The 57,448-nt window shown below is 60.0% G+C and carries 51 protein-coding genes and 3 pseudogenes (2 of these 54 only partly in view); 35 read left to right on the top strand and 19 right to left on the bottom strand.

Going from position 1 to position 57,448, the window contains the following annotated elements; all coding sequences use genetic code 11:
• Positions 1–543, bottom strand: partial view of a membrane-bound lytic murein transglycosylase MltF gene (gene mltF / locus QZR14_RS05615; protein WP_250607400.1) — the 5' portion only. It extends 918 nt beyond the left edge of the window; 543 of the gene's 1,461 nt are visible here — the first part of the coding sequence; it begins with the start codon at positions 541–543; its stop codon lies off the left edge, out of view.
• A gap of 285 nt (positions 544–828) precedes the next feature.
• On the opposite strand from mltF, the gene purL reads away from it, so the two are divergent.
• The 3 genes from purL to QZR14_RS05600 all read left to right on the top strand — a co-directional run bounded on the left by purL (position 829) and on the right by QZR14_RS05600 (position 6,391).
• A complete protein-coding gene (purL, locus tag QZR14_RS05610) occupies positions 829–4,725 on the top strand; it encodes a phosphoribosylformylglycinamidine synthase (protein ID WP_311996077.1) in 3,897 nt (1,298 codons plus the stop codon).
• Positions 4,726–4,730: 5 nt separating this feature from the next.
• Complete coding sequence (locus tag QZR14_RS05605) at positions 4,731–5,042, top strand: Nif3-like dinuclear metal center hexameric protein (protein WP_095050948.1); 312 nt, start codon at positions 4,731–4,733, stop codon at positions 5,040–5,042.
• A gap of 989 nt (positions 5,043–6,031) precedes the next feature.
• Complete coding sequence (locus QZR14_RS05600; protein WP_250607403.1) at positions 6,032–6,391, top strand: DUF6124 family protein; 360 nt, start codon at positions 6,032–6,034, stop codon at positions 6,389–6,391.
• Between the two features lie 180 nt (positions 6,392–6,571).
• On the opposite strand, the gene nagE is transcribed toward QZR14_RS05600, so the two are convergent.
• The 7 genes from nagE to QZR14_RS05565 form a co-directional block, all read right to left on the bottom strand.
• Entirely contained in the window at positions 6,572–8,287 is a 1,716-nt protein-coding gene (nagE, locus tag QZR14_RS05595) for an N-acetylglucosamine-specific PTS transporter subunit IIBC (protein ID WP_311996076.1), read from the bottom strand.
• Positions 8,288–8,322: 35 nt separating this feature from the next.
• Complete coding sequence (gene ptsP, locus QZR14_RS05590; protein ID WP_311996075.1) at positions 8,323–10,836, bottom strand: phosphoenolpyruvate--protein phosphotransferase; 2,514 nt, start codon at positions 10,834–10,836, stop codon at positions 8,323–8,325.
• Positions 10,837–10,972: 136 nt separating this feature from the next.
• Positions 10,973–11,995, bottom strand: coding sequence for an SIS domain-containing protein (locus QZR14_RS05585; protein WP_250607409.1), 1,023 nt, complete (start codon positions 11,993–11,995; stop codon positions 10,973–10,975).
• On the bottom strand, positions 11,976–13,082 hold the full coding sequence (gene nagA, locus QZR14_RS05580) for an N-acetylglucosamine-6-phosphate deacetylase (RefSeq protein ID WP_311996074.1): 1,107 nt from the start codon (positions 13,080–13,082) through the stop codon (positions 11,976–11,978). Before nagA ends, QZR14_RS05585 begins: the two co-directional genes overlap by 20 nt.
• Before the next feature lie 40 nt (positions 13,083–13,122).
• A complete protein-coding gene (locus QZR14_RS05575) occupies positions 13,123–13,854 on the bottom strand; it encodes a GntR family transcriptional regulator (protein WP_093436861.1) in 732 nt (243 codons plus the stop codon).
• 287 nt (positions 13,855–14,141) lie between these two features.
• Positions 14,142–14,657 (bottom strand): L,D-transpeptidase family protein, encoded by a 516-nt coding sequence (locus QZR14_RS05570; protein WP_095050942.1) that lies wholly within the window; start codon positions 14,655–14,657, stop codon positions 14,142–14,144.
• A 113-nt stretch (positions 14,658–14,770) separates the two neighbouring features.
• Entirely contained in the window at positions 14,771–15,322 is a 552-nt protein-coding gene (locus tag QZR14_RS05565) for an NUDIX hydrolase (protein WP_007909002.1), read from the bottom strand.
• A 147-nt stretch (positions 15,323–15,469) separates the two neighbouring features.
• Here QZR14_RS05565 and QZR14_RS05560 point away from each other — a divergent pair, with 147 nt between their 5' ends.
• From QZR14_RS05560 to purT, 5 genes are all read left to right on the top strand, one after another.
• Entirely contained in the window at positions 15,470–16,069 is a 600-nt protein-coding gene (locus QZR14_RS05560; protein ID WP_311996073.1) for a CoA pyrophosphatase, read from the top strand.
• Between the two features lie 62 nt (positions 16,070–16,131).
• Positions 16,132–16,656 carry a gamma carbonic anhydrase family protein gene (locus QZR14_RS05555; protein ID WP_095138284.1) on the top strand — a complete coding sequence of 175 codons (525 nt, stop codon included), beginning with the start codon at positions 16,132–16,134 and terminating at the stop codon, positions 16,654–16,656.
• Positions 16,653–16,862 carry a DUF1289 domain-containing protein gene (locus QZR14_RS05550; RefSeq protein ID WP_250607417.1) on the top strand — a complete coding sequence of 70 codons (210 nt, stop codon included), beginning with the start codon at positions 16,653–16,655 and terminating at the stop codon, positions 16,860–16,862. The genes QZR14_RS05555 and QZR14_RS05550 overlap by 4 nt, the downstream gene beginning before the upstream one ends.
• 322 nt (positions 16,863–17,184) lie before the next feature.
• Positions 17,185–17,652 carry a VUT family protein gene (locus tag QZR14_RS05545; RefSeq protein ID WP_095050338.1) on the top strand — a complete coding sequence of 156 codons (468 nt, stop codon included), beginning with the start codon at positions 17,185–17,187 and terminating at the stop codon, positions 17,650–17,652.
• A 100-nt stretch (positions 17,653–17,752) separates the two neighbouring features.
• Positions 17,753–18,934: a formate-dependent phosphoribosylglycinamide formyltransferase gene (purT, locus tag QZR14_RS05540; protein ID WP_311996072.1), complete on the top strand. Its 1,182-nt coding sequence runs from the start codon at positions 17,753–17,755 to the stop codon at positions 18,932–18,934.
• 114 nt (positions 18,935–19,048) lie between these two features.
• Here purT and QZR14_RS05535 read toward each other — a convergent pair whose 3' ends face one another.
• From QZR14_RS05535 to QZR14_RS05525, 3 genes are all read right to left on the bottom strand, one after another.
• On the bottom strand, positions 19,049–20,365 hold the full coding sequence (locus QZR14_RS05535; RefSeq protein WP_311996071.1) for an MFS transporter: 1,317 nt from the start codon (positions 20,363–20,365) through the stop codon (positions 19,049–19,051).
• Between the two features lie 318 nt (positions 20,366–20,683).
• Positions 20,684–21,925 (bottom strand): transporter associated domain-containing protein, encoded by a 1,242-nt coding sequence (locus QZR14_RS05530; protein ID WP_250607421.1) that lies wholly within the window; start codon positions 21,923–21,925, stop codon positions 20,684–20,686.
• Between the two features lie 12 nt (positions 21,926–21,937).
• A complete protein-coding gene (locus QZR14_RS05525) occupies positions 21,938–22,750 on the bottom strand; it encodes a cytochrome C assembly family protein (RefSeq protein ID WP_250607423.1) in 813 nt (270 codons plus the stop codon).
• A gap of 210 nt (positions 22,751–22,960) precedes the next feature.
• Here QZR14_RS05525 and ffh point away from each other — a divergent pair, with 210 nt between their 5' ends.
• From ffh to QZR14_RS05495, 6 genes are all read left to right on the top strand, one after another.
• On the top strand, positions 22,961–24,337 hold the full coding sequence (ffh, locus tag QZR14_RS05520) for a signal recognition particle protein (RefSeq protein WP_093436823.1): 1,377 nt from the start codon (positions 22,961–22,963) through the stop codon (positions 24,335–24,337).
• A gap of 311 nt (positions 24,338–24,648) precedes the next feature.
• Positions 24,649–24,900 (top strand): 30S ribosomal protein S16, encoded by a 252-nt coding sequence (gene rpsP / locus QZR14_RS05515; RefSeq protein ID WP_003198088.1) that lies wholly within the window; start codon positions 24,649–24,651, stop codon positions 24,898–24,900.
• A gap of 5 nt (positions 24,901–24,905) precedes the next feature.
• Positions 24,906–25,442 (top strand): ribosome maturation factor RimM, encoded by a 537-nt coding sequence (gene rimM / locus QZR14_RS05510; RefSeq protein WP_085688896.1) that lies wholly within the window; start codon positions 24,906–24,908, stop codon positions 25,440–25,442.
• Positions 25,443–25,444: 2 nt separating this feature from the next.
• Positions 25,445–26,197, top strand: coding sequence for a tRNA (guanosine(37)-N1)-methyltransferase TrmD (gene trmD / locus QZR14_RS05505; protein ID WP_008081628.1), 753 nt, complete (start codon positions 25,445–25,447; stop codon positions 26,195–26,197).
• 45 nt (positions 26,198–26,242) lie between these two features.
• Positions 26,243–26,593 (top strand): 50S ribosomal protein L19, encoded by a 351-nt coding sequence (gene rplS / locus QZR14_RS05500; RefSeq protein ID WP_003175895.1) that lies wholly within the window; start codon positions 26,243–26,245, stop codon positions 26,591–26,593.
• A 142-nt stretch (positions 26,594–26,735) separates the two neighbouring features.
• Positions 26,736–27,149 (top strand): acyl-CoA thioesterase, encoded by a 414-nt coding sequence (locus QZR14_RS05495; protein WP_093436815.1) that lies wholly within the window; start codon positions 26,736–26,738, stop codon positions 27,147–27,149.
• 32 nt (positions 27,150–27,181) lie between these two features.
• On the opposite strand, the gene QZR14_RS05490 is transcribed toward QZR14_RS05495, so the two are convergent.
• Complete coding sequence (locus tag QZR14_RS05490) at positions 27,182–28,990, bottom strand: cation:proton antiporter (protein WP_311996070.1); 1,809 nt, start codon at positions 28,988–28,990, stop codon at positions 27,182–27,184.
• A 108-nt stretch (positions 28,991–29,098) separates the two neighbouring features.
• Between QZR14_RS05490 and xerD the strand changes: the two genes are divergently transcribed.
• The 7 genes from xerD to QZR14_RS05455 all read left to right on the top strand — a co-directional run bounded on the left by xerD (position 29,099) and on the right by QZR14_RS05455 (position 36,387).
• On the top strand, positions 29,099–29,995 hold the full coding sequence (xerD, locus tag QZR14_RS05485; protein WP_250607428.1) for a site-specific tyrosine recombinase XerD: 897 nt from the start codon (positions 29,099–29,101) through the stop codon (positions 29,993–29,995).
• Positions 29,996–30,235: 240 nt separating this feature from the next.
• Positions 30,236–30,967 (top strand): bifunctional protein-disulfide isomerase/oxidoreductase DsbC, encoded by a 732-nt coding sequence (gene dsbC / locus QZR14_RS05480; RefSeq protein WP_007908974.1) that lies wholly within the window; start codon positions 30,236–30,238, stop codon positions 30,965–30,967.
• Positions 30,968–31,097: 130 nt separating this feature from the next.
• Positions 31,098–32,402, top strand: a complete 1,305-nt coding sequence (locus QZR14_RS05475; protein WP_250607430.1) for a homoserine dehydrogenase — start codon at positions 31,098–31,100, stop codon at positions 32,400–32,402.
• A gap of 109 nt (positions 32,403–32,511) precedes the next feature.
• Positions 32,512–33,921, top strand: a complete 1,410-nt coding sequence (gene thrC, locus QZR14_RS05470) for a threonine synthase (protein WP_250607432.1) — start codon at positions 32,512–32,514, stop codon at positions 33,919–33,921.
• Between the two features lie 120 nt (positions 33,922–34,041).
• Positions 34,042–35,415 (top strand): transporter substrate-binding domain-containing protein, encoded by a 1,374-nt coding sequence (locus QZR14_RS05465; protein WP_250607433.1) that lies wholly within the window; start codon positions 34,042–34,044, stop codon positions 35,413–35,415.
• A 116-nt stretch (positions 35,416–35,531) separates the two neighbouring features.
• Positions 35,532–35,939: a response regulator gene (locus QZR14_RS05460; protein WP_250607434.1), complete on the top strand. Its 408-nt coding sequence runs from the start codon at positions 35,532–35,534 to the stop codon at positions 35,937–35,939.
• A gap of 166 nt (positions 35,940–36,105) precedes the next feature.
• A complete protein-coding gene (locus QZR14_RS05455; RefSeq protein ID WP_250607435.1) occupies positions 36,106–36,387 on the top strand; it encodes a DUF3509 domain-containing protein in 282 nt (93 codons plus the stop codon).
• A gap of 177 nt (positions 36,388–36,564) precedes the next feature.
• On the opposite strand, the gene QZR14_RS05450 is transcribed toward QZR14_RS05455, so the two are convergent.
• A complete protein-coding gene (locus tag QZR14_RS05450; RefSeq protein WP_250607436.1) occupies positions 36,565–37,545 on the bottom strand; it encodes a TIGR02285 family protein in 981 nt (326 codons plus the stop codon).
• Positions 37,472–38,671, bottom strand: a complete 1,200-nt coding sequence (locus QZR14_RS05445) for a CaiB/BaiF CoA transferase family protein (protein ID WP_311996069.1) — start codon at positions 38,669–38,671, stop codon at positions 37,472–37,474. The genes QZR14_RS05450 and QZR14_RS05445 overlap by 74 nt, the downstream gene beginning before the upstream one ends.
• Before the next feature lie 146 nt (positions 38,672–38,817).
• On the opposite strand from QZR14_RS05445, the gene QZR14_RS05440 reads away from it, so the two are divergent.
• The 3 genes from QZR14_RS05440 to QZR14_RS05430 all read left to right on the top strand — a co-directional run bounded on the left by QZR14_RS05440 (position 38,818) and on the right by QZR14_RS05430 (position 42,502).
• Entirely contained in the window at positions 38,818–39,360 is a 543-nt protein-coding gene (locus tag QZR14_RS05440; RefSeq protein WP_007908961.1) for a YaeQ family protein, read from the top strand.
• 55 nt (positions 39,361–39,415) lie between these two features.
• Entirely contained in the window at positions 39,416–41,125 is a 1,710-nt protein-coding gene (recJ, locus tag QZR14_RS05435; protein WP_250607438.1) for a single-stranded-DNA-specific exonuclease RecJ, read from the top strand.
• Between the two features lie 270 nt (positions 41,126–41,395).
• Positions 41,396–42,502 carry an NADH:flavin oxidoreductase/NADH oxidase gene (locus QZR14_RS05430; RefSeq protein ID WP_250607439.1) on the top strand — a complete coding sequence of 369 codons (1,107 nt, stop codon included), beginning with the start codon at positions 41,396–41,398 and terminating at the stop codon, positions 42,500–42,502.
• Positions 42,503–42,701: 199 nt separating this feature from the next.
• On the opposite strand, the gene QZR14_RS05425 is transcribed toward QZR14_RS05430, so the two are convergent.
• Positions 42,702–44,330 (bottom strand): glucan biosynthesis protein D, encoded by a 1,629-nt coding sequence (locus QZR14_RS05425; RefSeq protein ID WP_311996068.1) that lies wholly within the window; start codon positions 44,328–44,330, stop codon positions 42,702–42,704.
• Positions 44,331–44,733: 403 nt separating this feature from the next.
• Between QZR14_RS05425 and QZR14_RS05420 the strand changes: the two genes are divergently transcribed.
• Positions 44,734–44,919, top strand: coding sequence for a hypothetical protein (locus tag QZR14_RS05420; RefSeq protein ID WP_250607442.1), 186 nt, complete (start codon positions 44,734–44,736; stop codon positions 44,917–44,919).
• A gap of 49 nt (positions 44,920–44,968) precedes the next feature.
• Here QZR14_RS05420 and QZR14_RS05415 read toward each other — a convergent pair whose 3' ends face one another.
• A complete protein-coding gene (locus QZR14_RS05415; RefSeq protein WP_311996067.1) occupies positions 44,969–45,481 on the bottom strand; it encodes a BRO-N domain-containing protein in 513 nt (170 codons plus the stop codon).
• Positions 45,482–45,816: 335 nt separating this feature from the next.
• On the opposite strand from QZR14_RS05415, the gene QZR14_RS05410 reads away from it, so the two are divergent.
• Together QZR14_RS05410 and QZR14_RS05405 are read left to right on the top strand one after the other, a co-directional pair.
• Positions 45,817–46,398, top strand: a complete 582-nt coding sequence (locus tag QZR14_RS05410; RefSeq protein WP_007967761.1) for a ComF family protein — start codon at positions 45,817–45,819, stop codon at positions 46,396–46,398.
• Positions 46,399–46,403: 5 nt separating this feature from the next.
• The gene (locus QZR14_RS05405) at positions 46,404–46,961 is read left to right on the top strand and encodes a hypothetical protein (RefSeq protein WP_064120574.1); all 558 of its coding nucleotides are present in this window, start codon (positions 46,404–46,406) and stop codon (positions 46,959–46,961) included.
• A 58-nt stretch (positions 46,962–47,019) separates the two neighbouring features.
• Here QZR14_RS05405 and QZR14_RS05400 read toward each other — a convergent pair.
• From QZR14_RS05400 to QZR14_RS05390, 3 pseudogenes are all read right to left on the bottom strand, one after another.
• Positions 47,020–47,499: pseudogene (locus tag QZR14_RS05400) on the bottom strand (amino acid permease); the annotation flags it as partial.
• Positions 47,500–47,501: 2 nt separating this feature from the next.
• A pseudogene (locus QZR14_RS05395) lies at positions 47,502–47,633 on the bottom strand (aldehyde dehydrogenase family protein); the annotation flags it as partial.
• A 5-nt stretch (positions 47,634–47,638) separates the two neighbouring features.
• Positions 47,639–47,785: pseudogene (locus QZR14_RS05390) on the bottom strand (LysR family transcriptional regulator); the annotation flags it as partial.
• A 199-nt stretch (positions 47,786–47,984) separates the two neighbouring features.
• On the opposite strand from QZR14_RS05390, the gene QZR14_RS05385 reads away from it, so the two are divergent.
• The 8 genes from QZR14_RS05385 to QZR14_RS05350 all read left to right on the top strand — a co-directional run.
• The gene (locus QZR14_RS05385; protein ID WP_311996066.1) at positions 47,985–48,707 is read left to right on the top strand and encodes a tellurite resistance TerB family protein; all 723 of its coding nucleotides are present in this window, start codon (positions 47,985–47,987) and stop codon (positions 48,705–48,707) included.
• Between the two features lie 293 nt (positions 48,708–49,000).
• A complete protein-coding gene (locus QZR14_RS05380) occupies positions 49,001–50,623 on the top strand; it encodes a methyl-accepting chemotaxis protein (protein WP_250607448.1) in 1,623 nt (540 codons plus the stop codon).
• Positions 50,623–51,159, top strand: a complete 537-nt coding sequence (locus QZR14_RS05375; protein ID WP_311996065.1) for a chemotaxis protein CheW — start codon at positions 50,623–50,625, stop codon at positions 51,157–51,159. Before QZR14_RS05380 ends, QZR14_RS05375 begins: the two co-directional genes overlap by 1 nt.
• Entirely contained in the window at positions 51,156–52,427 is a 1,272-nt protein-coding gene (locus QZR14_RS05370; protein WP_311996064.1) for a CheR family methyltransferase, read from the top strand. Before QZR14_RS05375 ends, QZR14_RS05370 begins: the two co-directional genes overlap by 4 nt.
• A complete protein-coding gene (locus tag QZR14_RS05365) occupies positions 52,424–53,107 on the top strand; it encodes a chemotaxis protein CheW (protein ID WP_250607454.1) in 684 nt (227 codons plus the stop codon). The genes QZR14_RS05370 and QZR14_RS05365 overlap by 4 nt, the downstream gene beginning before the upstream one ends.
• On the top strand, positions 53,104–55,392 hold the full coding sequence (locus QZR14_RS05360) for a hybrid sensor histidine kinase/response regulator (RefSeq protein WP_311996063.1): 2,289 nt from the start codon (positions 53,104–53,106) through the stop codon (positions 55,390–55,392). The genes QZR14_RS05365 and QZR14_RS05360 overlap by 4 nt, the downstream gene beginning before the upstream one ends.
• Positions 55,389–56,399: a chemotaxis response regulator protein-glutamate methylesterase gene (locus QZR14_RS05355; protein WP_311996062.1), complete on the top strand. Its 1,011-nt coding sequence runs from the start codon at positions 55,389–55,391 to the stop codon at positions 56,397–56,399. Before QZR14_RS05360 ends, QZR14_RS05355 begins: the two co-directional genes overlap by 4 nt.
• A 48-nt stretch (positions 56,400–56,447) precedes the next feature.
• Positions 56,448–57,448, top strand: the 5' portion of a protein-coding gene (locus tag QZR14_RS05350) for a response regulator (RefSeq protein ID WP_250607461.1). The gene runs 1 nt beyond the window's last position; the window shows 1,001 of its 1,002 coding nt (coding positions 1–1,001); its start codon is at positions 56,448–56,450; the stop codon is cut by the window's right edge — 2 of its three bases fall inside, at positions 57,447–57,448.

Genomic DNA, 57,448 nt, shown 5'->3' with positions numbered 1-57,448 from the left:
AACCGCGTCGGACTCTTCGTATTCGATGCCGGGAAATTTCTTTTTCAGCTCCGCCAGTTGCTCGGCGTGGGTACTGCCTTTAAGCACCATGATCTTCTTGCCGACCAGATCACCGGGATCGGTCGGCCGCGACTGGCCGTTGCGATAGATGATCTGCGGGGTGACTTCGAGGTAGGAATGCGAGAAACGCACCTGCTTTTTGCGTTGTTCACTGCTGACTAGACCGGCGGCAGCCAGCACCGGGCCATTCGGTTTGCCAATCTGGTCGAACAGGTCGTCGAGGTTGTCGGCGGTCTCGATCTTCAGCTCGACACCCAAATCGTCGGCGAAACGCTTCACCAGCTCGTATTCGAAGCCGGTTTCACCGCTGCGATCCTGAAAGTAGGTGGCGGGGCTGTTACGGGTAATCACCCGCAGCACACCATCCTCCTTTACGCGCTCGAGTGTGTTGGGTTTATCAACACAGCCACCGAGCATCAGGAAGAGTCCGGTTGCGATCAGCCATTTGGCGTACCGCGGACGCAAAGCCGTTGGGAAAAACATCTGCGCAGTATACGCAAACGGCCGCAGGCGCCATATCTCGACAGTGAGGGGGTTGTCTGCTAGCGATCACAAAACTGCACGAAACCCCGCAGGAACAGGGCCTGACGGCATTTTGTTACAGTAAAAATAAGCCTGCATCAGACAGCCGTTAAATCTGACTTCAAAGGCAGAAACACAGATTGATATCCGAGTGCAACCGTGCGTAGCGTTTCGGGTGATGTTGAGGGCGGTTTAGGCTAGAATGCACGGCCTCAAAGCACACCCCTTCCCGAGGCTGTCCCGAAGATGTTGATCCTGCGCGGCGCTCCTGCCCTTTCTGCCTTTCGCCACAGCAAACTCCTTGAGCAACTGAGCCAGAAGGTTCCAGCTGTCAGTGGCCTGTATGCTGAATTCGCTCACTTCGCCGAAGTCACCGGCGTCCTGACCGGCGACGAACAGCAGGTGCTTGCGCGCCTTCTGAAGTACGGCCCAAGCGTTCCGGTACAAGAGCCGACCGGCCGTCTGTTTCTGGTGTTGCCGCGTTTCGGCACCATCTCGCCATGGTCGAGCAAGGCCAGCGACATCGCCCGCAACTGCGGCCTGAGCAAGATCCAGCGCCTGGAGCGCGGTATCGCGTTCTACGTGGCCGGTCAGTTCAGCGACACCGAAGCCCAGCAGATTGCCGACGTGCTGCATGACCGCATGACCCAGATCGTCCTGGGCAATCTGGAACAGGCTGCCGGTCTGTTCAGCCACGCCGAGCCGAAGCCGCTGACCGCGATCGACATCCTCGGTGGTGGTCGCGCCGCGCTGGAAAAGGCCAACACCGAGCTGGGCCTGGCCCTGGCCGAAGACGAAATCGACTACCTGGTCAACGCCTTCAACGGCCTCAAGCGCAACCCGCACGACATCGAACTGATGATGTTCGCCCAGGCCAACTCCGAGCACTGCCGTCACAAGATCTTCAACGCCAGTTGGGATATTGACGGCGAGAGCCAGGAAAAAAGCCTGTTCGGCATGATCAAGAACACTTATCAGATGCACAGCGAAGGCGTGTTGTCCGCTTATAAGGACAACGCTTCGGTGATCGTCGGCAACGTCGCCGGCCGCTTCTTCCCGGATCCGGAAACCCGCCAGTACGGCGCGGTGCAGGAGCCGGTGCACATCCTGATGAAGGTTGAAACCCACAACCACCCGACCGCGATTGCCCCGTTCCCGGGCGCATCGACCGGTTCCGGTGGCGAGATCCGTGACGAAGGTGCAACCGGCCGTGGTGCCAAGCCAAAGGCCGGCCTGACCGGTTTCACCGTGTCGAACCTGCAGATTCCGGGCTTCGAACAGCCGTGGGAAGTGCCGTACGGCAAGCCTGAGCGCATCGTCACCGCGCTGGACATCATGATCGAAGGCCCGCTGGGCGGCGCTGCGTTCAACAACGAATTCGGTCGTCCGGCCCTGACCGGCTACTTCCGTACCTTCGAACAGTCGATCACCACCCCGCACGGTGACGAAGTTCGCGGTTACCACAAGCCGATCATGCTCGCTGGCGGCATGGGCAACATCCGCGAAGAACACGTCAAGAAAGGCGAAATCGTCGTTGGCTCCAAGCTGATCGTGCTCGGCGGCCCGGCGATGCTCATCGGTCTGGGCGGCGGCGCGGCTTCCTCGATGGCCACCGGCACCAGCTCGGCGGATCTCGACTTCGCTTCCGTTCAGCGTGAAAACCCTGAAATGGAGCGTCGTTGCCAGGAAGTCATCGACCGTTGCTGGCAACTGGGTGACAAGAACCCGATCAGCTTCATCCACGACGTGGGCGCGGGCGGTCTGTCCAACGCCTTCCCGGAACTGGTCAACGACGGCGACCGCGGTGGCCGTTTCGAACTGCGCAACATTCCAAACGACGAGCCGGGCATGGCCCCGCACGAAATCTGGTCCAACGAATCCCAGGAACGTTACGTTCTGGCGGTCGGCCCGGCTGACTTCGAGCGTTTCCAGGCGATCTGTGAGCGTGAGCGCTGCCCGTTTGCCGTTGTTGGTGAAGCCACTGCCGAGCCGCAACTGACCGTGACCGACAGCCACTTCGGTAATAACCCGGTGGACATGCCGCTGGAAGTGTTGCTGGGCAAAGCCCCGCGCATGCACCGTTCGGTGGTTCGCGAAGCCGAGCTGGGCGATGACTTCGATCCGTCGAACCTCGACATCACCGAGTCCATCGAACGCGTTCTGCATCACCCGGCCGTGGCGAGCAAGAGCTTCCTGATCACCATCGGCGACCGCACCATCACCGGTCTCGTGGCCCGTGACCAAATGGTTGGCCCATGGCAGGTTCCGGTGGCCGACGTTGCCGTCACCGCCACCAGTTTCGACGTTTACACCGGTGAAGCGATGGCGATGGGCGAGCGGACTCCGCTGGCACTGCTCGACGCTCCGGCGTCGGGCCGCATGGCCATCGGCGAAACCCTGACCAACATTGCCGCATCGCGCATCAACAAGATCTCCGACATCAAACTGTCGGCGAACTGGATGTCCGCTGCCGGCCACCCGGGCGAAGACGCGCGTCTGTACGACACCGTGAAAGCGGTCGGTATGGAACTGTGCCCTGAGCTGGGCATCACCATTCCGGTGGGCAAGGACTCGATGTCCATGGCCACCCGCTGGAACGATAACGGCGAAGAAAAAACCGTGACCTCGCCGATGTCGCTGATCGTGACCGGTTTCGCGCCAGTGGCTGACATCCGTCAGACCCTGACCCCGGAACTGCGCATGGACAAGGGCACCACCGACCTGATCCTGATCGACCTCGGTCGCGGCCAGAACCGTATGGGCGCCTCGATCCTTGCACAGGTTCACGGCAAGCTTGGCAAACACGCGCCGGACGTCGATGACGCCGAAGACTTGAAAGCCTTCTTCGCGGTGATCCAGGGCCTCAACGCCGACGGTCACCTGCTGGCTTACCACGACCGTTCCGACGGTGGTCTGCTGACCTCCGTGGTGGAAATGGCCTTCGCCGGCCACTGCGGCCTGAGCCTGAACCTCGACAGCGTTGCCGAGTCCTCGGCAGAAATCGCTGCGATCCTGTTCAACGAAGAACTGGGTGCCGTCATCCAGGTTCGTCAGGACGCTACGCCAGACATCCTCGCGCAATTCAGCGCGGCCGGTCTGGGCGACTGCGTGTCGGTGATCGGTCAGCCGATCAACAATGGCCAGATCAACATCACCTTCAACGGTGACACCGTGTTCGAAGGCCAGCGCCGTCTGCTGCAACGTCAGTGGGCCGAGACCAGCTACCAGATCCAGCGTCTGCGCGACAACGCCGACTGCGCCGAGCAAGAGTTCGACGTGCTGCTGGAAGAAGACAACCCGGGCCTGAGCGTCAAACTCAGCTACGACGTCAACCATGACATCGCCGCGCCTTACATCAAGAAAGGCATCCGCCCACAGGTAGCCGTGCTGCGTGAGCAGGGCGTCAACGGTCAGGTGGAAATGGCGGCTGCGTTCGACCGCGCCGGTTTCAACGCGATCGACGTGCACATGAGCGATATTCTGGCCGGCCGTGTCGACCTGAACGAGTTCAAAGGGCTGGTGGCGTGCGGTGGTTTCTCCTACGGCGACGTGCTCGGCGCCGGTGAAGGCTGGGCCAAGTCGGCACTGTTCAACAGCCGCGCCCGCGACGCGTTCCAGGGCTTCTTCGAGCGTAACGACAGCTTCACCCTCGGCGTGTGCAACGGTTGCCAGATGATGTCCAACCTGCACGAGCTGATTCCGGGCAGCGAATTCTGGCCGCACTTCGTGCGTAACCGTTCCGAGCAGTTCGAAGCGCGCGTGGCGATGGTGCAGATCCAGGAATCGAACTCGATCTTCCTGCAGGGCATGGCCGGTTCGCGTATGCCGATCGCCATCGCTCACGGTGAAGGTCATGCCGAGTTCTCCAGCGAGGAAGCCCTGCTGGAAGCCGATCTGTCCGGTTGCGTGGCGATGCGTTTCGTCGACAACCACGGCAAGGTCACCGAGAAGTATCCGGCCAACCCGAACGGTTCGCCGCGCGGGATTACCGGTCTCACCAGCCGTGATGGCCGTGTGACGATCATGATGCCGCACCCGGAGCGTGTGTTCCGCGCGGTGCAGAACTCGTGGCGTTCGGAAGACTGGAACGAAGACGCACCTTGGATGCGCATGTTCCGTAACGCGCGCGTCTGGGTGAACTAAGGCCTGTGTACAAGCTGGCGTTTTTTGTTCCTGACAGTCATGTCGAGGTGGTCAAAGGGGCTGTGTTCGCTGCGGGTGGTGGGCGGATCGGTGACTATGACCACTGTGCGTGGCAGGTGCTTGGGTCTGGCCAGTTTCGACCGTTGGACGGCAGTCAGCCGTTCATTGGCGAGGCGGGGCAGGTTGAGCGGGTTGAGGAGTGGAAGGTTGAGCTTGTGGTGGCGGATGAGTTGATCGTGGCTGTTGTGGCTGCGCTGAAGCTCAGTCATCCGTACGAGACGCCGGCTTATGAGGTGTGGCGGCTGGAAGATTTCTGATCTTTCTTGCTGCTTAAACAGGAAACCCGCAGATGAGTGATTGTCTGCGGGTTTTTTGTTGCCTGCGATTTGGAGGGCGACTTCATTCCACTGTGGGAGCTGGCTTGCCAGCGATGGCGCCCTTATAGGCGACCATGCTCTGTTTGATTGAGTGAATATCCGTTTCTTCGGGTGCTGCCGCTGACGGTTTCGCTTTTACAGCGAGTCACTTTGGCAAACGCCCCAAAGTAACCAAAGGTCTGTGCCCCAACGTTCGGCCCGCTCGCTAAAGCTCGGGGTTCCTTCGCTCCGGGACTCATCCGGGCGCATCGCCTACGGTTTGCTTCGCTGCACCTCCTCTCGATGCATTTGGCTGCGCCAAACGGTCGCTGCGCTCCCACCCCCGGATAAATCCCTCCACTCAGCCTGCCGACGGGGCCGGTGGATCAAGATCAAGAGCTGCAGCCGAGCTAACGCTCATCCTGTTGAGTGGGGCGGCTTTGCCGCTTGGGTTGGACTCACATTCACGCTCTGGGGGGGGCGCCTGACAGTCGACCAATCTCCGAGGGTGTATTCGTTCCCCTGTAGGAGCTGCCGAAGGCTGCGATCTTTTGATTTTGATGTTGAAACGTCAAAGTCAAAAGATCGCAGCCTTCGGCAGCTCCTACAGGGGGATGTTTTGTGTTTAAGAGTGTGTGGAATTACCAGAACCTTCCCACAAGGTTTTCAGGTTGTCCGTCGGACGTCGGGTCTCTAGTCTTTGGTTGTCACCGCAAATCGGTGATCGGGTGTGAGAACCCGGTAAGAGGTTTTAATCAAACGTCAGTAGCACCATAATCGCCGCCAGCTCATTTGCTGCCGGTGATGCTCTATGGCGGCTGTGTGCGGGCGGACTTCGGTTCGGCCGGGTTGATCTCTTACCGGTTTCTCACTCCGCACATAGCTGCCACCTCTTCGTCGCGTGAGAAACGACCAGTGATGGCTTCAATCATTGATTAGAGATCATTGCAATGACTAAGCCCGTACCAGATCCACCTGAAACCAAAACCCCACTCGAAGAAGCCCTCCGCGCCGAAGACCAGGCCCGAAACCGCGAAGCCATCAAGCGCGCCCTCGACTTCTACCTGTGCCCCGAGCCTGCAAAGCCCCGCCGACCAAGCACCATGTTTATGGTCTGCCCCCAGGTCGACACCGAAAGCCTGCTCGCCCACGCTTGCGAATCGTTAGCCTCGGCAAGTATCGCCGCCAGCAACTTCGCCAATGAGCTAAGCGGTTCGCAGCGCAGTACGGCGTTAGGTATCCAGCAAATCGTCATGTTCGCCGAACTGGCGGTAAACCGGGCGCTGGACCGCGTCGATCCACAATCCTGACGACCGCGTTATCGTTGATCGCCAGCAGGCTGGCTCCCACAGTTTGAAAAACATTCCCCTGTGGGAGCTGGCTTGCCAGCGATGAGGCCGATCCAGACAACCCATGTCTGGCAGAACGCACACAGTCCACACTGTGGGAGCTAGCCTGCTAGCGATGAGGCCAGTCCAAACACCAGACTTCTAAACCTTGGCACTGACCTCACTGCGATTGACCAGCGCCTCAAGTGCGCCCCTCAAACTCGCAGCCTTGTCACCCACCAGCAAATGCCAAACGCCACCGTCCAACTGGCTGACACCCTGGCAGCCCAATTCCTTCAACTGCGCCTCGGACAGTGCTTTGCCATCCGCCAGCAGCAAGCGAATTCGCGTCATCGCGATGCAATCCAGTTGCAGCACATTGCCGCCGCCACCCAGTGCATTCAGCCATTTCTGTGCCTCGGCGCCCGCGACCATCACTGCTTTTTTCTCTTCGACAACGGCTACAGATTCGGCAATAACAGCACGCCCCAACGCCGGCATCGCCAGGCGAATTTCATCAGCAATGCTGTCGGCCAGCGGCCCGACCACTACCTGCAAACTCCCACCTTTACCCGGACGCACCACCGCCATCGCACCCAGCGCTTTCAGTTCGGCATCCGAGGCCTTGTTACGATCAACCATCTCCAGTCGCAATCGCGTGGTGCAAGCGCCAACAGTCAGCAGGTTTTCAGCGCCGCCCAATGCTTTGATGTAGGCACTGGCGCGCTCGTTTTCAGTCAGTACGGCTTTCTCACTGACAGCGACATCTTCTCGGCCGGGTGTCTTCAGGTTGAATCGACGGATGCAGAAATCAAACACGGCGTAATAGACGACTGCGTAAGCCAGGCCGACAGGAAACACCATCCAACCGTTAGTGGATTTGCCCCAGCCGAGAATCATGTCGATGAAGCCGCCAGAGAACGTAAAGCCCAAATGGATATTCAGCGCATTGGTGATCGCCATCGCCAGCCCGGTCAGCAGCGCGTGCAGCAGAAACAGCAGCGGTGCCAGAAACATGAAGGCGAACTCAATCGGCTCGGTCACCCCGGTCAGGAATGAAGTCAGCGCCATCGACAGGAAGATCCCGCCCATGACTTTGCGGCGTTCCGGCAAAGCATTGCGATACATCGCCAGACACGCCGCCGGCAGGCCGAAGATCATCATCGGGAACATGCCGGTCATGAACTGGCCGCCCTTCGGATCGCCAGCGAAGTAGCGCGACAGGTCACCCGTGACCAAGGCTCCGGTAGTCGGATCGGTGAAGTTGCCGAACACAAACCACGCCATGTTGTTGAGGATGTGGTGCAGGCCGGTGACGATCAGCAGGCGGTTGAACACGCCAAACACGAACGCGCCGATACTGCCGCTTTCCATCATCAGCGCGCCGAAGGCATTGATGCCATGCTGGATCGGCGGCCAGATATAGCCGAACACCACGCCCAGACCAACCGCCGCGAACCCGGTGACAATCGGCACAAACCGTCGGCCACCAAAGAACGCCAGGTACTCCGGCAGCTTGATGTCCTTGAAGCGGTTGTACAGCGCGCCGGCCATCAGGCCGCTGACGATACCAGCGAGCATGCCCATGTTGATGGTCGAATCGAGCACCTTCAGCGTGGAAATCATCACCAGATAACCGATCACCCCGGCCAGACCGGCGGTGCCGTTATTGTCCTTGGCGAAACCGACGGCGATGCCGATGGCGAAGATCATCGCCAGGTTGGCGAAGATCACTTGCCCGGCATCGTGGATGATCGCGATGTTCAAAAGGTCGGTGTCACCCAGACGCAGCAGCAGACCGGCAATCGGCAGGATCGCGATCGGCAGCATCAGCGCGCGGCCGAGGCGTTGCAGGCCTTCGATGAAGAGTTGGTACATGGTGGTTCTCCCGGCTCTTTATAGAGAGCTTGTTGTTAGGGCAGCGGCCAATGCTGGTGGCAGGCGTGACGCACGGCGGCGGCGCTGCTCAGCTTGAGCAGGTCGCGACTCAGGCGCTGACATTCGGCTTCGTGCAGTTGACGCACGCGGTCCTTGATTTCACCGATCTGCACCGGGCTGACCGACAGTTCGCTCACGCCGAGGCCGATCAAAACGGGTGTGGCCAGCGGATCAGAGGCGAGGGCGCCGCAGACGCCGACCCAACGTTTGTGCACTGCCGCGCCTTCGCAGGTCATGGCGATCAGACGCAGCAGCGCCGGGTGCAAGGCGTCGACGCGGGCAGCCAGACCCGCATGATCGCGATCCATGGCCAAGGTGTATTGCGACAGATCGTTGGTGCCGATGGAGAGGAAGTCCGCGTGTTCGGCCAGTTGTTCGGCCTGCAATGCGGCGGCGGGGACTTCAATCATCACGCCGATTTCCGGGCGTTGGGTGATGTTCAGTTCCAGGCACAACGCATCGACGCGCTCACGAATGTGCAGCAGCTCGTCGACTTCGGTGACCATCGGCAACAGGATCCGGCAGCGGCGCAGAGGGCTGACTTGCAGCAAAGCACGCAGTTGCTGGTCGAGAATTTCCGGGCGCGCCTGAGCCAGACGAATGCCGCGCAGACCGAGCACCGGATTGGCTTCGGCGGGCAGCGGCAGGTAGTCGAGTTGCTTGTCGCCGCCGACGTCAATGGTGCGGATGATCACCGAGTGCTCGCCCATCGCATCCAGCACGCCTTGATAGGCTGCACGCTGTTCTTCGACATCCGGCGCGGTCTGACGATCAACGAACAAAAACTCGGTGCGCAGCAGACCGACGCCATCGGCGCCATTGGCAAAGGCATCTGCCGCTTCACCGCTGGAGGCGACATTGGCGACGACTTCGATGGTCACGCCATTGCGGGTTTCTGCTGGCAAGTGAGCCTTGGCTTGTTGCGCATCGCGACGTTGCTGGCGGTTGAATTGCGCCTGCTGAACCTCAGCCAGACGTTCGGCATTCGGCGTCAGTTCGAGGCGACCAGTGTCGGCATCAAGCACCACCGCTTGGCCTTGTAGCTGATCAAGCAAGGCAGAACCCAACGCCACGATGCACGGCAGACCTTTGCCGCGGGCGAGAATCGCCACATGAGAAGTCGCGCCACCCTCGGCCATGCACAACCCGGCAACGCCTTGCGCGCAGAGTTGCAGCAGATCCGATGGAGTCAGTTCGTGAGCCGCGACGATGGCACCGGCCGGCACGTCGTAATGCCAGGCTTCGCCGAGCAGAGCGCGCAATACCCGTTGTTTGAGGTCGCGCAGATCGTTGGCGCGTTCGGCCAGCAATGCGCTGCCGGTGTGTTGCAGCACTTCGCACTGCACGTCGATCGATTGACTCCATGCATGCGTCGCTGCAGCACCTTGCTCAATGGATTTCTGTGCAGCATCAAGCAGCGCCGGGTCTTCGAGCAGTGCCAGATGCGCGGCGAAGATCGCTTCTTCGTCGGCATTCCTGTGTTTTTTCGCTTGGGCGAGGGTGCCGTCGATTTCGTTGCGCACCTGAGTCAGCGCTGCGTCGAGCACCTGCTGCTGTTGCAACGGATCATGATTGCCTGCATCCGCCGGCAAACTGATCGCGTTCAAGCGAAACAGCGGCCCACCGACCAGCCCAGGCGCAGCGCATACACCGTGCAACACGCCAGCCTCGGGCGGGCGCTTAAGAGTGGCAACACTGACCGGTGCAGCGGCGTGATGATCATCCGGCAGCGCCGTGGCCAACGCGCTGAGCAACGCTTGCAACGCTGCTTCGGCATCCGGCCCCTGACAACTGACCTGCACTTCGTCCTGTTCGCCAACCGCCAGGCCCATCAAACCGATCAGGCTGTTGCACGGCGCCGATTTACCGGCGAAGTGCAGTTGCGACTGGCTCTTGAAACCTTGCGCAGTTTGCCGAATCAGCGCGGCAGGGCGCGCATGCAAACCGCCGCGATGAGCTACCAGCACATGACCGTGAACCTCCGGCCCGCCGACGACTTCAGCGCTCGCTGCCGAACCGTTGCGCGCCACAATGTGCAGCAGCGGCTCGCCGACTTTCACCGCTTTGAGCGTGATCGGCCGCACCTGAAAATCCTGGCTGTTGGTCAGGATCAACAGGCTGACCAGGCTTTTGCATTGCTGGCCGACTTTGTCGAGGTCATAGCGCAGCAACGGCTGGCCCTTGCTGACGCGCGTGCCATCCTTGACCAGCATCGAAAAGCCTTCGCCGTTCAGTTCAACGGTGTCGAGGCCCAGATGCAGAAGGATTTCCGCACCGTTGTCGGCGCGCACCGTCAGCGCGTGGCCGGTGCGCGCGACGTGAATGATCACCCCGGCGCACGGCGAGTACAGCGTGTCGTTGATCGGGTCGATCGCAATGCCGTCGCCCATCGCGCCGCTGGCGAACACCGCGTCCGGGACTTTGGCGAGCGTGAGCACCGGGCCGCTGAGCGGGGCGCTGAGGGTCAGCTCTTTATTGTTGTTGTGCATGGCTCGGTCTCATCGGTTAAATCTCGGTTCGATGTCCCTGTAGGAGCTGCCGAAGGCTGCGATCTTTTGATCTTGTTTTTTGTGAATCAAAATCAAAAGATCGCAGCCTTCGGCAGCTCCTACAGGTTTTCTTCAATTAATGCGTGCGGGTCACTTTGCTCAGGTGACGTGGCTGATCCGGGTCCATGCCACGGGCCACGGCCAGACCTGCGGCCATCACGTAGAAGCTCTGGATCGCCAGAATCGGATCAAGGGCCGGGTGCTCGGCGCGGGTCAGGGTCAGGTCGCGCTCGCTGACATCGTCCGGCGCAGCGAGCAATACGCGAGCACCGCGTTGGCGCATTTCCGCCGCGAGACTCAACAGACCTGCCTGCTCGGCGCCGCGTGGTGCGAAGACCAGCAGCGGGTAGTGTTCGTCGATCAGTGCCATCGGGCCGTGACGGACTTCGGCGCTGCTGAACGCTTCAGCCTGAATCGCCGAGGTTTCCTTGAATTTCAGCGCCGCCTCTTGGGCGATGGCAAACCCGGCACCCCTGCCGATGACCATCAAACGCTCGCAATCGCGCAGCGCTTCGATGGCCACGCTCCAGTCCTGTTTGGCGGCTTCGCGCAGGCCTTCCGGTAGGGCATTGCCAGCCTCGAGCAATTCGCTGTCCTCTTTCCAGTGCGCAATCAACCGGGCGCTGGCGCTGAGGGTGGCGATAAAACTCTTGGTCGCGGCGACGCTGCTTTCAGTCCCGGCGAGCAGTGGCACGCTGAACTCACACGCGGCTTCCAATGGCGAATCGGCGGCGTTGACCATCGACACACTGAGCGCGCCTCGCTTGCGCAACAGGCGCAGGCTGTTGACCAGGTCCGGGCTCTGCCCCGATTGCGAAAAGGCGAACGCGACCTGACCGCTGACTTTCAACGGCGCCTGCTGCATGGTCACCACCGACATCGGCAACGACGCCACCGGCACACCCAATTGCTGCATGGTCAGGTAGGCGAAGTAGCTCGCCGCATGGTCGGAACTGCCGCGAGCCACAGTCATTGCCACTTGCGGTGGCTGACGGCGCAGGCGCCCGGCGATCTCGATCATTGCCGGGTCGAGTTGTTGCAGTTGGGCTTGCACGGCCTCGAACGAGGACAGCGCCTCCTCAAGCATTTTTGAAGTCAATGTCTTCTCCTTCGACCATGACGGCGGTCAGTGTGAGTGAGCGATCCAGCCGCACGCAGTCGGCCCAGGCCCCAGGTGCAAGGCGCCCGCGTTCAGTAATGCCGAGATAGTCGGCGGGGAATTGCGAAAGACGTTGCGAGGCCTCGCTGATCGGCAAACCGATCTTCACCAGGTTGCGCAGGGCCTGATCCATGGTCAGCGTGCTGCCGGCCAACGTGCCGTCCGGCAGGCGTACGCCGCCCAGGCATTTGGTCACGGTGTGGCTGCCGAGCTTGTATTCGCCATCGGGCATGCCGGCAGCGGCGGTCGAATCGGTGACGCAATACAGGCAAGGGATCGAGCGCAGGGCCACGCGGATCGCGCCGGGATGCACGTGCAGCAAATCCGGGATCAGCTCGGCGAATTTGGCGTGGGCCAGCGCGGCGCCGACGATGCCCGGCTCGCGGTGATGCAGCGGGCTCATGGCGTTATAGAGATGGGTGAAACTGGTCGCGCCGGCATCGAGGGCGGCAACGCCTTCCTCGTAACTGCCGAGGGTGTGGCCGATCTGCATGCGGATGCCACGGCTGCTCAGCTCACGGATCAAACCGTCGTGGCCGGCGATTTCCGGGGCGATGGTGATCACGCGGATCGGCGCCAGTGCCAGATATTCTTCGACTTCGGCCATCAACGCGGTGTGGGCGAAGTTCGGTTGCGCGCCGAGTTTTCCCGGGTTGATGTACGGGCCTTCGAGGTGTACGCCGAGGACCCGCGCGGCACCTTGCGGACGCTGTTCGCAGAATTCTCCGACTTCCTTCAGCACGCTGGAGATCTCGGCGCTCGGCGCGGTCATGGTGGTGGCCAGCAGCGAGGTGGTGCCGAAACGCACGTGGGTTTTGGTGATGGTTTCGAAAGCGCTGGCGCCTTCCATGATGTCTTTGCCACCGCCGCCGTGGACGTGCAGATCGATGAAGCCGGGCAGCAGATATGGCAGGTCATTGTCGGCCGGATCGCAGGGTACGCCTTCGATCGACACGACTTTGCCGTGTTCGTGGACCAGCCGGCCGCGAATCCAGCCGCTGGCGGTAAGGATGTTGTCTTCGGACATTTTGGTTCTCGCTTGTGGCCGCGCTTATCGACGCAGCTCTTTATCTACGAAGCTCTGCAACAAAGTCGTAGTAGTCGTTGCGGCAATAGGTGTCGGTGACTTCGATCGGCGTGTTGTCTTCGAGGTAGCCGACCCGGGTCATCAGCAGCATCGCGGTGCCGGGGGCGATGCCGACCAGCGCGGCGAACTCGTCCGAGGCGTTGATCGCCTGGATGTGCTGCAGGGCGCGGACGATCGGTTTGCCGATGCCGTCGAGGTATTCGTAGAGCGAATCACCGACCAATTGCGGCTTGGGCATGATCGAGGCGGGCAGGGTGCTCATTTCGATGGCCATGACCGTGTCATCGGCTTTGCGCAGACGCTTCATGCGCGCGACCTTGTCGTTCGGCGACAGGCTGAGGCGGATCAGTTCTTCGTGGGTCGGCAGGGTGATTTCCCGCTCCAGCCATTGCGAGCTGGGTACGAAACCCTTGAGGCGGAGCATTTCGCTGAAACCCGAAAGGCGTGACAGCGGTTGTTCGAGGCGTGGTGTGATGAAGGTGCCGGAACCTTGCAAACGACGGATCAGGCCTTGATCGAGCAGGACTTCCAGGGCCTTGCGCGCAGTCACCCGGGAGATGCCCAGTTGCTCGCTGAGGTTGCGTTCCGAAGGCATTGCCTGTTCGGACTTCCACTGCCCGGCATGAATCGCCGCTTCCAGATTGCGCGCCAGCTGCAAGTACAGCGGCGTCGGCTGGGAGTCGTCCGGGCGTAGGGTATGGAGGTCGTTCATGTAGGGCATTTCCGTCGCGAGTATAGGATTGTTGTTGCTCGCTTGTGGGGCGGAAATTAATACCACTTGAATACCATGTCAACGCGATGAAACAGCGCCATGTCTAATGAATTGGCGGTATTCAGGGGGTGTGGTTTCAAGTGGTATTAGTGGTGGGCTAGGAAAAGCAAAAGATCGCAGCCTGCGGCAGCTCCTACAGTTGAGAGTGGTATCACCCTTGTAGGAGCTGCCGCAGGCTGCGATCTTTTTGATTTATTTTTTAATGCCGACCAATGGTCGTGAGGAAGTTAAGGGCGGATCTCGACCATCGTGCCGTCCGGCACCAGGTTCCACACTTCGCGCATGTCGACGTTACGCATGGCGACGCAGCCGTCAGTCCAGTCGAGGGTGTGGAACAGGTCTTCCGGGGTTTCTTCCGAGTCCGGCGTGCCGTGGATCATGATCATCCCGCCGGGCTCGACGCCTTCACGGCGGGCGCGGGCCGAATCGCTGATGTTCGGGTAGGAAATGTGCATCGACAGATTGAATTTGTCGCTGGTCTTGCGCCAGTCGATCCAATAGAAACCTTCTGGCGTGCGCTTGTCGCCTTCTATCAGTTTCGGACCTTTCTTCGCGCCTTTGCCCAGGGAAATGCGATAGGTCTTCAGCGGCTTGCCGTCGGCGATCAACTGCAGTTGATGCGCGGATTTAAGCACCAGAACTTTTTCGATAAGAGGTGTATTCGACGGCGTCACGGTGGTCACGAATGACGCTTGGGAGACGGTAACGAACGACAGGCAAAACAGGGCAAGCAACCAGCGCATTGAAACGATTCCCCAGGGAGTGACGCAGATAACCAACATTTTATATGTATGTGTACATGTAGGCGCTGCCGAAGGCTGCGATCTTTTTGTCGGCCATCATGCCAATGTCTTGATTAAATAATGACCGGCTGCGCCAACGGAGGAATCGATTCAGACCGAACCGGATACGCCTCGATACGCCGATCAGCGAAGAAGCATTCTAAGGTACGCCCCACCGTGCGGAAAGCCAGCTCGTCCCAGGGAATGTCGGCTTCGTCGAATAGTTGTACTTCGAGGCTCTCGGGGCCGGCGGCAAAGTCCAGGTCGACCAGTTCGGCGCGGAAGAACACATGCACCTGACTGATGTGCGGTACGTCGATCAGCGTGTAGATACTCAGGTTGCGCACCCGGGCGCAGGCTTCTTCGGCGGTTTCGCGTACGGCGGCCTGCTCGATGGTCTCGCCGTTCTCCATGAAGCCGGCGGGCAAGGTCCAGTAGCCGAGACGCGGCTCGATGGCGCGGCGGCAGAGCAACACTTTTGTTCCCCAGGTCGGTACGCAACCGGCAACGATATTGGGGTTTTGATAGTGAATGGTCTGACAGCTGTCACAGACAAATCGCAGCCGCGAATCGCCTTCGGGAATGCGCTGGGTGACCGGGTTACCGCAGTGGCTGCAAAATTTCATGCTGGGCTTCCTGAATGCTGCGCCTATCTTGGCGTGCAGCGGTGCCGGTCGGCAAGTTGTCGTTTCGCGACACGACGGGTTTCGGGGGCTTGGGCGCTCGCAACGATTGGTGCATGATGCAGAGTAAGGCACAGATCGAGAACACTCATGCTGGACGAGCTACTGCATAGGGTTAGCAACCACACACCGCGCACGCTGGAGACCGATACACGTTTCCCCGAGGCCGCCGTTCTGGTGCCGATCACCCGCAGTGACGAGCCGGAACTGGTCCTGACCTTGCGCGCCAGCGGGCTCTCGACCCATGGCGGCGAAGTCGCTTTCCCAGGTGGTCGGCGTGATCCGGAAGATCCGGACCTGATCTTCACCGCGCTGCGCGAAGCCGAAGAAGAGATCGGCCTGCCGCCGGGACTGGTCGAAGTCATCGGCCCGCTCAGTCCGCTGATCTCCCTGCACGGCATCAAGGTCACGCCGTATGTTGGCGTCATCCCCGACTTTGTCGAGTATCTGGCCAACGATGCCGAGATTGCCGCGGTGTTCACTGTGCCACTGGAATTCTTCCGCAAAGACCCTCGTGAACATACGCACCGCATCGACTATCAGGGCCGCAGCTGGTACGTGCCGAGTTATCGATTTGGTGAATACAAGATCTGGGGGCTGACGGCGATCATGATCGTCGAGTTGATCAATCTGCTCTATGACGCCAAGATCAGTCTGCACCAACCGCCGAAAACCTTTCTTGATACTTGAAAGCATCATTACCTGAGCCATCGGCAGAGTGGCCATTCACCGTGAGCCCTGAGGAAAACAAGATGAAATACCGCTTGGGCGACGCCCGTGTCGAGACCCACCCACAGAGCTGGGTCGCGCCCAATGCCGTGCTGGTGGGCAAGGTCAAGCTCGAAGAGGGCGCCAATGTCTGGTTCAACGCCGTGCTGCGCGGCGACAACGAACTGATCCTGATCGGCAAGAACAGCAACGTCCAGGACGGCACGGTGATGCACACCGACATGGGCTATCCGCTGACCATCGGTACCGGCGTGACCATCGGCCACAACGCCATGCTCCACGGCTGCACCGTTGGCGACTACAGCCTGATCGGCATCAACGCGGTGATTCTCAACGGCGCGAAGATCGGCAAGAACTGCATCATCGGCGCCAACTCGTTGATTGGTGAAGGCAAGGAAATTCCCGACGGTTCGCTGGTGATGGGCTCGCCTGGCAAAGTTGTGCGCGAGTTGACCGAGGCGCAGAAGAAGATGCTCGAAGCCAGCGCCGCCCACTATGTGCATAACTCGCAGCGTTATGCCCGTGATCTGGTTGAGCAAGAAGAATGAGCGCAGCCGAAAGACCCGTCGCTTCGCCGTGCGTGAATATCTGTGCGCTGGATGAGGCTGACATTTGTACTGGCTGCCAGCGTACGGTCGCGGAGATCACCCGCTGGGGGCGCATGACCAATGACGAGCGCCGCGTGGTGCTGGGGTTGTGTCATGAGCGGGCGAAGGCGAGTGGGTTGGTGTGGATGATCCCTTCGAAATCGTGATCGGCTTGAGGGTGCCCTCACCCTAACCCTCTCCCAGGGGGAGAGGGGACTGACCGAGGTGCCTTTCGCTATACGCCGACCTGAGCTATTGAGTCGAACTCAGGTTTGAAAAGCCCCCGATCGGCTCCCTTTCCCCCTCGCCTGAAGGAAAGTGATTGTTCGAGCTGCACCGAACTGCGTTATCGAGTCGAACTCGGGAGTCGATTCAACGAAGATCTGCTCCCTTTCCCCCTTGCCCCCTTGGGGGAGAGGGCTGGGGTGAGGGGGTAGCTCTTGATCTGCCGGTCAAGTAACCTGTGCGCCAATCTGACAGGTCACCTCCATGATTTTCCTCATCGCCTACATCAGCAGCGTTGTGCTGATCAACTTCGCCTTCTCCACCGCGCCACACCTGGACATCATCTGGTCGGCCTGGGGCGGCTTGGTGTTCGTGTTGCGCGACATGGTGCAAACCCGTTTCGGCCACGGCGCGCTGGTGGCGATGCTGGCGGCGCTGGTGCTGTCTTATGTCACCTCCGATCCGTCCATCGCGCTGGCCAGCGCCACGGCGTTCGCGGTGTCCGAGATCATCGACTGGCTGGTGTTCAGCATCACCAAGCGGCCATTGCGCGACCGCTTGTGGATCAGTTCGGCGCTGAGCATTCCCCTTGATACCTTCATTTTCTTCGGCATGATCGACCTGCTGACGCCGCCGGTGATCATCACCGCACTGGCTTCGAAATTCGCCGGCGTCACTGCCGTCTGGCTGATCATGGCCTGGCGCGAGCGTAAACAGGCTGTCGCCGGCTGAAGCCAAACCCTCAGGTTCATGTAAAATGCCGCGCTTTCTCCCCATGGAAAGCGCGTCTGGCGTTGCTTTCCTCGATGATCCGCTTCTTTGAGGACCTGAGATGACCCGTATCGGAACTCCATTGTCGCCGACCGCGACCCGCGTATTGCTGTGTGGCTGTGGTGAGTTGGGCAAGGAAGTGGTGATCGAGCTGCAACGCCTGGGCGTTGAAGTGATTGCCGTCGACCGTTACGCCAACGCGCCGGCCATGCAGGTCGCGCACCGCAGCCACGTGATCAACATGCTCGACGGCGCCGCTCTGCGTGCCGTGATCGAAGCCGAGAAGCCGCACTTCATCGTGCCGGAAATCGAAGCCATCGCCACCGCCACCCTGGTCGAACTGGAAGCCGAAGGCTTCACCGTGATCCCGACCGCGCGCGCGGCGCAACTGACCATGAACCGCGAAGGCATCCGTCGTCTCGCCGCTGAAGACCTGGACCTGCCGACCTCGCCGTACCACTTTGCCGACACCTTCGAGGATTACAGCAAAGCCGTTCAGGACCTGGGCTTTCCATGCGTCGTTAAACCTGTAATGAGTTCGTCGGGCAAAGGCCAGAGCCTGCTGCGCAGCGCCGATGACGTACAGAAGGCCTGGGATTACGCGCAAGAGGGCGGTCGTGCCGGCAAAGGCCGGGTGATCATCGAGGGCTTCATCGATTTCGACTACGAAATCACCCTGCTGACCGTGCGCCATATCGGTGGCACCACGTTCTGCGCGCCGGTCGGTCACCGTCAGGAGAAGGGCGACTATCAGGAATCCTGGCAGCCGCAGGCCATGAGCCCGATTGCCCTGGCTGAATCCGAGCGCGTTGCCAAAGCGGTAACCGAAGCGCTGGGTGGCCGTGGTCTGTTCGGCGTTGAATTGTTCATCAAAGGTGATCAGGTGTGGTTCAGCGAAGTCTCGCCGCGTCCGCATGACACCGGTCTGGTGACCTTGATTTCGCAGGACCTGTCGCAGTTTGCGCTGCACGCACGCGCCATTCTCGGCCTGCCGGTGCCGCTGATCCGTCAGTTCGGCCCTTCGGCTTCGGCGGTGATTCTGGTGGAAGGGCAGTCGACCCAGACTGCCTTCGCCAACCTCGGCGCCGCGCTGAGCGAGCCGGATACGGCGCTGCGTCTGTTCGGCAAGCCAGAGGTCAATGGTCAGCGTCGCATGGGCGTGGCCTTGGCGCGGGATGAGTCGATCGAGGCTGCGCGAGCCAAGGCGACCCGCGCTGCTCAGGCTGTTGTGGTAGAGCTGTAAACCGAGGCGCGTCTATCGCGGGCAAGCCCGCTCCCACAGGTTTTTTGGTTGTGCACAAAATGTGCGATCAACGGAGAACCCTGTGGGAGCGGGCTTGCCCGCGATAGCGATCTGTCAGGCAACCTGATTCAGATCGTTGCCACGCGTTTCCTTCAGGCACAGCACCGCTATCAGGCTAAGCACTGCCGCCGCCGATACATACCCGCCGACATAACTCAAACCGCCCATCGCCACCAGTTTCTGCGCGAAGAACGGTGCCGCCGAGGCGCCGACGATTCCGCCCAGGTTGTAAGCGGCCGATGCGCCGGTATAACGCACGTGAGTCGGAAACAGCTCGGGCAACAGCGCCCCCATCGGTGCAAACGTCACGCCCATCAAGAACAGCTCGATGCACAGAAACAGCGCCACGCCCCAGGTCGAGCCCTGAGTCAGCAATGGCTCCATCAGAAATCCAGACAAAATTGCCAGCACGCCACCGATGATCAGCACCGGTTTGCGCCCGTAACGGTCGCTGGCCCAGGCTGACAAAGGCGTCGCGGCGGCCATGAACAGCACGGCAAAACACAGCAGTCCAAGGAACGTTTCGCGGCTATAGCCCAGTGTGGAAACTCCGTAACTCAGGGAGAACACCGTCGAGATATAGAACAGCGCATAGCAAACCACCATCGCCCCGGCGCCCAACAACGTCGGCGCCCAGTACTGACTGAACAGCTCGACCAGCGGCACTTTCACCCGTTCCTGACGGGCGATGGCATTGGCGAACACCGGGGTTTCATGGAGTTTCAGGCGCACATACAGGCCGACCATCACCAACGCCGCGCTGAGCAGAAACGGAATCCGCCAGCCCCAGCTGCGGAACTGCTCGTCAGTGAGCGTCATGGCCAGGGTCAGGAACAAACCGTTCGCTGCCAGAAAACCAATCGAAGGCCCGAGCTGGGGAAACATGCCAAACCACGCGCGTTTGCCCTTCGGCGCATTTTCCGTGGCGAGCAATGCGGCACCGCCCCATTCGCCGCCCAGTCCCAGACCCTGACCGAAGCGCAGCACGCACAACAGAATCGGCGCCCAGGCGCCGATACTGTCGTAGCCCGGCAGAACGCCGATCAGCGTGGTGCACACGCCCATCAACAGCAAGGAGGCGACCAGTGTCGATTTACGCCCGATGCGGTCACCGAAATGGCCGAACAACGCCGAACCCAGCGGACGGGCCAGAAAGGCGATACCAAAAGTAAGAAACGCCGAGAGCATTTGCGCGGTGCCGGAGGTCTGCGGAAAGAACACCGGCCCGATCACCAGCGCGGCGGCGGTGGCGTAAACGTAGAAATCGTAGAACTCGATCGCGGTGCCGATAAAGCTCGCCGTGGCCACGCGGGTGGCGGAGTTGGTCGGCTGGGCAGACGCGGTGGCGCTGTAAGCGGTAGTGGTCGTCATGCGGTGATCCCTGACAGTCATGAGCTCCATTGGAGCGAATTATTATGGTCGAGCACCCAGGGATGTGGGATGAGGCGCGGTCGCTGTTTCAGGTAGGAACAGTGGCCGGAGTACAGCGAAAATAGCCGAAACCGGTCTAGTGCGGGGTAAGCACGCGGTCTGGCGGGAGCTTGGGTAAGCTGATTCGATTATAGGAAGGGGGCTAACGAATGAACAAGAGCAAAAGATCGTCCGAGCGCGGCTCGAGCCTTGGGCAGCTCCTGCATTTGGAATGCGTTCCCCTGTAGGCGCTGCCGAAGGCTGCGATCTTTTGATCTGTTATCTGGCAGGCACCAAAGCAGGTGCAGAAGAGGTATGCCAGATCAACACCTTGCTCACCCGGTTCTCCTCGGTTTCGAGTATCTCCAGGCGATAACGTCCGATCTTCAAGCAAACCGCGCTCTCGGGAATCGTCTCCAACGCCTCAGTCACCAGACCATTCAGCGTCTTCGGCCCGTCGCTCGGCAAATGCCAGCCCAGGCATTTGTTCAGCTCACGGATCGATGCCGTGCCGTCAATCACCATCCGCCCATCCGGCTGCGGATGAATATGCGGGTTGTCGAGGCTGTGCTCGCTTTCAAACTCGCCGACGATTTCTTCGAGAATGTCTTCCAGTGTGACGATGCCGAGCACTTCGCCGTACTCATCCACGACCATGCCCAGGCGCCGCTGCTGCTTGTGGAAGTTCAGCAGCTGCAGTTGCAGTGGCGTGCTTTCCGGCACGAAATACGGTTCGTAACTGGCGGCCAGCAGCGCTTCGCGAGTCAGATCACCGTTGTTCAGCAGATGCCGGATCTGGCGGGTATTGAGTACCGCTTCAACCTGATTGATGTCGCTATGGAACATCGGCAGGCGCGTGCGCTTGTTATGCCGCAGTTGTTCGATGATTTCTTCGATCGAGTCGTCGAGGTTGATACCGTCGACGTCACTGCGCGGCACCAGGATGTCGTTGACCGTGATGTTGTCCAGTGCATGAATGCCCGAAACCGGGTGTGCCCGGACCGGATGTTCTGGATCGTCATAACGGTCGGCAGGCGAGTCATCTTCGCTTTGCTGCACGACCTGAACCTTGCGCGCAAACGGGGTCATCAGCAAACCGCTGGTACGGCTGAAAAGCCACGCCAGCGGATAAACAATCTTCAGCGGCACGGCCAGCAAGGTATTGCCAAACGCCAGCACCGCATCGGGGTAGCGCTGGGCAACCGTGCGCGGGAAGTAATCGGCAAACACCAGCAGGACGGCGCCGGCACCGAGGCACGCAGCCCAAGGGCCGTTTTCTTCGCAGAGGAAAATCGCCAGCAGCGTCGCAATTACCACGGCCAGCGCGCGGCACAGGGTATTGCAGAGGATCAGGCTGTCGAGCGGGAAGCTCAGCTTCGCCAGCGGTTTATCGCTGGCGCGTGAGGCTGTGCGTTGTGCGAGCAGGTGCTGTTGTGCGATTTCGACGGCGGTAAACATCCCTGACCATAAAATCAGCAGGACAAACACCGCAAGCATCGGCCCTAGGGGCAAACCGTCCATTTATGCCGCCCGTCAGATGTGCAGGATGTATTCGCGAACCAGTTTGCTGCCGAAGTACGCCAACATCAGCAGGCAGAAACCGGCGAGGGTCCAGCGAATCGCCTTGTGACCGCGCCAGCCGAGACGATTGCGGCCCCACAACAGCACGCTGAAGACGATCCAGGCCAGGCACGCCAGCAGGGTTTTGTGCACCAGATGCTGGGCGAACAGGTTCTCGACGAACAGCCAGCCGGAGATCAGCGACAGCGACAGCAGCGTCCAGCCGGCCCAGAGAAAGCCGAACAGCAGGCTTTCCATGGTTTGCAGTGGCGGGAAATTCTTGATCAGCCCGGACGGGTGCTTGTGTTTGAGTTGGTGGTCTTGCACCAGCAGCAACAAGGCCTGGAACACCGCAATGGTGAACATGCCGTAGGCGAGGATCGACAATAGAATGTGCGCGAGGATGCCCGGCTCTTCGTCGATGATCTGCACGGTGCCGGTCGGCGCGAACTGCGCCAGCAGCACGGTGATCGCGCCCAGCGGAAATAGCAGCACCAGCAGGTTTTCCACCGGGATTCGCGAGCAGGCAATCAGTGTCAGCGCGATCACTGCCGCAGCAATCAGGCTCGAGGCGCTGAAGAAGTCCAGGCCCAGGCCGATCGGGGTCAGTAGATGAGTGAGCAGGCTAGCGCTGTGGGCCACGACGGCTAGGACGCCGAGGCTAACCAACAGGCGCTTGTTCGCCTTGGCGCCAGTGGCCAGTCGAGTGCTCTGATACAGGGTCGCAGCGGCATACAGAAGGGCGGCGGCGAGGGTGGTCAATAAACTGGGTGACAAGGGGAGCATAAATCCTGTTAGGCAGGCCCGAAAGACGCTGAGTTTGGCATAGAATCGCCATGGCACGAAAGACTCAGGAAGCTGACAGCGAGGTGTCCGCCGGCCGCAGTCTTCGCTATAATCCGCGACCTGCCCACGCCGCAGGCTCGCCGAGCACATGTTGATTCCGGTCTGGGCCGCCATTATCCCGGTCTACACAGGGCCTGAAAGGATCGCGCAATGTTTGAAAACTTAACCGACCGTCTCTCGCAGACGCTGCGCCATGTCACCGGCAAGGCGAAGCTGACCGAGGACAACATCAAAGACACCCTGCGTGAAGTGCGCATGGCGTTGCTCGAAGCCGACGTCGCCCTGCCGGTGGTCAAGGACTTCGTCAATTCGGTCAAGGAGCGCGCTGTCGGCACCGAGGTGTCGCGCAGCCTGACGCCGGGCCAGGCGTTCGTGAAGATCGTCCAGGCCGAACTCGAAAGCCTGATGGGCGCCGCCAACGAAGATTTGAACCTGAGCGCTGTGCCGCCTGCCGTGATTCTGATGGCTGGTCTGCAAGGTGCGGGTAAAACCACCACCGCTGGCAAACTGGCGCGCTTCCTTAAGGAGCGCAAGAAGAAGTCGGTCATGGTCGTCTCGGCGGACGTTTACCGTCCTGCGGCGATCAAGCAGCTGGAAACCCTGGCCAGCGACATCGGCGTGACGTTCTTCCCGTCCGACCTGAGCCAGAAGCCGGTCGACATCGCCACCGCAGCTATTAAAGAAGCCAAACTGAAATTCATCGACGTGGTCATCGTCGACACCGCCGGTCGTCTGCACATCGACGAAGAGATGATGGGCGAGATCAAGGCGCTGCACGCCGCGATCAACCCGGTCGAAACCCTGTTCGTGGTCGACGCCATGACCGGTCAGGACGCCGCCAACACGGCCAAGGCCTTCGGTGATGCCCTGCCGCTGACCGGTGTGATTCTGACCAAGGTCGACGGCGACGCCCGTGGCGGTGCCGCCCTGTCGGTGCGTGCAATCACCGGCAAGCCGATCAAGTTCATCGGTATGGGCGAGAAGAGCGAAGCGCTCGACCCGTTCCACCCTGAGCGTATCGCTTCGCGGATCCTCGGCATGGGCGACGTGCTCAGTCTGATCGAACAGGCCGAAGCGACCCTCGACAAGGACAAGGCCGATAAACTGGCCAAGAAGTTGAAGAAAGGCAAGGGCTTCGACCTCGAAGACTTCCGCGATCAGCTGCAACAAATGAAGAACATGGGCGGCCTCGGCGGGCTCATGGACAAACTGCCGAGCATCGGTGGCGTCAACCTGTCGCAGATGGGCAATGCCCAGAACGCCGCAGAGAAGCAATTCAAGCAGATGGAAGCCATCATCAATTCCATGACCCCGGCCGAGCGCCGCGACCCTGAGCTGATCAGCGGTTCGCGCAAGCGTCGGATCGCCATGGGTTCCGGTACTCAGGTGCAGGACATCGGTCGCTTGATCAAGCAGCACAAGCAGATGCAGAAGATGATGAAGAAATTCTCCGCCAAGGGCGGAATGGCGAAAATGATGCGCGGCATGGGCGGTATGTTGCCCGGCGGCGGCATGCCGAAAATGTAAGGTGTCCCGTCTCACCCATTCTGCTCGCCAAAAGTGAGCGAAACGGGTGAGACAGGACACCAAGACTTCGCCGGTCGTCGCACCGGCGCAGACCCTGCAAGGACGCAGGATCAACAGCAAACCCGCACTCGGCGGGAGCTGACTGGCCGTTTTCATCGACGGCTCTATATGCAAATCCGCACGGCATGCCATAGGCGCCGGAAAAAGTCATTTGCAAAAGTCCGGATATTCCTTAGAATATGCGGCCTTTCGGGCACCCATGCCCGCTGTGCATTTAGATTTGCAGCACCGACTACAGGAACGATGTTCACATGCTAACAATCCGTCTTGCCCTTGGCGGCTCCAAAAAGCGCCCGTTTTACCACCTGACCGTAACCGACTCGCGTAACCCGCGTGACGGCTCCCACAAAGAACAGGTTGGTTTCTTCAACCCTGTTGCCCGTGGTCAGGAAGTTCGTCTGTCCGTGAACCAAGAGCGCGTAGCCTACTGGCTGAGCGTTGGTGCACAGCCTTCTGAGCGCGTTGCTCAGTTGTTGAAGGAATCTGCCAAGGCTGCGGCCTGAGCAATATGAACGCGACGCCTGCTGTTGCCGATGATTTGATCGTTATTGGCAAAATTTATTCTGTTCATGGCGTTCGCGGCGAAGTGAAGGTTTATTCCTTTACTGATCCGACTGAAAACCTGTTGCAGTACAAAACCTGGACGCTCAAGCGCGAAGGCAATGTGAAACAGGTCGAGCTGGTCAGTGGACGCGGGAGCGACAAGTTCCTGGTCGCAAAGCTCAAGGGTCTTGATGATCGTGAAGAAGCTCGTCTTCTGGCCGGTTACGAGATCTGCGTGCCGCGCAATCTGTTCGCTGAATTGACCGAAGGCGAGTACTACTGGTACCAGCTGGAAGGTCTGAAGGTCATCGACACCCTTGGGCAATTGCTCGGGAAAATCGATCATCTTCTGGAAACCGGCGCCAATGATGTAATGGTCGTCAAGCCTTGCGCTGGCAGCCTGGATGATCGCGAACGCCTGTTGCCCTATACGGAGCAATGCGTGTTGGCCGTCGACCTGGCCGCGGGCGAGATGAAGGTGGATTGGGACGCGGACTTCTAAACGTGGCTAATTTGCGCGTAGAAGTGATCAGTTTGTTTCCCGAGATGTTTTCCGCGATCGGCGACTACGGCATCACCAGTCGTGCGGTCAAACAGGGGCTCTTGCAGCTGACCTGTTGGAATCCGCGAGATTACACGACGGATCGGCATCACACTGTGGACGATCGCCCGTTTGGCGGTGGTCCGGGCATGGTGATGAAGATCAAGCCCCTGGAAGATGCTCTGGTTCAGGCCAAGGCAGCAGCCGGGGAGGCGGCGAAGGTGATTTACCTGTCCCCCCAAGGCCGTCAACTGACTCAGTCGGCGGTACGCGAGCTGGCACAATCGGATGCATTGATCCTGATTGCCGGCCGCTATGAAGGCATTGACGAGCGCTTTATTGAGGCTCATGTCGATGAAGAGTGGTCGATTGGCGACTATGTACTGTCTGGCGGCGAGCTGCCGGCCATGGTCCTGATCGATGCGGTTACACGACTGCTGCCTGGAGCTTTAGGGCATGCGGATTCCGCTGAGGAAGATTCCTTTACGGATGGTCTGCTGGATTGCCCGCACTACACCCGACCTGAGGTGTATGCGGATCAGCGTGTTCCCGACGTGTTGCTGAGTGGCAATCACGCGCATATCCGGCGTTGGCGTTTACAGCAGTCCCTTGGTAGGACCTTTGAACGACGCGCCGATCTTCTGGAAAGCCGCTCGCTTTCTGGAGAAGAGAAGAAGCTGCTCGAGGAATACATCCGCGAGCGGGACGATAGTTAACAACGTATCGATGGTAGATCGAACGATTTACCTTAGGAGCACAGCATGACCAACAAAATCATCCTTGCACTCGAAGCAGAGCAGATGACCAAAGAAATCCCTACCTTCGCCCCAGGCGACACTATTGTCGTTCAGGTGAAAGTGAAGGAAGGCGATCGTTCCCGTCTGCAAGCGTTCGAAGGCGTTGTAATCGCCAAGCGTAACCGCGGCGTGAACAGTGCGTTCACCGTTCGTAAAATCTCCAACGGTGTTGGCGTAGAACGTACTTTCCAGACCTACTCCCCGCAGATCGACAGCATGGCTGTTAAACGTCGCGGTGACGTACGTAAAGCCAAGCTGTACTACCTGCGCGACCTGTCGGGTAAAGCAGCTCGCATCAAGGAAAAACTGGCTTAAGTCCAGCTTCCGATGCAGAAAAAAGCAGCCTACGGGCTGCTTTTTTGTTGCCCGAAATTCCCCCTTTTGCAGGAGCTGCCGAAGGCTGCGATCTTTTGATCTTGCTTTCGATGCGCAATCCACTGTTTACGAGCTGTCCGATATGACCCCCCGCGACCAGGAAATCCAGCGCCGCACCGAACTCTCGGTGACCCGCGTGACCAAGGCTGTCTTCCCGCCGACCACCAACCACCACAACACCTTGTTCGGCGGCACTGCGCTGGCGTGGATGGACGAAGTCTCGTTCATCACCGCTACGCGCTTCTGCCGATTGCCACTGGTGACCGTGTCCACCGACCGCATCGACTTCAATCACGCGATCCCGGCCGGTTCCATCGTCGAGCTGGTCGGGAAGGTGATCAAGGTGGGCAACACCAGCCTCAAGGTCGAAGTGGAAGTGTTTGTCGAGAGCATGAGCTGTGATGGCCGCGAGAAGGCGATCCACGGGCAATTCAGTTTTGTCGCCATTGATGATGACAAGCGGCCGGTGCCGGTGCTGCCCGGGTTTGCGGCCTGATCCGAGACCGCGTCGCGCCCTTCGCGAGCAGGTCAGACGCCGCTGCTCTGAGGCTGAATCAGAGCCAGCACTGTCCACCCGGATCCCGGCTTCACCGTAGTCTCCGGCGTCACCACATGCACCCAGCCACTGTCATCACGCATGAATAGCAAGGTCGCACGATTACCATGCAGCGCGCGGTAATCCTCCCAGCCAAAGCCATCCGTCAGCGTCGTGCTGTACAGTTCGGCACCCTGGCCCATCTGGCTGGCCAGTTTCGCGTAGGTAAACGCCTCGCTGCCCAACTGATTGCCGCGATGCTCGAGGCTGGCGCGGTGCTTGTCACTGCGACGGCTTTCCTGACCGCTGGCCAACCCAAACAGACGCTGATGGCCGAAGTCATGACGGAAACGCATCGCTGCCAAGGTATTCAGCTCACCCGACGGTGACAGCGCCAAAAGATGCCCCAACCCGACCAGATCCAGATGTGCGTCAGCATGCTGTGAGGCCGGGTTGCCGAAGTAGGTCGGCAAACCTTCCATGCGTGCGGCGCGAATGTTTTCCCAACTCGAATCGGTCAGCAGCACCCGACTCCCGAGTTGCTGCAACGACTTGCCCAGTTCCCGGGCCGGACCGTTGGCACCGACGATCAGGAAGCCGCTCGGCGCCGGCTCCGCGACCTTGAGCAGTCGTGCCAGCGGTCGCGCAGTCGCACTTTGCAGGATAACGGTGCCGATGATCACCGCAAACGTCAGCGGCACCAGCAGCAATGCACCCTCGTGCCCGGCCTCATGCAGGCGAATCGCGAAAATCGCCGACACTGCCGCCGCGACAATCCCGCGTGGCGCGATCCAGCACAGCAATGCGCGCTCACGCCAACTCAGACTGGACCCCGCCGTACTGAGCAGTACGTTTAGCGGCCGGGCGACCAACTGAATCACCAACAGCAGAATCAGCACCAGCGGCCCCAGACCGATCAGCGCGTACAGATCCAGCCGCGCTGCCAACAGAATGAACAACCCGGAAATCAACAGCACGCTGAGGTTTTCCTTGAAGTGCAGGATGTGCCGCACATCCACGCCCTTCATGTTCGCCAACCACATGCCCATTAGCGTCACCGCCAGCAGGCCGGACTCATGCATCACTTCGTTGGCGGCAATGAAAATCCCCAGCACCGCCGCCAGCGAGGCGAGGTTATGCAGATACTCCGGCAGCCATTGCCGGCGGATCACCGTGCCGAGCAGCCAGCCACCGACAATGCCGAACACTGCGCCGCAGAGAATCACGCCGCCAAAGGTGAACAAACTCTGCTTGAGCCCATGCCCTTCAGCGCTGGCAATGATGAAGCTGTAGACCACCACGGCGAGGAGGGCGCCGATCGGGTCAATGACGATGCCTTCCCAGCGCAGAATATTGGCGATCGAGGCTTTCGGGCGCACCACGCGCAGCATCGGCACGATCACCGTCGGGCCGGTGACCAGTGTCAGGCTGCCGAACAGGATGGCCAGCATCCAGTCGAAGCCGAGCAGAAAATGCGTGGCGACCGCGATGACAATCCAGGTCGAGATCGCGCCGATGGTCACCAGGCGATGAACGACGCTGCCGATCTCCTTCCACTCCGACAGATGCAGAGTCAGGCTGCCCTCGAACAGAATCAGCGCGACGGCCAGCGACACCAGTGGCATCAGCAGCGGCCCGAACATCTCTTGTGGGTCGAGCCAGCCCAGTACCGGGCCGACCAGAATGCCCGTCAACAACAGAAACAGAATCGCCGGCAGCTTCAGGCGCCAGGCCAGCCATTGGCAACCCAGTGCTGCCGCGCCGATCCCGCCAAATGCCATGAGAATTTGCTGCTCGTTCATTGATGCTCCCTGTTCCTTGAATTAGCGGGCTATGAAAGACTAGCGCCCATTCCTACAGTTCACTCTACATTTGCGCACAGTCCTTGAGGCTGTGTGACTTGAGCGCCCATGCCTGCCATCGACCATCCGCTGATTGACCAATTCCTCGACGCTTTATGGCTGGAGAAAGGCCTGTCCGATAACACCCGCGGTGCTTATCGCAGCGATCTGGCGCTGTTCAATGGCTGGTTGCAGGAGAAAAACCTCGAACTGATCAATGCCGGTCGTGAACTGATCCTCGATCATTTGGCCTGGCGTCTGGAGCAGAACTACAAACCGCGTTCCACGGCGAGATTTCTCTCCGGTGTGCGTGGGTTTTATCGCTATTTGCTGCGGGAAAAGCTGATCAGCCTCGATCCGACATTGCGCGTCGACATGCCGCAATTGGGGCGGCCACTGCCCAAGTCCCTGTCGGAAGCCGATGTCGAGGCGCTGCTCAAGGCACCCGATCTGAGCGAAGCCATCGGCCAGCGCGACCGCGCCATGCTTGAGGTGCTGTACGCCTGCGGGTTGCGGGTGACCGAACTGGTCAGCCTGACGCTGGAGCAGGTCAACCTGCGCCAAGGCGTGTTGCGGGTGATGGGCAAGGGCAGCAAGGAGCGGCTGGTGCCGATGGGCGAAGAGGCGATCGTCTGGGTCGAGCGTTATATGCGTGACGGCCGAAGCGAATTGCTCGGTGGCCGCCCCAGTGATGTGCTGTTCCCCAGCCAGCGCGGCGAGCAGATGACTCGCCAGACCTTCTGGCACCGGATCAAGCATCAGGCCAAGGTTGCCGGGATCGGCAAGTCGCTGTCGCCGCACACCTTGCGCCATGCGTTTGCCACGCACTTGCTCAACCACGGCGCGGATTTGCGCGTGGTGCAGATGTTGCTCGGGCACAGCGACCTTTCCACTACGCAGATCTACACCCACGTCGCCCGCGCCCGATTGCAGGATCTGCACGCCAAACATCACCCGAGAGGTTAACTCCATACTCCCCCTGTAGGAGCTGCCGAAGGCTGCGATCTTTTGATCTTAAAAACAAAATCAAAAGATCGCAGCCTTCGGCTGCTCCTACATAAAGCGGTGTGATCTATGGCGACAGGCGCATTCGGCCACCGTGGCCTTATGTGTTAGGCTTTGCCGGTTTGCACGATGGACGGTTATGACCCGGTGTTCCGGCACGGGCGTTCTGATCGTTCCATTTGTCCGCCTTCAGGAGTTCTCATGCGTCTGACCCAGATTTTCGCCGCCGCAGCCATTGCGTTGGTCAGCACCTTTGCCGTCGCCGATGACGCGGCCGACAAAGCCATTCGTCAAAGCCTGGAAAAACTCGAACTCGAGGTTCCGGTAGAAAGCATCAGCGCCAGCCCGTTGCCAGGCATGTACGAAGTCAAGCTCAAGGGTAGTCGCGTGCTTTATGCCAGCGCCGACGGCCAGTACATCGTTCAGGGTTACCTGTTCCAGCTCAAGGACGGCAAACCGGTCAACCTGACCGAGAAGACCGAACGCCTGGGCATCTCCAAACTGATCAATGCCATCCCGGTGGCCGAAACCGTGGTCTACCCGGCCGTGGGCGAAACCAAATCGCACATCACCGTGTTCACCGACACCACTTGCCCGTACTGCCACAAGCTGCACGCCGAAGTGCCTGAGCTGAACAAGCGCGGCATCGAAGTGCGTTATGTCGCATTCCCGCGCCAGGGTCTGAACTCGCCGGGAGATGAGCAACTGCAAGCCGTGTGGTGCTCGAAAGACAAGAAAGCCGCCATGGACAAAATGGTCGATGGCAAGGAAATCAAGGCCGCCAAGTGCGATAACCCGGTTTCCAAACAGTTTGCCCTGGGGCAGTCGATCGGCGTAAACGGTACACCGGCCATCGTTTTGGCCGACGGACAAGTGATTCCGGGCTACCAGCCTGCGCCACAAGTCGCCAAACTGGCGCTGGGCGCGAAGTGATTCGCATCGTCACGGTCAGCCGTGACGATCATGGTCCGGCAGCCGCATCGCCGGGCCATCAATAGAGAGCCGCGAGCACGCGGTTGTTTTCCGGCCGACCCCGCGTCGGCCGTTTTATGGGGAGTTCACAGTGAATCCGGTCAAAGTAGGCATCTGTGGGTTAGGGACCGTCGGTGGCGGTACCTTCAACGTACTTCAGCGCAACGCCGAGGAAATTGCTCGTCGTGCCGGGCGTGGAATCGAAGTGGCACAAATTGCCATGCGCACGCCAAAGCCTCAGTTCCAGACGACCGGTATTGCGATTACCAACGATGTCTTCGAAGTGGCCACGAACCCTGAGATCGACATCGTTATAGAGCTGATGGGCGGCTACACCGTTGCCCGCGAGCTGGTACTCAAGGCCATCGAGAATGGCAAGCATGTGGTCACCGCGAACAAGGCTCTGATTGCCGTTCACGGTAATGAAATTTTCGCCAAGGCCCGCGAAAAAGGCGTGATCGTGGCGTTCGAAGCAGCGGTGGCCGGTGGCATTCCGGTGATCAAGGCGATCCGTGAAGGCCTGTCCGCCAACCGCATCAACTGGGTCGCCGGCATCATCAACGGCACCGGCAACTTCATCCTCACCGAAATGCGCGAGAAGGGCCGTACCTTTGAAGACGTGCTGGCCGAAGCCCAGGCACTGGGTTACGCCGAAGCTGATCCGACCTTCGACGTTGAAGGCATCGACGCCGCGCACAAGCTGACGATTCTGGCCTCCATTGCGTTCGGCATTCCGCTGCAATTCGACAAGGCTTACACCGAGGGCATCACCAAGCTGACCACCGCCGACGTCAACTACGCCGAAGCGCTGGGCTACCGCATCAAGCACCTGGGCGTGGCGCGCAGCACTGCCGCCGGCATCGAGTTGCGCGTGCACCCGACGCTGATCCCGGCCGATCGTCTGATCGCCAACGTCAACGGCGTGATGAACGCGGTGATGGTCAACGGTGACGCCGCCGGTTCGACGCTGTTCTACGGCGCTGGCGCTGGCATGGAGCCGACCGCTTCGTCGGTCATCGCCGATCTGGTCGACGTGGTTCGCGCCATGACTTCCGATCCGGAAAACCGTGTGCCGCACCTGGCCTTCCAGCCGGATTCGCTGTCGGCCCATCCGATTCTGCCGATCGAAGCCTGCGAAAGCGCTTACTACCTGCGCATTCAGGCCAAGGACCATCCGGGCGTACTCGCTCAGGTGGCGAGCATCCTCTCGGAGCGCGGCATCAACATCGAGTCGATCATGCAGAAGGAAGTCGAAGAGCAAGACGGTCTGGTGCCGATGATCCTGCTGACCCACCGCGTGGTCGAGCAGCGTATCAACGATGCCATCGCTGCTCTCGAAGCGCTGGCCGGCGTGAATGGTCCGGTTGTACGGATCCGCGTCGAGCACCTGAACTAAACAGAAGCAGCTGCAAGCTTCGAGCTTCAAGCTGCAAGTAAAAGCAGAGCCGCTTTTCACTTGTAGCTTGCAGCTTACGGCTTGAAGCCCAAACCGAAGGTTTGTCCTTATGCGTTATATCAGTACCCGCGGCCAGGCACCGGCCCTGAATTTCGAAGACGTCCTGCTGGCCGGTCTCGCCACCGACGGCGGTCTGTACGTCCCGGAAAACCTGCCACGTTTCACCCAGGAAGAAATCGCTTCGTGGGCCGGCCTGCCTTATCACGAGCTGGCTTTCCGGGTGATGCGCCCGTTTGTTACCGGCAGCATTCCGGATGCCGATTTCAAAAAAATCCTTGAAGAAACCTACGGTGTGTTCGCCCATAGCGCGGTCGCGCCATTGCGTCAGCTGAACGGCAACGAATGGGTGCTGGAGCTGTTCCACGGCCCGACCCTGGCGTTCAAGGACTTCGCCCTGCAACTGCTTGGTCGTCTGCTTGATTACGTGCTGGCAAAGCGCGGTGAGCGCGTAGTGATCGTCGGCGCCACCTCCGGTGATACCGGTTCGGCCGCCATCGAAGGCTGCAAGCACTGCGAAAACGTCGACATCTTCATCCTGCACCCGCACAACCGTGTGTCCGAAGTGCAGCGTCGCCAGATGACCACGATTTTCGGCGAGAACATCCACAACATCGCCATCGAAGGCAACTTCGATGACTGCCAGGAAATGGTCAAGAACAGCTTCGCCGACCAGAGTTTCCTCAAAGGCACGCGTCTGGTCGCGGTGAACTCGATCAACTGGGCGCGGATCATGGCCCAGATCGTTTACTACTTCCACGCGGCCCTGCAGTTGGGCGGCCCGGCGCGATCGGTGTCGTTCTCGGTGCCGACCGGTAACTTCGGCGACATCTTCGCCGGTTACCTGGCGCGCAACATGGGCCTGCCGATCAACCAGTTGATCGTCGCCACCAACCGCAACGACATCCTGCACCGCTTCATGAGCGGCAATCAGTACGTCAAGGAAACCCTGCACGCCACGCTGTCGCCATCGATGGACATCATGGTCTCGTCGAACTTCGAACGCCTGCTGTTCGACCTGCACGGTCGCAACGGTGCGGCGATTGCCGGCCTGATGGACACCTTCAAGCAAGGTGGCGGTTTCAGCGTCGAACAAGAGCGCTGGACCGAAGCGCGCAAACTGTTCGACTCGCTGGCCGTGGACGATGCGCAGACTTGCGAAACCATCGCCGAAGTCTACGAGCAAACCGGTGAAGTGCTGGATCCGCACACTGCCATCGGCGTCAAGGCCGCGCGCGAATGCCGTCGTAGCCTCGATATCCCGATGGTGATCCTCGGCACCGCACACCCGGTGAAATTTCCGGACGCGGTAGAGAAAGCCGGTGTAGGAAAAGCGCTCGAGCTACCTGCACATCTTTCTGATTTGTTTGAGCGAAACGAGCGTTGCACCGTTCTGCCAAACGAGCTGAAAGCCGTGCAAGCCTTTGTCAGCCAGCATGGCAACCGCGGCAAGCCGCTTTAAGCCAGTAAAAGCTGTCACATTTTGAAGCCCGTCTCCTGACGGGCTTTTTTGTTTCTGCTGCCACACTGCTCGGGTTTTCACCCACGAAGGACGGGTGAGTCGATCACGAAGGAAGTGGCAATGCTGTTTTATAGAGGTTTGAAACCGGCACTGGTTGGGGTGTTCCTGTTCGGTTTGCTGGGGTTGATGCGCTGCAGTGTGGCAGCGCAATTGGTGCTGAATAACGATGCCATGGCATCCAGCGTCCAGCCCATCGAACTGGCTGCGCATGAGCGCGAGTGGATTCGCGACAACCCCAAAGTGACGGTGACGTCGGTGCAGTACCCGTTGTATCTGTTTCAGGATGAGCATGGGCAATGGAGCGGCTTGAATAACGATGTGCTCAAGCGTGTGTCGGCGATGACCGGGCTGCAATTCGTGCATCAGGAGTCGTTTTCCACCGATCACATGCTTGAGCGTCTGGCGAGTGGCGCGGCGGATATCAGTACGACCCTGGCCATGAGCGAAGAGCGCAAGGCGTTTCTGGATTACAGCCACGCATTCGGTGGCGCCGGCTGGGTATTCGTCGGCCGCGCTGACGCGCCGCGCCTGGAATCTTTCGAGCAGTTGAGCAAACGGGTGCTGGTGCTGCCGGCCCGGCATGCGCTGGAAGACATGATCAGGCGTGACTTTCCCACAATCGAGATTCGCTCGGTCAAGACTTACGCCGAGGCGCGGGCGCTGGTCGAGAGCGGTGATGCCTACGCTACCATCGAAAACGAAATCGGCGCGCAGCTTTACCCCTTGGGTTTGCTCAAGGTCGGCGGTCTGGTCGAAGGCAAGTGGGAAGCCGATAACCTCGCCGTGCGCAAAGGCATGCCGGTGCTGCTGAGTATTCTCAACAAGGCCCTTGAGGCCTTTCCCGCGGCCGAGTTACGCGCGATCCGCCTGAAATGGCTGGAAGGTATTGCGCCGGCGCCCGTGCCGTCGATCTGGCAGCAGATGCTCGAATGGGGTTGCTGGGGCATGGCCGGATTCGGCGTGTTCGGCCTGCTGTCGTTAATATGGAATCGGCGTCTGACGGCAGTGATCAAATTGCGCCGCGTGGCGGAAAAGGATCTGGGCGATCAGCTGGCCTTTCAGCATGCATTGATCGACTCCATGCCGGATCCGGTGTTCGTCCGTGATCTGCAAGGACGGCTGATCATGTGCAATCGCAGCTATGAGGAGGCGTTGTCGGTGCGGCTGGATCAGGTGCTGGGACGGTTGCTGATCGAGGTGGACGCGCTGCCCGAAGCCACGGCGTTGATGCTGCACGACGAATTCATGGTGCAGTTGCGCACACGCAAATCGCGCTTCAGCAAACGCCGATTGCAATTCAAGAGTGGTCCCCGTGAGGTCTATCAGTGGACGGTGCCGTTCTATAGCGCCGACGGCAAACTGCGAGGGCTTTTGGGTGGCTGGACGGACATCACCCAGCGTCGCACAGAGAGCGGGTGTCGATGTCTGCAATGAAGATGGGAAATGTCCTATAAGACGCGGCTACTTTTCCGATGGGAGGCTTAGGACGGCTGCCCTAGAGTGACAACAACTGCGGTGAGAGTCCGCGATTGTCTCTCCAGAGGTCGCTTATGCGCTCGCTTAAAGTCCTGATACTTGAACCCAACCCGTTCCAGCTGATGGCGTTGCATCAAATGCTCAACGCCATCGGCATCTATGACGTGCTGACGGCGCCTTCGCTGGCATCGGCCCTGTCTTCACTGAGCCATCGCGGCGCGGTGGACATCGCCATTTGCGACCCGCAACTCAAGGGCGGCGATGGCCTGGCGCTGATTCATCATCTGGCGGCTCAGCGTGAGGCGCGTGCGCTGATCCTGCTGGGGGCGGTCGCGCCAAGCCTGTTGAACGATCTCGAGCCTTTGCTGCGTGAACACCACCTGCGGTTGCTGGGGCGCCTGCAAACCCCGGTCTCGGCGGTGCTCATGCGCGGGCTGCTCGACAGTTACTTGAGCGCCGCTTCACCCCTCGTGCAGGTTTGACGGGTACGGTTATTTTTCTGTCATCTTCGCCGTGCATGCTCTGACAGACCGGTGACACTCCAGAAACGGGGCGTTCGGTATGCAGAACTTTCTTCTCGGGCCGGTGGTCATTTATTGTGAACACGCCCCAGGCACACAGTTTTCGGACTATTGAGTGGAGATCGAGATGGAAAGTATCAGTCTATTGCTCGGTGAGGCTCTGAGCCCGTATCAGGTTTCGTTGTCTCCAAGCGGTTCCCATGGCGAATGCCGGGTGACCTTGAAGAACAGTCACGGCGCCATTGTGGTAGAGCGTGAATTCAATCAGGCACAACTGACCGACAAGCGCCAACTGACCGATGTCGTTGACGGCTTGCACCGCGATGTTCTGATTGCGGAAGGACGGCTGGAACCCTGTGTAATCGCGGCATTGCGCAACGCTGCGCTGGACAAACGTGCGGCGCTGTAAAGATGAAATATTTTTTGTGGGAACCTTCCTGCATTCCTGTCAGTCAGACCCGGTAACAGCAGGATCAAGCATTGTGCTCCGGTGCTTGTCGCTTGCTGCTACTGGTCTTTATGTAGGCCACGTTTAACCCCGAGTCGTCTCCCCACTTCTCGGGGTTTCTTTTTGCCTGCAACTTGCTCATGGCGCCGCTTGTTGCTCGAAGAACGATCGGGCCTGCTCGAGGTAGTCGCTTCGCATCGCCGGGTCCAGCCAGTCGGCGTACAACTGGTTCAGTTGATCGTGGGGAAGAGTGCGCAGCAGTTGGTTAATTTCGCTGATTGCCTGACGGCCCTGGCGTGTGTCGGAGCAGCCGATGTAGCCCGACAGGTATTTACCGGTGCCTCGGATCGGATAAAACAGCAACTCGTCTTCGGCGATTTGCGCCAGATGAGCCTGATAACGAATTTCTGGCCAATAGCCCAGCACCACCTGTAATCGTCCCAGGCGCTGCATCAGCAGCAGATTGTTCAGGGCGTCGTTGCCGTAATGAAGGGTCAGGGCGTCCCTAGGGGCCTGGCGTAGCAAGTCATCGACTATTTCACCGTAACTGCGTTCAGCCACGACTCCGATTTTCTCTTTGCCATTGGCTAGAAGCGATGCCAGATCGACTTCACCCTCCACGAGAAACGGCGCCAACACTTCGCGATCTTTCTGACGCACCACCAGCCCATTACTGACGGCGCGGAAGGTCGGGATGGAATACGCGATCCATTGCGCGCGCTCCTTGCTCCAGATCAGCGACGGGTCGCAAGTGAAGGAGGCTTCGTGAAGCATCTGGATGCCGCGGGCTCGATTGACTCGCATCAACTTGTGTTCGTATTGCGGCATGCCGGCAATCAGCATCGGCATAAGGTGATCAATGACACCCAGGCCCTTTTTCGGGCCTTCGAAAATGGTCAGTGGCGGCAGGTCGCGCAGTAACCAGATCAGCGTCGGTTTCGCCTGCGCGCCGTTCGACAACATGAGTAGAAACAACAAGCCGAACAGCCGCCACGTCCACCATTGATGGGCGTGGTTGGCGTGTGATGTCTGCCGGCGTTTCAGCTCAAATGGCTCCGTCTTCGCGCAACTTGGCGATCTGTCGCTCGTCGTAGCCAAGATCGTGAAGTACCTGCGCATTGTGTTCACCCAGTTGCGGTCCGACCCATTCTGAACTGCCAGGTGTCTCAGAAAGTTTCGGCACGATGCCCGGCATCTTGAAATCTTTGCCGCCGGGCAGCTTGGCCTGCAGGAACATCTCTCGGGCCAGGTACTGTGGATCGCTGAACATGTCCTCGGCGCTGAAGATCCGACTGGCCGGCACTTCGGCCTGATTGAGCAGATCGAGCACCGTTTGCAGCGGCAATGAATTGACCCAGCGATCGATCACCCCGTACAACTCGTCGCGGCGACTGTCGCGCCCGTCATTGCTGGCCAGTGTCGGATCGTTGGCCAGGTCTTCGCGGCCGATGATCAGCATGAAGCGTTTGAAGATCGCGTCACCATTGGCGCCGATCTGCACGTGTTTGCCGTCGGCACTGGTGTGAATAGAGGAGGGCGTGATGCCGGGCATGATGTTGCCGCTGCGCTCGCGGACAAAGCCGAACACGTCGAATTCCGGCACCATGCTTTCCATCATCGCGAAAATCGCTTCATACAAGGCCACATCGACAACTTGCCCGGTGCCGCCATTGACTTCGCGATGACGCAGCGCCATCAATGCGCCGATCACACCCCACAGTGCGGCAATCGAATCGCCGATGGAGATCCCGGTGCGCACCGGTGGCCTATCCTCGAATCCGGTGATGTAACGCAGACCGCCCATGGACTCGCCCACCGCGCCGAAGCCCGGTTGATCTTTCATCGGCCCGGTCTGGCCGAAACCGGACAGGCGCACCATCACCAGTTTCGGGTTCAAGGCGTGCAGGGTTTCCCAGCTCAGGCCAAGTTTTTCCAGCACACCGGGCCGGAAGTTCTCGATGAGGATGTCCGCTTCACTGAGGAGTTTTTTCAGGATCGCCAAACCGTCAGGGTGTTTGAGGTTCAGCGTCAGCGACTTTTTATTGCGCGCCTGAACGAACCACCACAGCGACGTGCCTTCGTACAGTTTTCGCCACTTGCGCAATGGATCCCCGCCGTCGGGCGATTCGATCTTGATCACTTCGGCACCGAACTCGCCGCAAATGCGCGAGGCAAACGGCCCGGCAATCAATGTACCCAATTCAATGACTTTCACACCGCTGAGCGGTTTGTTGGCGAACGGCATACTGAATCCTGTAGGACAAGGCTAAGCAGATACAGCGTTTTAACATAGCCGGCTGTCAGACGCCGCAGCTTGATCGCCATCAATTCGATGATTGCCTACCGCATCGGTTAGACTTGCCGACTTTCCTCGTATCAAGAAGCCCGTTCATGGCCCAGCCGTCCACTACCTACAAATTTGAACTGAACCTCACCGACCTCGACCGCAGTGTCTACGAGAGCGTCAAGCAGACCATCGCCCGTCACCCTTCGGAAACCGAAGAGCGCATGACCGTGCGACTGCTGGCCTACGCACTCTGGTACAACGAGCAGTTGTCGTTTGGCCGTGGTCTGTCAGACGTGGATGAACCTGCGCTGTGGGAAAAAAGCCTGGATGACCGTGTCCTGCACTGGATCGAAGTCGGCCAGCCCGATGCCGACCGTCTGACCTGGTGCTCGCGTCGCACCGAGCGCACCAGCCTGCTGGCCTACGGCAGCCTGCGTGTGTGGGAAACCAAAGTGATCCCGGCGATCAAGAATCTGAAGAACGTCAACATCGCTGCAGTCCCGCAAGAAGTGCTGGAAACCCTGGCCAAGGACATGCCCCGCGTTATCAAGTGGGACGTGATGATCAGCGAAGGGACGATCTTCGTCACCGACGACCGTGGTCAGCACGAAGTCCAGTTGCAATGGCTGCAAGGTGAGCGCGGCTGATCCTGCGTCACCACCGCAATAATCCCACGTAATCAAGAGAAGTCTCCGTCACCCCATGCGTATCGAACCTCGTCAACTGCCTGCCACTCTGCCGTTTCTCGGTGACCTGCCACCTTTGCTGACCCGTTTGTACGCGGCGCGGGGCGTGCAGTCCGAGGCGGAACTGGACAAGAGCCTGGCGCGGTTGATCCCGTTCCAGCAGCTCAAGGGCATCGACGCAGCGGTAGACCTGCTGGTGACGGCGCTGGAGCAACGCCAGCGCATCCTCATCGTCGGCGACTTCGACGCGGACGGGGCGACGGCCAGTACCGTCGGCATGCTCGGTTTGCGCTTGCTGGGCGCGGCGCACGTCGATTATCTGGTGCCGAACCGTTTCGAATATGGCTATGGCCTGACCCCGGAAATCGTCGAAGTTGCGCTGACCCGCGAGCCGCAATTGCTGATCACCGTCGACAACGGCATCTCCAGCGTCGAAGGCGTGGCGGCCGCAAAAAAGGCTGGGCTCAAAGTGCTGATCACCGACCACCACTTGCCCGGCGATGAACTGCCGCTGGCCGATGCGCTGGTCAACCCGAACCAGCCGGGTTGCGAATTCCCGAGCAAGGCACTGGCCGGCGTCGGCGTTATTTTCTATGTCCTGATGGCGTTGCGCGCGCGCCTGCGCAGTCTCGGCTGGTACGAGAACACGCCGCAGCCGAACATCGGCGAACTGCTTGATCTGGTGGCGCTGGGCAGCGTCGCCGACGTGGTACCGCTGGACGCCAACAACCGGATTCTGGTGCATCAGGGTCTGGAGCGGATTCGCGCCGGGCGCGCACGGCCGGGGATCAAAGCGATCCTTGAAGTGGCCAAGCGAGATGCTGCGCGCATTACTTCCACCGACCTCGGCTTTATCGTCGGCCCGCGCCTGAACGCCGCCGGGCGTCTGGATGACATGAGCCTGGGCATCGAATGCCTGCTCACCGCCGACGCCAACCTGGCCCGGGAAATGGCCGCGCAACTGGACGGTATGAACCAGGATCGCAAATCCATCGAGCAGGGCATGCAGCGCGAGGCGCTGGCGCAGCTCAAGGACTTGCCGGTGGAGTCGATGCCGTTTGGTCTGTGTCTGTTCGATCCGGAGTGGCACCAGGGCGTGATCGGCATTCTCGCGTCGCGGATGAAAGAGCGTTATTTCCGTCCGACCATTGCCTTTGCTGATGCCGGTGATGGTTTGCTCAAGGGCTCCGGGCGGTCGGTGCAAGGCTTCCACATTCGTGATGCCTTGAGCGTGGTGGCGGCGCAGCATCCGAACCTGATCGCCAAGTACGGTGGCCACGCGATGGCGGCGGGCCTGACTTTGCCGCAGGAGAACTTTGCCCTGTTCGCCGAGGCTTTCGACGCTGAAGTGCGCAGGCAGCTTCGCGAGGAAGACCTGACCGGGCGCATGCTCTCGGACGGCACGCTGGCGGTTGAAGAATTCCACCTTGAACTGGCTCGGGCCCTGCGTCATGCCGGACCTTGGGGGCAGCACTTCCCGGAGCCGCTGTTTCACGGCGTGTTTCAGTTGGTCGAGCAACGCGTGGTCGGCGAGCGGCATTTGAAGGTGGTGCTGAAAAGCGAGTGTGGCTCGGTGAAGCTGGATGGCATTGCGTTTGGTATCGACCGCGATATCTGGCCGAATCCGACGATTCAGTGGGTTGAACTGGCTTACAAGCTCGACGTTAACGAGTTTCGCGGCAACGAGACCGTACAACTGATGATTGCTCATATCGAACCGCGCTGAAGATCAAAAGATCGCAGCCTGCGGCAGCTCCTACATGGGAATGCGGTTTCCTGTAGGAGCTGCCGAAGGTTCGGGCCGCGATCGGACGATCTTTTCTTGAATTTCCCGCGATCCCCCGTTGTCGACTAGGCTCTAAGCACTGCTTGATTGGCCTTGTGACGTCTTGTCGAATTTTTTGCCCGCGGGGGCGGGTGCTGTACCTTTTTCCTGTCACTCGTCGACTATTCAAACAGAACCCTGGAGCCTGCCCACTGATTTGAGAGGTGCCCCATGAGTCTGCTGCTTGAACCCTTCACTCTTCGCCAACTGACGCTGCCCAACCGCATCGCCGTGTCACCGATGTGCCAATACTCCAGCGTCGACGGCCTCGCTAACGACTGGCATCTGGTACACCTCGGTAGCCGCGCGGTGGGTGGCGCCGGTCTGGTATTTACCGAAGCCACAGCGGTCACGGCCGAAGGGCGGATCACCGCCGAAGACCTTGGTCTGTGGAACGACGAACAGATCGAACCGCTACAACGCATCACCCGCTTTATTACGGCCCAAGGCGCCATCGCCGGGATTCAACTGGCCCACGCCGGGCGCAAGGCCAGCACTCATCGGCCGTGGATCGGCAAGCACGGCAGCGTCAAACCCGATGATGGCGGCTGGACTCCGGTCGGGCCGTCGCCGATTGCTTTCGATCCACAGCACACGCAACCGAAACAGCTGGATGAAGGGCAGATCGCCGATGTTATTCAAGCGTTCGTCGATGCCGCCAAACGTGCGCTGAAGGCCGGTTTCAGTGTGGTTGAAGTGCATGCCGCGCATGGTTATCTGCTGCATCAGTTCCTTTCGCCGTTGAGCAATCAGCGCCGGGATCAATACGGTGGTTCGTTTGAAAATCGTATTCGGCTGGTGCTGCAAGTAACTGAAGCGGTGAGGGCCGTCTGGCCTGAGGAATTGCCGGTGTTTGTCCGCGTGTCGGCCACCGACTGGGTGGAGGACGGCTGGAACCCGGATGAAACCGTGGAGCTGGCGCGACGCCTGCACAGCCTTGGCGCGGATCTGATTGACGTGTCGTCGGGTGGTACGGCGGCCAACGCGGAAATTCCGGTCGGGCCGGGTTATCAGACGCGCTTCGCCGAACGCGTACGCAAGGAGTCAGGCATCGCCACCGGCACTGTCGGAATGATTACCGAACCTGCGCAGGCTGAGCACATTCTGCGCACCTGTCAGGCCGACATCATCTTCCTCGCCCGAGAACTGCTCCGTGATCCGTACTGGCCGCTGCATGCCGACGATGATCTGGGGGGACGCAAAGCGGTGTGGCCGGCGCAGTATCAGCGCGCGACTCATCGGGATCAGCCGATTCATGAGTCGGATCTGCGCGATTGAGTGGGTAGTAAAGCAAAAAGCCCCGGCCAGTGATGGCCGGGGCTTTGTTTTGTCTGTTTGTCTTTCGCTGCGATGCTGCCGCCATCGCTGGCAAGCCAGCTCCCATAGATTTGGTGGCGTACGCAAAATCTGTGATCAACACCCATCACTGTGGGAGCTGGCTTGCCAGCGATGAGGCCCGTGCAGGCGCCTCAAATCCTCAAGGGTACTTACGCTTGTCCGGCGCCGGCGGGAAGTACTGGTACAACCAGGTCTCGCTCAGCGTGCGGTCATTGGTGCGAATAAACAGGCGCAGTTCCACCGGCTCCACGCTGTCATTGGTCGGGTACCAGTCGAACAGGATCCGGTAACCCTTGATGTCATCCAGCACCAGCACGCTGAAATCCTGCACCTTGCCGTTCGAGCACGTCACTACCGGCTCGATCCCGGTGCCCTGCGGCAAGCGCTCGAGACCGCCGCCAGTGAAGTCCACGGCAAAACGACGCGCCCAGACCGGCGGGTAATGCTCGCCCGGTGCCCAGCCTTCAGTGAAGCCGCCCATGCCGGAACGGGTCGCGTGTACGCGGGCCAACGGCGTGCCCACCGGCGGCAGAGCGCTCCAGTACAGCTTGTAGCCATAGTTCAGCGAATCCCCGGCAGCCACCGGCTTTTTCGGTGTCCAGAACGCTACGATGTTATCGAGGGTCTCGCCGGTGGTCGGGATTTCCAGCAGATCGATCGAGCCTTCGCCCCACGCGGTGGTCGGTTCTACCCACAGGCTCGGGCGCTTGCTGTACCAGTCGACAGTGTCCTGATAGTTGGCGAACTCATGGTCGGTCTGCACCAGGCCGAAACCCTTCGGATCCTTGTCGGCAAATGCGTTGAACTGCAGGGTCGCCGGGTTGTTCAGCGGGCGGCAGATCCACTCGCCGTTGCCGCGCCACATCGCCAGGCGATCCGAATCGTGGATTTGCGGGTGAATGGTGTCGCACATGCGGCGTTCGTGAGTGCCGCAGCTGAACATGCTGGTCATCGGCGAGATGCCCAGTTGTTCGATGGCGGTGCGCGCGTTGATGTGCGCGTCGACTTCCATCACCACACGCTCGGCCTGGCAATCGATGTCAAAGCGATAGGCACCGGTCGCGCTCGGCGAATCGAGCAGCGCGTAGACGACAAAGCGCGTGGCGTTTTGGTCCGGGGTCTCGAACCAGAACTTGGTGAAGTCGGGGAATTCTTCGCGCTTCTTGGCGTAAGTGTCGATCGCCAGGCCGCGAGCGGAGAGGCCATATTGGCCAGTCGCATCCACCGCACGGAAATAGCTGGCGCCGAGGAATGACACCACGTCATGACGATCGAGTTCCGGTGCCTTGAACAGTTTGAACCCGGCAAAACCCAGATCGCCTTTCAACTGCTGCGTGTCGACCGAGGTGTTTTCGTAGTTGAACAGCGCCGGGCGGAAATGCACCTCGCGGGCGGTGCGGGTCTTGGGATCGACGCTGTACATGCGCACCGGCTGACGGAAACCCATTCCGACATGGAAGAACTGCACGTCGAGTTGACCCTTGTTCTCCTTCCACAGCGAATGCTCGCCGTCATAGCGGATCGCATTGAAGTTCTGCGGGGTCATGGTCGCCAGGGTCGGTGGCAGCACCTGTTTGGTGTCCTGATAAGCGTTGCCGGCCAGTTGCTTGGCCTGGCGCTTCAGCGCTTCGAAGTCGAAGGCCTGCGCCTCGCCATCGGCGGCGCCGCCATTGGCCGCCCAGGCACGGGTGGCCAGCAGGCCGGTGGCCGAAAGACCGGTGTAAGCCGCAATGGCCATGGACGCTTTGAGCAAATTCCTGCGGTGCATAAATACAACCTGTCGTGAGCAATCCCGCGCCGTTCCTGGCACGTGCTGGATCAGAAATAACGGTTCGGACAAGCCTTCGGCCAAACGCAACGGACTATTAACAGATGCCCGCTAGCTTAAACGGTTCGCTCGCAATGCAAAATTCGTTGATTCACCGCGTAAGTGTGTCAATGAAACAAGACATGTCGGTTAAAAATCTGACAGGGCGTTCTGATTTACACGGCATATCTGCTTTTTTCGACTAATTACTCTAAAAACCGCTTTTCAGCGCCGATTTAATTTCTATTCTATGGACATGACCGGTGCAGCCAAAAGAGCCGGTAAGGCACACGACACTGCTGTAAGGGGCAGGGCGATGTGGTGGTTTAGCAGTTCTTTGACGTATTAGAGAAGGACATCGTCCATGGCAAAAATACAAGGCATCACCGAAATGTTGGGCATCTTTCCCTGCCTCGGCAGCGGTCGCAAAAGACGTCGGTTGAGCTCCGACGAAGTGAAACTGGTGGAGCGTTATCGAGAGCTGTCAGAAGGGGACCGGATTGCGATGCGCTATCTGGTGGATGCGATGCGGAGTGTTTCGCGGTTTTGAGTGGACATAAAAAGGGGCGGCCTGAAAGGTCCGCCCCTTTTTATTTGGATCAGCTACACGTTCCCAGTACTGGATACGGCCGCTGGCCGTGCATCAACTCCGGCACATCCCGCCATTTGACCCACGCCTGCTGTTGCCAGTGCAGCAACGGCACGGTGACGCCTGCCCAACGCATCGAACTCAGGCTCGGGTGGTTTTCCACAGGGCTTGATTGGGTTTCGCGCAGCATCGGGATGACTTCATGGCTCAGCCACTGGCGCAAGTGTCGGTTTTCCGGGACGAAGTGATGGGCGAGCAGGGCAAACAGGCCGGACTCGCTGACCATCGCGCAATCGATGATTTCGCCGTCCTTGCGCAAGAGCACATTGCGGCGCTGGTCGGGATCAAGTTTCAGGGTGAGGCGTTCGTTCAGGGGGTAGCCCATCAAGCGACCGAGATCCTGGACGCAGAACCAGGCTTCGTGGTCTTGCATGAAGGCGTGGAGGAAGCGGTTGTGGCGGGTGAAGGCGGTGGGGGTGAAGAAAGCGGAGTTTTCAGAAGGAATTTGTACGTGGTTAGGCATTTGTCGACTCCAATATTGAGAATAGAGCCGCCACTCAAATGAGTGCGGTCACGCCGTTTTGATATTTACTCCGGCTCCGACACCGGGCTGCTGATTTCGCCGCCGAGAGAAAGCCTATCGGCTAGCAACCTACGACGCCAAGTCGGCTCTATCGATTCCTTCTGTAGGAAAGAGGTTTTATCTCTGAGGGTCGTATCTGTAGGAGATGCCTGTTTTTGCATTGGTGCCAGCGAACCCGCCCCTAACCAGTGTTTTTTCCGTTATTTGTTTGAATCTTGCGCATCGCTACAGATGCTCAGCTCTTGGTTTCAGGGTTCAAAGGAATGGAGAATTCAATGAAGGTATCCCTCAAACAGATCAATGGCCCATGGGATCAGGGCTGGGTGCTGGACAAACACATGGTAAGTAGTACCTTTCTTGGCAACGATGATCGCGGACATCCGTGCTTCGATAATCAGCGCACTGAGATAGGCGAGGCGACCTACCAGCTCAAATACCAGAAGGATTGGACTCAGGTCGGCCCACTCGCCCAAGCGGTAGCGACAAATGTGTTCCCGAAATTGGATCAGGTAGGTTTTGTAGTGCCTATGCCAGCTTCAAATATTCGTCAGCGACAACCCGTAACTGAGGTTGCCTTGGCGTTGGGACAAATTACTGGACTGCCGGTTTTCTCGGATTTGCTTCGAAAAGCAGCCACCGGAAAGTCGCTCAAGGATTTGCATTCGAAAGCAGACAAGGTTGCTGCGATTGGAGACAGTTTCAGCGTCAATGATGAAATCACTACAGATGGGCGCTGGAATGTTTTGGTTGTAGATGATTTGTTTGATAGCGGGGCGTCGATGGACGCGGCCTGCGCTGTTTTACGTAAATATCCAAAGGTAGGGAAGATTTACGTAGCAGCGCTAACTTGGAAGTGAACTCAATGACGACTGTATTTATTGCCGGCTCTATCAACATCAAGAACCTTGATCCGAAGGTCAAAGAGCGTATCAATAATATCGTTGCGTCTGATTTTGAGGTGGTAGTGGGTGATGCAGGTGGCGCCGACACCTCCATTCAGGAGTACCTGTTGAGCCTCGAACGATCCAGAACCACGGTGTTCTGCAGTGGCTCGGCACCGAGGAACAACCTAGGGCAGTGGCCCGCCAGAACAGTCGACTCCAAGCATTCCAAAGGCTCGAGAGCTTTCTTCACTGAAAAAGACGTCGTCATGGCTGAAGCGGCTGACTACGGCTTGATGATCTGGGATGCAAAGAGCACCGGCACGCTCAGCAATGTCATTGAATTGTTGTCGAGAAAGAAGAAGTCGCTTGTTTTCGTCAACAAGGAAAAGGAATTCAAAGTGGTCGGAGACGTCAGTCAGCTCGAAGAATTGATTGCATTCATGTCTGATCACGCCAAGCAAAAAGCCAACGAAAAAATCAAACTGTTCGACCGTATTTCCCTGTTGAAGCACGATCAGGCAGAGCTTTCTTTTTGATGGTTTTTCTCGGCTTTCCTGAACCCCGGCACCTTGTCGGTGCCGAGGTCAAAAACTCTTAGCGACTCACCTTCCAGGCATCCCCAGCCGGCGCCTTGCCATGGTCATACGGCTTGCCAATCCACATATAAACCAGCCCCAAGCCAATCACGATCACCGTGCTCAACACCATCGCATAGTTCACATACCAAGCCGCATCCGGCGTGCGTGGCCAGGCCATGTTGATGATTGCGCCAACGCCATATACCAGCGCGCCGACGTTCACTGGCCAGCCCCGTGCGCCGAGGGTGAATTTGCCGCTCGGTTTCCAGCCTTTGCTGCGGGCGTAGAGGGCGACGAGGACGATCATCTTGAACGCGAGGTAGATGCCGATGGCGGCGAAGCTGACGATGGTGGCCACGGCGTCTTGCAGGAAGAAGCCGAGGGCGATGATCAGGGCCGGCAGGACGCCGGACACGAACAGTGCGGCAACCGGTACTTCGGTGGTAGGAGAAATCTTTTTCAGCAGGCGGCTGCCGATGACCATTTCATCGCGAGCCTAGGAATACCGGCCGGGAAGACTTCCGACGCCAGTTCGGCCAGACGCAACGCGGTCAGTGGGGTTTGTTCCGACGGCTTGAGCACCACGGTATTACCGGCAGCCAGCGCCGGGGCGATTTTCCAGGCGACCATCATCTGAACAGGCTGACGCCGATTTCTTCTTCCAATTGCTGGATGGCCAGGGTCAGGGTCGATTGGGAAATGAACGCGGTTTGCGCGGCGGCGGAGATCGAACCGGTCTCGGCCACGGCGATGAAGTGATGGATCTGACGCAGGTTCATCATGAGAAGAGGTACCCAGTGGGCGGTTTTTATAGATTGGTTTGAGTGTATATCGTTTTTTTAGAGGTTAGCTGTGAGCGGCAATCTGCAAGTCAAATGTGCAAGCAACATCTGGAAGCACACTCGCAGGCCGGGCAGGGGCACTTTCGAACTAGGCTGAGGGCCTTATAGATCCGGATAACCCCTGTTTTGGAGGCGGAACATGAACACCCGTGGATTGCTTGATCAGCTACTCAAGTCTGGCCAGGATCTGTTGCAGAACAAGGCTGGCGGAACGCAGAACAAACCGGCTGGCGGTGGCTTGGGCGGTTTGCTCGGCGGCTCTTCTGGCTCTGGCGGCCTCGGTGGTCTTCTGTCGGGCGCCGGCGGCGGTGCACTGGCGGCTGGCGCGATGGGCTTGCTGCTTGGTAACAAGAAAGTGCGCAAGGTCGGCGGCAAAGTCGCGATCTACGGCGGGCTGGCCGCGCTGGGTGTACTGGCCTACAAAGCCTACGGCAACTACAACGCGCAAAAAGGCACCGCCCCACAAAGCGAACCGCAAACCCTCGACCGCTTGCAACCGGCACAAGCCGAGCAACACAGTCAGGCCATTCTTAAAGCCCTGGTTGCTGCCGCCAAGGCCGATGGCCATATCGATGATCGCGAGCGCGAATTGATCGAAGGTGAATTCACCAAGCTCGATAACGATCAGGAGTTGCAACACTGGCTGCACGCCGAACTCAACAAACCCCTCGACCCCACCGACGTCGCCCGCGCCGCGAGTACGCCGGAGATGGCGGCAGAAATGTACATCGCCAGCGTGATGTTGGTGGATGAGGAGAATTTTATGGAGAAGAGCTATCTGGATGAACTGGCGCGGCAGTTGAAGCTGGAGCCGGGGTTGAAGGTGGAGCTGGAGAAGCAGGTGCGCATCGCATCGGTGTAAACCCGGCTGGCCCCTTCGCGAGCAAGCTCGGCCCCACAGGGGATTGCGTTCCAATGTGGGAGCGAGCTTGCTCGCGAAGGCATTTTCCGCCGCACACCGGCGGCAATGGCCGATCTATCGCCCCTTTTTGCCATTACCCCACTGGCACGCTCACTCGCAATTGTCGGACAGTCCCACCCCAGAGCCTTCCCGCTAACCACACCGGACAGGCCCGAGGGTGAAAAAGCGTCTTATAAATGAAACACCGCCCTCGGCTATACTCCCCGCATTTCGATCAGGCACGAGGAATCACTGTGAAGAACTGGACGTTGCGCCAACGTATTTTGGCGAGCTTTGCGGTGATTATCGCCATCATGTTGCTGATGGTCGTCGTTTCGTATTCACGCCTGTTGAAGATCGAGGCCAGTGAAAACAGCGTGCGTGATGACGCGATTCCCGGCGTCTATTACAGCTCGATGATCCGTGGCGCCTGGGTCGACAGTTATCTGCAGACGCAAGAACTGCTCGGACTCAAGGAAGGTCAGGGGGTTTCCAGCGAGGACGCCGCGGACTACAAGGCGTTCGAGGCGCGTTTGCAGGAGCAGATGGAAAACTATCGCAAGACCATGGCGACCGACGAGGACCGGACCGAGTTCGCCGCGTTCGAGAAGTACCACGACGCCTATCTCCAGATTCAGGATGCCGTGCTGGACCTGCACAAGCGCAACCTGGAAGCGGACGCGGTCAGGATGTTCCACGAAAAGCTGACGCCAGCCTGGTACGCCGGGCGCATGAAGCTCAACGACATCATCGGCGAGAACAAGAGAGTCGCCGATCAGGCCATGAACAACATCGACGATGCCGTGGCGGCTGCCAAAGTCAGCATGTTCATTTCCCTGCTGGTCGCCGTACTCGCCGCAGGCCTCTGCGGTTTGTTGCTGATGCGCGCGATCATGGCGCCGATGAACCGTATCGTGGAGATCCTCGAAACCATGCGTACCGGTGACCTCAGTTCGCGCCTGAACCTCGACCGCAAGGACGAGTTCGGCGCCGTCGAAACCGGCTTCAACGACATGATGACCGAGCTGACCGCGCTCGTGTCTCAGGCGCAACGTTCGTCGGTGCAGGTCACCACCTCGGTGACCGAGATCGCCGCCACCTCCAAGCAACAGCAAGCCACCGCCACCGAAACCGCCGCGACCACCACCGAAATCGGCGCGACGTCCCGCGAAATCGCCGCCACCTCGCGCGATCTGGTGCGCACCATGACCGAAGTGTCTACCGCCGCCGATCAGGCCTCGGTGCTGGCCGGTTCCGGCCAGCAAGGCCTGGCGCGCATGGAAGACACCATGCACTCGGTGATGGGCGCGGCCGATCTGGTCAACGCCAAACTGGCGATCCTCAATGAGAAGGCCGGCAACATCAATCAGGTGGTGGTGACCATCGTCAAGGTCGCCGACCAGACCAACCTGTTGTCGCTCAACGCTGCGATTGAAGCCGAGAAGGCCGGTGAATACGGTCGCGGTTTTGCCGTGGTCGCCACGGAAGTGCGGCGTCTGGCGGATCAGACCGCCGTGGCCACTTACGACATCGAGCAGATGGTTCGCGAGATCCAGTCGGCGGTGTCTGCCGGGGTGATGGGCATGGACAAATTCTCCGAAGAAGTGCGTCGCGGCATGTCCGAAGTGCAGCAGGTCGGCGAGCAGCTGTCGCAGATCATCCATCAGGTGCAGGCGCTGGCGCCGCGGGTGTTGATGGTCAACGAAGGCATGCAGGCCCAGGCCACCGGCGCCGAGCAGATCAACCACGCGCTGGTGCAGTTGGGTGACGCCAGCAGCCAGACCGTCGAGTCGCTGCGTCAGGCCAGTTTCGCCATCGACGAACTGAGCCAGGTGGCCGTTGGGCTGCGTAGCGGCGTTTCGCGATTCAAAGTCTGATGAGCGAAATCCTCGCCAAACGCAGCGCCGCGCAGGTGGCGAAGCCGGCGTTGTTCCTGCTGTTTCGCATTGGCAGCGAACGCTACGCCTTGCGCGCCACCGACGTGGCGGAAGTGCTGCCGCGCTTGCCGTTGAAGCCGATCGCGCGGGCGCCGCAGTGGGTCGCCGGGGTGTTTGCCTATCGCGGTGCGGTGGTGCCGGTGATCGACCTCAGCGCATTGACCTTCGGCCAGCCCGCCGAGGCGCGCACCAGCACCCGTCTGGTGCTGGTCAATTACCGGCCGGATGAAGCGCAGCCCGCACAATGGCTGGGGCTGATTCTGGAACAGGCCACCGACACCCTGCGCTGCCATCCGCAGGAGTTTCAGCCTTACGGCCTCGCCAACCGCGAGGCGCCTTACCTCGGCCCGGTGCGCGAAGATGCCCAGGGCTTGGTGCAATGGGTGCGGGTCAATGACTTGCTCGATGACGCCGTGCGCAGCTTGCTGTTCCCCGATCCGCCGCTGAATCCGGCGCAGCTTGAGGCGCAGTCATGAGCAGCGATCAGCGCTTTTTCGATTTTCTCAAGGAACGCATCGGCCTCGATGTGACGTCGGTGGGGCCGGCAATCATCGAGCGGGCGGTGCGCCAGCGCACGACGCTTTCGCAAGCCGTGCATGCCGATGAGTATTGGCAATTGCTGCAAGGCTCGCGAGACGAACAACAGGCGCTGATCGAAGCAGTGATCGTCCCGGAGACGTGGTTTTTCCGTTATCCGGAATCCTTCGCCACGCTGGGCAAACTGGCGCGCAATCGTCTCGCTGAGCTGAACAACATGCGCGCACTGCGCATCCTCAGCCTGCCGTGTTCCACCGGTGAAGAACCCTATTCGATCGCCATGGCTTTGCTCGATGCCGGGCTCAAGCCGCATCAGTTCAAGGTCGATGGCATGGACGTCAGCCCGCTGTCGGTGGAGAAGGCGCGGCGTGCGCTGTATGGCAAAAATTCGTTTCGCGGGCAGGATCTGGACTTTCGCGACCGGCATTTCACGGCTGAGCAGGAAGGCCATCGGGTCAATGACGATGTGCGTGAACAGGTGCGTTTGCAGGTCGGCAATGTGCTCGATCCAACGCTGTTGGCCAGCGAGCCGGCGTTCGATTTCGTGTTCTGCCGCAACCTGCTGATCTATTTCGATCAGCCGACGCAAAAACTGGTGTTTGAGGTGCTCAAGCGCCTGACGCATTTCGATGGCGTGCTGTTTATCGGCCCGGCCGAGGGCAGTCTGCTCGGGCGCTTGGGCATGCGTTCGATCGGTATCCCGCAATCCTTTGCCTTCAGCCGCCACAGCGATCCGCACCCCGAACCGCTGCCGACACCCAAGCCGATCGCGGTGCCGGTCAGCCAACCGCCACGCAGTACGCCGCCCCCAGTGGTGCGCAATCGACCGTTTGCCGCCGTGAGGCCGCTACCGATTACCCGCAAAAGCACGAACCCGGACGCCGCGACCCTGCTGGCCAACATCGCCGCGCTGGCCAACGAAGGCAAAAGTGCCGAGGCCCGCGCCGCCTGCGACCAGTATTTGCGCAGCCATGAACCGGTGGCTCAGGTGTTTTACTGGCTCGGCTTGCTCAGCGATGTCGCCGGCCTGACCCTCGAAGCTCAGGGCTTTTACCGCAAGGCGTTGTACCTCGAACCGCAACACCCCGAAGCGTTGATGCACCTGGCCGCGTTGCTGCAGGCCCAGGGCGACACGGCGGGTGCCAGACGATTGCAGGAGCGCGCCGCCCGCAGCGGCCGCACCGCCGACAGTGAGCGTAAACGATGATCCCGTCCGACACCTTGAACGTCACCCACGAAGACGCCCGGGCCATCGACGATTGCTGGAACCGCATCGGCATTCATGGCGACAAGTCCTGTCCGCTGCTGGAAGAGCATATTCATTGCCGCAATTGCTCGGTGTATTCCGCCGCCGCCACGCGCCTGCTTGACCGTTATGCGTTGCAGCAGGACGAGCGCGATCCGGTGGCGATCGCCGTGGAAAGCGATGTGAAAACCCGCTCGCTGCTGATGTTCCGGCTCGGCGAAGAATGGCTGGGGCTGGCGACGCGCAGTCTCGTCGAAGTCGCGCCGCTGCAGGCGATCCACTCGTTGCCGCACCAGCGCTCGCGGGCCTTGCTCGGCGTGGCCAATGTGCGTGGCGCACTGGTGGCGTGCCTGTCACTGGTTGAATTGCTCGATCTGGATGGCAACGCCGCGCCGGCCACAGGTGTGCGCATCATGCCGCGCATGTTGATCATCGCCGCCCATGGCGGGCCGGTGGTGGTGCCGGTGGATGAGGTCGACGGCATTCATGCCATTGATGAGCGCATTCTTGATGCGGCATCGCAGTCCGGCGCGCAAGCCAGTGCCAAATACACCCGTGGTGTTCTGCAATATCGCGGTCGCAGCCTGCGTTGGCTGGATGAAGAACAGCTGCTGTCCGCCGTGACCCGGAGCCTCACATGACCCCCGAGCAAATGCGCGATGCCTCGTTGCTTGAGCTGTTCAGCCTCGAAGCCGAAGCGCAGACCCAAGTACTCAGTGCCGGGTTGCTGGCGCTGGAGCGTAACCCGACCCAGGCCGATCAACTCGAATCGTGCATGCGCGCGGCGCATTCGCTCAAAGGCGCGGCACGAATTGTCGGCATCGACAGCGGCGTCAGCGTCGCTCATGTCATGGAAGATTGCCTGGTCAGCGCCCAGGAAGGGCGCTTGCTGCTGCGCCCCGAACACATCGATGCGCTGTTGCAGGGCACCGATTTGCTGATGCGCATCGCCACCCCGGCCAATGCGCCGCAGCCGAGCGATATTGAAGCTTATGTGGCGTTGATGGCGAGCTTGCTTGATCCGTCGACGCCGCCGGCAGCGTTCGTTTCGCCGCCGATGGCCGAGTTGCAACTTGAAGCGCCGCCGGTATTTGAACCTGCGCCAGCGCCGATCATCGAAACCCCGGTCGAAGCGTCCGAACCGGCGCCACGCAAGAGCAAACGCACCACTGAGGGTGGCGAGCGGGTGCTGCGGGTCACCGCCGAACGCCTGAACAGCCTGCTCGATCTGTCGAGCAAGTCGCTGGTGGAAACCCAGCGCCTCAAACCACATCTGGCGACCATGCAGCGCCTCAAACGCATGCAGAACAACGGCCTGCGCGCGCTGGAAAACCTCAACGTCCACCTCAAGGAACACGCGCTGAGTCTGGAGGCGCTGGAGGCCTTGGAAGACGCGCGCCGTTTGCTCGCCGAATCCCAGCAACTGCTGAGCGAGAAAAACGCCGAACTCGATGAATTCGCCTGGCAGGCCAGCCAGCGCGCGCAAGTGCTCTACGACACGGCGTTGGCCTGCCGCATGCGGCCCTTTGCCGATGTGCTTACCGGTCAGGTGCGCATGGTTCGCGATCTGGGCCGCAGCCTCGGCAAACAGGTACGCCTGGAGATCGAAGGCGAGAAGACTCAGGTCGACCGCGATGTGCTGGAAAAGCTCGAAGCACCGCTGACGCATTTGCTGCGCAACGCGGTCGATCATGGCATCGAAACCCCTGAGCAACGGCTGCTCAAGGGCAAACCGGAAGAAGGCCTGATCCGCCTGCGTGCCTCGCATCAGGCTGGACTGCTGGTGCTGGAATTAAGCGATGACGGCAATGGTGTCGACCTGGAAAAGGTCCGCCGCAGCATCGTCGAGCGGCAGTTATCCCCAGCCGAAACCGCTGCGCAACTGAGCGAGGAAGAACTGCTGACCTTCCTCTTTCTGCCCGGTTTCAGCCTGCGCGACACCGTCACCGAAGTATCCGGGCGGGGCGTTGGCCTTGATGCCGTTCAACACATGGTTCGCCAGTTGCGCGGGGCCGTGGTGCTGGAGCAGACGGCGGGCGAGGGCAGTCGCTTTCATCTGGAAGTGCCGCTGACCTTGTCGGTGGTGCGCAGTCTGGTGGTGGAAGTTGGCGAAGAGGCGTATGCCTTCCCGCTGGCGCACATCGAACGCATGTGTGATCTGGCGCCGGAAGACATTGTGCAGGTCGAGGGCCGTCAGCATTTCTGGCATGAAGGCCAGCACGTCGGGCTGGTGGCGGCCAGCCAGTTACTGAATCGTCCGGCCAGCCAGAACAGTGGCGAAACCCTGAAAGTCGTGGTGATCCGCGAGCGCGATGCGGTTTATGGCGTTGCCGTGGAGCGTTTCATCGGCGAGCGCACGCTGGTGGTCTTGCCACTCGATGAGCGTCTGGGCAAAGTGCAGGACATCTCCGCCGGTGCTTTGCTCGACGACGGCTCGGTGGTGCTGATCGTCGACGTCGAAGACATGCTGCGTTCGGTGGACAAACTACTCAATACCGGACGCCTTGAGCGCATCGCCCGTCATGGCAATCAGGCCGCCGAGGCGGCGCGCAAGCGGGTGCTGGTGGTCGACGACTCGCTGACCGTGCGCGAGCTGCAACGCAAACTGCTGCTCAATCGCGGCTACGACGTCGCAGTGGCGGTGGACGGCATGGACGGCTGGAACGCGCTGCGTTCAGAGGACTTCGATTTGCTGATCACCGACATCGACATGCCGCGTATGGACGGCATCGAACTGGTCACCCTGCTGCGCCGTGACAACCGCCTGCAATCGCTGCCGGTGATGGTCGTGTCGTACAAGGACCGTGAAGAGGACCGCCGTCGTGGCCTCGATGCCGGCGCCGACTATTATTTGGCCAAAGCCAGTTTTCATGACGACGCCCTGCTCGACGCAGTGGTCGAGCTGATCGGAGGAGCGCGGGCATGAAGATCGCCATCGTCAACGACATGCCCATGGCGGTCGAAGCCCTGCGCCGGGCGCTGGCCTTCGAGCCGGCGCATCAGGTGGTCTGGGTCGCCCGCAATGGTGCCGAGGCGGTGCAACTGTGCGCCGAAAATACCCCGGATCTGATCCTGATGGACCTGATCATGCCGGTGATGGACGGCGTCGAAGCCACCCGCCGGATCATGGCCGAAACCCCGTGCGCGATCGTCATCGTCACCGTCGACCGGCAGCAGAACGTGCACCGGGTCTTCGAAGCGATGGGCCACGGCGCACTGGACGTGGTCGACACTCCAGCCCTCGGCGCCGGTAATGCCCAGGAAGCGGCGGCGCCGTTGTTGCGCAAGATCCTCAATATCGGCTGGCTGATCGGCGAGAAGCCCACACGTTCCCGGCCGGCACCGACGGCCCAGCGCAGTTCCGCTTCGTGTCAGCGACTGGTGGCGATCGGCTCATCGGCAGGCGGGCCGGCGGCGCTGGAGGTGTTGCTCAAAGGCTTGCCCAAGGATTTCTCGGCGGCGATGGTGCTGGTGCAGCATGTCGATCAGGTCTTTGCGGCCGGTATGGCCGAATGGTTGGCCAGCGCCAGCGGCCTCGATGTGCGTTTGGCCCGTGAAGGTGAGCCGCCGCAGGCCGGCGCCGTGCTGCTGGCCGGCACCAACCACCACATTCGCCTGTTGAAAAACGGCACGCTGGCCTACACCGCCGAGCCGGTCAACGAGATCTATCGTCCTTCGATCGACGTGTTTTTCGAGAGTGTCGCCAGTTATTGGAATGGTGACGCGATCGGGGTTTTATTGACCGGGATGGGGCGCGACGGCGCGCAAGGGCTTAAGCTCATGCGTCAGCAGGGTTATTTGACCATCGCGCAGGATCAGCAAAGCAGTGCGGTGTACGGCATGCCCAAGGCTGCCGCGGCGATTGATGCCGCGGTTGAAATCCGTGCACTGGAAAAGATAGCGCCACGATTGCTGGAGATTTTTCCCAAATGAACAGGTTTATCCGCAATCCTGGCCCCCGCAGTACACAGGTGACCGCCCATGAATGACTTACAGATCGACGACATTAAAACCGACGAAAACGCCGCCATGGTGTTGTTGGTGGATGATCAGGCGATGATCGGCGAAGCGGTGCGCCGTGGGCTGTCGAATCAAGAAAACATCGACTTCCACTTCTGCTCCGACCCGCAGCAGGCCATTGCCCAAGCGGTGCGGATCAAGCCGACGGTGATTCTCCAGGACCTGGTGATGCCCGGCCTCGATGGCCTGAGCCTGGTGCGCGAATACCGCAATCACCCGGCGACCAAGGACATCCCGATCATCGTCCTGTCGACCAAGGAAGACCCGCTGATCAAGAGCGCGGCGTTCTCCGCCGGCGCCAACGATTATCTGGTGAAGCTGCCGGACACCATCGAACTGGTGGCGCGCATCCGCTATCACTCGCGTTCCTACATGACCTTGCTGCAGCGCGACGCGGCGTACCGCGCGCTGCGGGTCAGCCAGCAGCAATTGCTCGACACCAATCTGGTGCTGCAACGGCTGATGAACTCCGATGGCCTGACCGGGCTGTCCAACCGCCGCCACTTTGACGAGTACCTGGAACTGGAGTGGCGCCGCTCGCTGCGGGAACAGAGTCAGTTGTCGCTGTTGATGATCGACGTCGATTACTTCAAGTCCTACAACGACAGCTTTGGCCACGTTGAAGGCGACGAAGCGCTGCGCAAGGTCGCCACGGCGATCCGTGAGGCCAGCGCACGGCCGTCGGATCTGCCGGCGCGTTATGGCGGTGAGGAGTTTGTGCTGGTGCTGCCGAACACCTCGCCGGGCGGCGCGCGGCTGGTCGCGGAGAAACTGCGCCAGACCGTGGCCTCGCTGAAAATCCCGCACAACACCCCGGCGGAAGGGGCGAGCCTGACGATTAGTATTGGTTTGGCGACGATGGTGCCGCAGTCGGGCAGCGATTGCCGGTTGCTGATTTCGGCGGCGGATCGTGGGTTGTACCTGGCGAAAAACAATGGCCGTAACCAGGTCGGCATCGAATA

The sequence above is a fragment of the Pseudomonas sp. rhizo66 genome, assembly GCF_031931925.1.
In the GTDB taxonomy this organism is placed as follows: Bacteria; Pseudomonadota; Gammaproteobacteria; order Pseudomonadales; family Pseudomonadaceae; genus Aquipseudomonas.
Note: the sequence above shows the minus strand (reverse complement) of the source record. Positions and strands in the feature narration are given on the sequence as shown.

Coding starts and splice junctions, on each gene's coding strand:
- QZR14_RS05450 (WP_250607436.1), bottom strand. CDS start 37,545: ATGCGCAGGTACTTCACGATCTTGGCTACGACGAGCGACAGATCGCCA.
- QZR14_RS05600 (WP_250607403.1), top strand. CDS start 6,032: ATGACTAAGCCCGTACCAGATCCACCTGAAACCAAAACCCCACTCGAA.
- QZR14_RS05565 (WP_007909002.1), bottom strand. CDS start 15,322: ATGAAATTTTGCAGCCACTGCGGTAACCCGGTCACCCAGCGCATTCCC.
- dsbC (WP_007908974.1), top strand. CDS start 30,236: ATGCGTCTGACCCAGATTTTCGCCGCCGCAGCCATTGCGTTGGTCAGC.
- QZR14_RS05570 (WP_095050942.1), bottom strand. CDS start 14,657: ATGCGCTGGTTGCTTGCCCTGTTTTGCCTGTCGTTCGTTACCGTCTCC.
- QZR14_RS05365 (WP_250607454.1), top strand. CDS start 52,424: ATGATCCCGTCCGACACCTTGAACGTCACCCACGAAGACGCCCGGGCC.
- QZR14_RS05355 (WP_311996062.1), top strand. CDS start 55,389: ATGAAGATCGCCATCGTCAACGACATGCCCATGGCGGTCGAAGCCCTG.
- QZR14_RS05495 (WP_093436815.1), top strand. CDS start 26,736: ATGACCCCCCGCGACCAGGAAATCCAGCGCCGCACCGAACTCTCGGTG.
- QZR14_RS05445 (WP_311996069.1), bottom strand. CDS start 38,671: ATGCCGTTCGCCAACAAACCGCTCAGCGGTGTGAAAGTCATTGAATTG.
- QZR14_RS05415 (WP_311996067.1), bottom strand. CDS start 45,481: ATGCCTAACCACGTACAAATTCCTTCTGAAAACTCCGCTTTCTTCACC.
- QZR14_RS05465 (WP_250607433.1), top strand. CDS start 34,042: ATGCTGTTTTATAGAGGTTTGAAACCGGCACTGGTTGGGGTGTTCCTG.
- QZR14_RS05525 (WP_250607423.1), bottom strand. CDS start 22,750: ATGCTCCCCTTGTCACCCAGTTTATTGACCACCCTCGCCGCCGCCCTT.
- QZR14_RS05405 (WP_064120574.1), top strand. CDS start 46,404: ATGACGACTGTATTTATTGCCGGCTCTATCAACATCAAGAACCTTGAT.
- QZR14_RS05360 (WP_311996063.1), top strand. CDS start 53,104: ATGACCCCCGAGCAAATGCGCGATGCCTCGTTGCTTGAGCTGTTCAGC.
- QZR14_RS05530 (WP_250607421.1), bottom strand. CDS start 21,925: ATGGACGGTTTGCCCCTAGGGCCGATGCTTGCGGTGTTTGTCCTGCTG.
- rimM (WP_085688896.1), top strand. CDS start 24,906: ATGAACGCGACGCCTGCTGTTGCCGATGATTTGATCGTTATTGGCAAA.
- thrC (WP_250607432.1), top strand. CDS start 32,512: ATGCGTTATATCAGTACCCGCGGCCAGGCACCGGCCCTGAATTTCGAA.
- QZR14_RS05545 (WP_095050338.1), top strand. CDS start 17,185: ATGATTTTCCTCATCGCCTACATCAGCAGCGTTGTGCTGATCAACTTC.
- recJ (WP_250607438.1), top strand. CDS start 39,416: ATGCGTATCGAACCTCGTCAACTGCCTGCCACTCTGCCGTTTCTCGGT.
- QZR14_RS05455 (WP_250607435.1), top strand. CDS start 36,106: ATGGAAAGTATCAGTCTATTGCTCGGTGAGGCTCTGAGCCCGTATCAG.
- QZR14_RS05535 (WP_311996071.1), bottom strand. CDS start 20,365: ATGACGACCACTACCGCTTACAGCGCCACCGCGTCTGCCCAGCCGACC.
- xerD (WP_250607428.1), top strand. CDS start 29,099: ATGCCTGCCATCGACCATCCGCTGATTGACCAATTCCTCGACGCTTTA.
- nagA (WP_311996074.1), bottom strand. CDS start 13,082: ATGTCCGAAGACAACATCCTTACCGCCAGCGGCTGGATTCGCGGCCGG.
- QZR14_RS05555 (WP_095138284.1), top strand. CDS start 16,132: ATGAAATACCGCTTGGGCGACGCCCGTGTCGAGACCCACCCACAGAGC.
- rplS (WP_003175895.1), top strand. CDS start 26,243: ATGACCAACAAAATCATCCTTGCACTCGAAGCAGAGCAGATGACCAAA.
- ffh (WP_093436823.1), top strand. CDS start 22,961: ATGTTTGAAAACTTAACCGACCGTCTCTCGCAGACGCTGCGCCATGTC.
- purL (WP_311996077.1), top strand. CDS start 829: ATGTTGATCCTGCGCGGCGCTCCTGCCCTTTCTGCCTTTCGCCACAGC.
- QZR14_RS05420 (WP_250607442.1), top strand. CDS start 44,734: ATGGCAAAAATACAAGGCATCACCGAAATGTTGGGCATCTTTCCCTGC.
- QZR14_RS05550 (WP_250607417.1), top strand. CDS start 16,653: ATGAGCGCAGCCGAAAGACCCGTCGCTTCGCCGTGCGTGAATATCTGT.
- QZR14_RS05560 (WP_311996073.1), top strand. CDS start 15,470: ATGCTGGACGAGCTACTGCATAGGGTTAGCAACCACACACCGCGCACG.
- rpsP (WP_003198088.1), top strand. CDS start 24,649: ATGCTAACAATCCGTCTTGCCCTTGGCGGCTCCAAAAAGCGCCCGTTT.
- QZR14_RS05460 (WP_250607434.1), top strand. CDS start 35,532: ATGCGCTCGCTTAAAGTCCTGATACTTGAACCCAACCCGTTCCAGCTG.
- QZR14_RS05490 (WP_311996070.1), bottom strand. CDS start 28,990: ATGAACGAGCAGCAAATTCTCATGGCATTTGGCGGGATCGGCGCGGCA.
- QZR14_RS05425 (WP_311996068.1), bottom strand. CDS start 44,330: ATGCACCGCAGGAATTTGCTCAAAGCGTCCATGGCCATTGCGGCTTAC.
- purT (WP_311996072.1), top strand. CDS start 17,753: ATGACCCGTATCGGAACTCCATTGTCGCCGACCGCGACCCGCGTATTG.
- QZR14_RS05385 (WP_311996066.1), top strand. CDS start 47,985: ATGAACACCCGTGGATTGCTTGATCAGCTACTCAAGTCTGGCCAGGAT.
- ptsP (WP_311996075.1), bottom strand. CDS start 10,836: ATGCACAACAACAATAAAGAGCTGACCCTCAGCGCCCCGCTCAGCGGC.
- QZR14_RS05370 (WP_311996064.1), top strand. CDS start 51,156: ATGAGCAGCGATCAGCGCTTTTTCGATTTTCTCAAGGAACGCATCGGC.
- nagE (WP_311996076.1), bottom strand. CDS start 8,287: ATGTACCAACTCTTCATCGAAGGCCTGCAACGCCTCGGCCGCGCGCTG.
- QZR14_RS05440 (WP_007908961.1), top strand. CDS start 38,818: ATGGCCCAGCCGTCCACTACCTACAAATTTGAACTGAACCTCACCGAC.
- QZR14_RS05430 (WP_250607439.1), top strand. CDS start 41,396: ATGAGTCTGCTGCTTGAACCCTTCACTCTTCGCCAACTGACGCTGCCC.
- QZR14_RS05410 (WP_007967761.1), top strand. CDS start 45,817: ATGAAGGTATCCCTCAAACAGATCAATGGCCCATGGGATCAGGGCTGG.
- QZR14_RS05575 (WP_093436861.1), bottom strand. CDS start 13,854: ATGAACGACCTCCATACCCTACGCCCGGACGACTCCCAGCCGACGCCG.
- QZR14_RS05375 (WP_311996065.1), top strand. CDS start 50,623: ATGAGCGAAATCCTCGCCAAACGCAGCGCCGCGCAGGTGGCGAAGCCG.